This window comes from Pararhodobacter marinus, assembly GCF_003122215.1.
Taxonomy (GTDB): domain Bacteria; phylum Pseudomonadota; class Alphaproteobacteria; order Rhodobacterales; family Rhodobacteraceae; genus Pararhodobacter; species Pararhodobacter marinus.
Genome location: NZ_QEYD01000008.1, coordinates 168,008 through 224,506, shown reverse-complemented (window position 1 = coordinate 224,506; position 56,499 = coordinate 168,008). Strand labels below are relative to the sequence as shown.

52 protein-coding genes (2 of these 52 only partly in view) are annotated in these 56,499 nt (G+C 68.4%); 20 read left to right on the top strand and 32 right to left on the bottom strand.

Translation table 11 applies throughout. From position 1 onward, the window contains the following. Positions 1–542, top strand: the 3' portion of a protein-coding gene (locus C4N9_RS14535; RefSeq protein ID WP_109534052.1) for a Phenylacetic acid catabolic protein. 211 nt of this gene lie to the left of the window's left edge; the window shows 542 of its 753 coding nt (coding positions 212–753); its start codon lies beyond the left edge, outside the window; it ends in the stop codon at positions 540–542. 11 nt (positions 543–553) lie between these two features. Further along, positions 554–2,602: a phenylacetic acid degradation bifunctional protein PaaZ gene (gene paaZ / locus C4N9_RS14530; RefSeq protein WP_109534051.1), complete on the top strand. Its 2,049-nt coding sequence runs from the start codon at positions 554–556 to the stop codon at positions 2,600–2,602. 105 nt (positions 2,603–2,707) lie between these two features. Here paaZ and C4N9_RS14525 read toward each other — a convergent pair whose 3' ends face one another. The 5 genes from C4N9_RS14525 to C4N9_RS14505 all read right to left on the bottom strand — a co-directional run bounded on the left by C4N9_RS14525 (position 2,708) and on the right by C4N9_RS14505 (position 5,716). Next, a complete protein-coding gene (locus tag C4N9_RS14525; RefSeq protein ID WP_109534050.1) occupies positions 2,708–3,634 on the bottom strand; it encodes a DMT family transporter in 927 nt (308 codons plus the stop codon). Between the two features lie 73 nt (positions 3,635–3,707). Beyond that, positions 3,708–4,100 carry a DUF2147 domain-containing protein gene (locus tag C4N9_RS14520; protein ID WP_109534049.1) on the bottom strand — a complete coding sequence of 131 codons (393 nt, stop codon included), beginning with the start codon at positions 4,098–4,100 and terminating at the stop codon, positions 3,708–3,710. Positions 4,101–4,171: 71 nt separating this feature from the next. Further along, positions 4,172–4,588, bottom strand: coding sequence for an EVE domain-containing protein (locus tag C4N9_RS14515; RefSeq protein WP_109534048.1), 417 nt, complete (start codon positions 4,586–4,588; stop codon positions 4,172–4,174). Further along, a complete protein-coding gene (locus C4N9_RS14510) occupies positions 4,585–4,965 on the bottom strand; it encodes a VOC family protein (protein ID WP_168192243.1) in 381 nt (126 codons plus the stop codon). Before C4N9_RS14510 ends, C4N9_RS14515 begins: the two co-directional genes overlap by 4 nt. A 46-nt stretch (positions 4,966–5,011) precedes the next feature. Continuing rightward, entirely contained in the window at positions 5,012–5,716 is a 705-nt protein-coding gene (locus C4N9_RS14505; protein WP_109534046.1) for a helix-turn-helix transcriptional regulator, read from the bottom strand. A gap of 219 nt (positions 5,717–5,935) precedes the next feature. On the opposite strand from C4N9_RS14505, the gene C4N9_RS14500 reads away from it, so the two are divergent. From C4N9_RS14500 to C4N9_RS14470, 7 genes are all read left to right on the top strand, one after another. Continuing rightward, the gene (locus C4N9_RS14500; protein ID WP_109534045.1) at positions 5,936–6,973 is read left to right on the top strand and encodes a rod shape-determining protein; all 1,038 of its coding nucleotides are present in this window, start codon (positions 5,936–5,938) and stop codon (positions 6,971–6,973) included. A 29-nt stretch (positions 6,974–7,002) separates the two neighbouring features. Next, on the top strand, positions 7,003–8,034 hold the full coding sequence (mreC, locus tag C4N9_RS14495) for a rod shape-determining protein MreC (protein WP_109534044.1): 1,032 nt from the start codon (positions 7,003–7,005) through the stop codon (positions 8,032–8,034). Between the two features lie 3 nt (positions 8,035–8,037). Continuing rightward, positions 8,038–8,577 carry a rod shape-determining protein MreD gene (locus C4N9_RS14490; RefSeq protein WP_109534043.1) on the top strand — a complete coding sequence of 180 codons (540 nt, stop codon included), beginning with the start codon at positions 8,038–8,040 and terminating at the stop codon, positions 8,575–8,577. Beyond that, positions 8,574–10,523: a penicillin-binding protein 2 gene (gene mrdA / locus C4N9_RS14485; RefSeq protein ID WP_109534042.1), complete on the top strand. Its 1,950-nt coding sequence runs from the start codon at positions 8,574–8,576 to the stop codon at positions 10,521–10,523. The genes C4N9_RS14490 and mrdA overlap by 4 nt, the downstream gene beginning before the upstream one ends. Beyond that, the gene (gene rodA / locus C4N9_RS14480; protein ID WP_109534041.1) at positions 10,520–11,668 is read left to right on the top strand and encodes a rod shape-determining protein RodA; all 1,149 of its coding nucleotides are present in this window, start codon (positions 10,520–10,522) and stop codon (positions 11,666–11,668) included. The genes mrdA and rodA overlap by 4 nt, the downstream gene beginning before the upstream one ends. Then, a complete protein-coding gene (locus C4N9_RS14475; protein WP_109534089.1) occupies positions 11,662–12,591 on the top strand; it encodes a 2-hydroxyacid dehydrogenase in 930 nt (309 codons plus the stop codon). Before rodA ends, C4N9_RS14475 begins: the two co-directional genes overlap by 7 nt. A 223-nt stretch (positions 12,592–12,814) precedes the next feature. After that, positions 12,815–13,075 (top strand): YjhX family toxin, encoded by a 261-nt coding sequence (locus tag C4N9_RS14470; protein WP_109534040.1) that lies wholly within the window; start codon positions 12,815–12,817, stop codon positions 13,073–13,075. 347 nt (positions 13,076–13,422) lie between these two features. Here C4N9_RS14470 and rnr read toward each other — a convergent pair whose 3' ends face one another. The 3 genes from rnr to C4N9_RS14455 all read right to left on the bottom strand — a co-directional run bounded on the left by rnr (position 13,423) and on the right by C4N9_RS14455 (position 18,149). Further along, positions 13,423–15,663, bottom strand: a complete 2,241-nt coding sequence (rnr, locus tag C4N9_RS14465) for a ribonuclease R (protein WP_109534039.1) — start codon at positions 15,661–15,663, stop codon at positions 13,423–13,425. A gap of 342 nt (positions 15,664–16,005) precedes the next feature. After that, on the bottom strand, positions 16,006–16,788 hold the full coding sequence (locus tag C4N9_RS14460; RefSeq protein ID WP_109534038.1) for an SDR family NAD(P)-dependent oxidoreductase: 783 nt from the start codon (positions 16,786–16,788) through the stop codon (positions 16,006–16,008). Between the two features lie 95 nt (positions 16,789–16,883). Continuing rightward, entirely contained in the window at positions 16,884–18,149 is a 1,266-nt protein-coding gene (locus C4N9_RS14455) for an acyl-CoA dehydrogenase family protein (RefSeq protein ID WP_109534037.1), read from the bottom strand. A 122-nt stretch (positions 18,150–18,271) separates the two neighbouring features. On the opposite strand from C4N9_RS14455, the gene C4N9_RS14450 reads away from it, so the two are divergent. Next, positions 18,272–19,273 (top strand): phosphotransferase family protein, encoded by a 1,002-nt coding sequence (locus tag C4N9_RS14450; protein WP_245902569.1) that lies wholly within the window; start codon positions 18,272–18,274, stop codon positions 19,271–19,273. After that, positions 19,270–19,908, top strand: coding sequence for a GntR family transcriptional regulator (locus C4N9_RS14445; RefSeq protein ID WP_168192242.1), 639 nt, complete (start codon positions 19,270–19,272; stop codon positions 19,906–19,908). The genes C4N9_RS14450 and C4N9_RS14445 overlap by 4 nt, the downstream gene beginning before the upstream one ends. A 389-nt stretch (positions 19,909–20,297) precedes the next feature. Here C4N9_RS14445 and C4N9_RS14440 read toward each other — a convergent pair whose 3' ends face one another. From C4N9_RS14440 to hisA, 6 genes are all read right to left on the bottom strand, one after another. Then, positions 20,298–20,759: an RrF2 family transcriptional regulator gene (locus tag C4N9_RS14440; protein WP_109534034.1), complete on the bottom strand. Its 462-nt coding sequence runs from the start codon at positions 20,757–20,759 to the stop codon at positions 20,298–20,300. A gap of 118 nt (positions 20,760–20,877) precedes the next feature. Further along, positions 20,878–22,251, bottom strand: a complete 1,374-nt coding sequence (locus C4N9_RS14435; RefSeq protein ID WP_109534033.1) for an NAD(P)/FAD-dependent oxidoreductase — start codon at positions 22,249–22,251, stop codon at positions 20,878–20,880. A 14-nt stretch (positions 22,252–22,265) separates the two neighbouring features. Beyond that, on the bottom strand, positions 22,266–23,345 hold the full coding sequence (locus C4N9_RS14430; protein WP_109534032.1) for a CaiB/BaiF CoA transferase family protein: 1,080 nt from the start codon (positions 23,343–23,345) through the stop codon (positions 22,266–22,268). Then, a complete protein-coding gene (locus C4N9_RS14425) occupies positions 23,338–24,102 on the bottom strand; it encodes a glycerophosphodiester phosphodiesterase family protein (RefSeq protein WP_109534031.1) in 765 nt (254 codons plus the stop codon). The genes C4N9_RS14430 and C4N9_RS14425 overlap by 8 nt, the downstream gene beginning before the upstream one ends. Further along, entirely contained in the window at positions 24,099–25,307 is a 1,209-nt protein-coding gene (locus C4N9_RS14420; protein WP_109534030.1) for a glycosyltransferase family 87 protein, read from the bottom strand. Before C4N9_RS14420 ends, C4N9_RS14425 begins: the two co-directional genes overlap by 4 nt. Before the next feature lie 125 nt (positions 25,308–25,432). After that, positions 25,433–26,155 carry a 1-(5-phosphoribosyl)-5-[(5-phosphoribosylamino)methylideneamino]imidazole-4-carboxamide isomerase gene (gene hisA, locus C4N9_RS14415; RefSeq protein ID WP_109534029.1) on the bottom strand — a complete coding sequence of 241 codons (723 nt, stop codon included), beginning with the start codon at positions 26,153–26,155 and terminating at the stop codon, positions 25,433–25,435. Between the two features lie 204 nt (positions 26,156–26,359). Between hisA and C4N9_RS14410 the strand changes: the two genes are divergently transcribed. Both C4N9_RS14410 and C4N9_RS14405 read left to right on the top strand, forming a co-directional pair. Next, positions 26,360–26,548 carry a hypothetical protein gene (locus C4N9_RS14410; RefSeq protein WP_109534028.1) on the top strand — a complete coding sequence of 63 codons (189 nt, stop codon included), beginning with the start codon at positions 26,360–26,362 and terminating at the stop codon, positions 26,546–26,548. After that, positions 26,548–28,026 carry a sodium:solute symporter family protein gene (locus C4N9_RS14405; RefSeq protein WP_109534027.1) on the top strand — a complete coding sequence of 493 codons (1,479 nt, stop codon included), beginning with the start codon at positions 26,548–26,550 and terminating at the stop codon, positions 28,024–28,026. Before C4N9_RS14410 ends, C4N9_RS14405 begins: the two co-directional genes overlap by 1 nt. A gap of 142 nt (positions 28,027–28,168) precedes the next feature. Here C4N9_RS14405 and C4N9_RS14400 read toward each other — a convergent pair whose 3' ends face one another. The 3 genes from C4N9_RS14400 to C4N9_RS14390 all read right to left on the bottom strand — a co-directional run bounded on the left by C4N9_RS14400 (position 28,169) and on the right by C4N9_RS14390 (position 31,344). Beyond that, on the bottom strand, positions 28,169–29,734 hold the full coding sequence (locus C4N9_RS14400; RefSeq protein ID WP_109534026.1) for a 2-isopropylmalate synthase: 1,566 nt from the start codon (positions 29,732–29,734) through the stop codon (positions 28,169–28,171). A 438-nt stretch (positions 29,735–30,172) separates the two neighbouring features. After that, the gene (locus C4N9_RS14395; RefSeq protein ID WP_109534025.1) at positions 30,173–30,739 is read right to left on the bottom strand and encodes a hypothetical protein; all 567 of its coding nucleotides are present in this window, start codon (positions 30,737–30,739) and stop codon (positions 30,173–30,175) included. Positions 30,740–30,810: 71 nt separating this feature from the next. After that, the gene (locus C4N9_RS14390) at positions 30,811–31,344 is read right to left on the bottom strand and encodes an acyl-CoA thioesterase (protein WP_109534024.1); all 534 of its coding nucleotides are present in this window, start codon (positions 31,342–31,344) and stop codon (positions 30,811–30,813) included. Between the two features lie 191 nt (positions 31,345–31,535). On the opposite strand from C4N9_RS14390, the gene trhA reads away from it, so the two are divergent. Then, positions 31,536–32,210: a PAQR family membrane homeostasis protein TrhA gene (gene trhA, locus C4N9_RS14385; RefSeq protein ID WP_109534023.1), complete on the top strand. Its 675-nt coding sequence runs from the start codon at positions 31,536–31,538 to the stop codon at positions 32,208–32,210. A 34-nt stretch (positions 32,211–32,244) separates the two neighbouring features. On the opposite strand, the gene recQ is transcribed toward trhA, so the two are convergent. The 8 genes from recQ to rpsD form a co-directional block, all read right to left on the bottom strand. Next, complete coding sequence (gene recQ, locus C4N9_RS14380; RefSeq protein ID WP_109534088.1) at positions 32,245–34,308, bottom strand: DNA helicase RecQ; 2,064 nt, start codon at positions 34,306–34,308, stop codon at positions 32,245–32,247. A 27-nt stretch (positions 34,309–34,335) separates the two neighbouring features. After that, on the bottom strand, positions 34,336–34,623 hold the full coding sequence (locus C4N9_RS14375; protein WP_109534022.1) for a YggT family protein: 288 nt from the start codon (positions 34,621–34,623) through the stop codon (positions 34,336–34,338). A gap of 102 nt (positions 34,624–34,725) precedes the next feature. Beyond that, a complete protein-coding gene (locus C4N9_RS14370; RefSeq protein WP_109534021.1) occupies positions 34,726–36,990 on the bottom strand; it encodes a response regulator in 2,265 nt (754 codons plus the stop codon). 132 nt (positions 36,991–37,122) lie between these two features. Beyond that, positions 37,123–38,298, bottom strand: coding sequence for an acetyl-CoA C-acyltransferase family protein (locus C4N9_RS14365; protein ID WP_109534020.1), 1,176 nt, complete (start codon positions 38,296–38,298; stop codon positions 37,123–37,125). A gap of 106 nt (positions 38,299–38,404) precedes the next feature. Beyond that, positions 38,405–39,577, bottom strand: coding sequence for an extensin-like domain-containing protein (locus C4N9_RS14360; RefSeq protein WP_109534019.1), 1,173 nt, complete (start codon positions 39,575–39,577; stop codon positions 38,405–38,407). A gap of 4 nt (positions 39,578–39,581) precedes the next feature. Then, positions 39,582–40,499 carry a prephenate/arogenate dehydrogenase family protein gene (locus C4N9_RS14355; RefSeq protein ID WP_109534018.1) on the bottom strand — a complete coding sequence of 306 codons (918 nt, stop codon included), beginning with the start codon at positions 40,497–40,499 and terminating at the stop codon, positions 39,582–39,584. Continuing rightward, complete coding sequence (hisC, locus tag C4N9_RS14350) at positions 40,499–41,596, bottom strand: histidinol-phosphate transaminase (RefSeq protein WP_425440802.1); 1,098 nt, start codon at positions 41,594–41,596, stop codon at positions 40,499–40,501. The genes C4N9_RS14355 and hisC overlap by 1 nt, the downstream gene beginning before the upstream one ends. A 203-nt stretch (positions 41,597–41,799) precedes the next feature. Next, positions 41,800–42,420, bottom strand: coding sequence for a 30S ribosomal protein S4 (rpsD, locus tag C4N9_RS14345; protein WP_109534017.1), 621 nt, complete (start codon positions 42,418–42,420; stop codon positions 41,800–41,802). 479 nt (positions 42,421–42,899) lie between these two features. On the opposite strand from rpsD, the gene C4N9_RS14340 reads away from it, so the two are divergent. Then, complete coding sequence (locus tag C4N9_RS14340; protein WP_210404042.1) at positions 42,900–43,214, top strand: tryptophan synthase subunit beta; 315 nt, start codon at positions 42,900–42,902, stop codon at positions 43,212–43,214. A 1-nt stretch (position 43,215) separates the two neighbouring features. Here C4N9_RS14340 and C4N9_RS14335 read toward each other — a convergent pair whose 3' ends face one another. Continuing rightward, complete coding sequence (locus C4N9_RS14335; protein WP_109534016.1) at positions 43,216–44,337, bottom strand: Hint domain-containing protein; 1,122 nt, start codon at positions 44,335–44,337, stop codon at positions 43,216–43,218. Positions 44,338–44,473: 136 nt separating this feature from the next. Beyond that, positions 44,474–46,579: a ComEC/Rec2 family competence protein gene (locus C4N9_RS14330; protein WP_245902567.1), complete on the bottom strand. Its 2,106-nt coding sequence runs from the start codon at positions 46,577–46,579 to the stop codon at positions 44,474–44,476. Positions 46,580–46,696: 117 nt separating this feature from the next. Here C4N9_RS14330 and gltX point away from each other — a divergent pair, with 117 nt between their 5' ends. Further along, entirely contained in the window at positions 46,697–48,118 is a 1,422-nt protein-coding gene (gene gltX, locus C4N9_RS14325; RefSeq protein WP_109534015.1) for a glutamate--tRNA ligase, read from the top strand. Between the two features lie 58 nt (positions 48,119–48,176). Continuing rightward, positions 48,177–49,472: a citrate synthase gene (gene gltA, locus C4N9_RS14320; protein WP_109534014.1), complete on the top strand. Its 1,296-nt coding sequence runs from the start codon at positions 48,177–48,179 to the stop codon at positions 49,470–49,472. Positions 49,473–49,677: 205 nt separating this feature from the next. On the opposite strand, the gene C4N9_RS14315 is transcribed toward gltA, so the two are convergent. Further along, the gene (locus C4N9_RS14315; protein WP_109534013.1) at positions 49,678–50,343 is read right to left on the bottom strand and encodes an SOS response-associated peptidase; all 666 of its coding nucleotides are present in this window, start codon (positions 50,341–50,343) and stop codon (positions 49,678–49,680) included. A 108-nt stretch (positions 50,344–50,451) separates the two neighbouring features. Then, entirely contained in the window at positions 50,452–51,474 is a 1,023-nt protein-coding gene (locus C4N9_RS14310) for a zinc ABC transporter substrate-binding protein (RefSeq protein ID WP_342748808.1), read from the bottom strand. A gap of 79 nt (positions 51,475–51,553) precedes the next feature. Between C4N9_RS14310 and C4N9_RS14305 the strand changes: the two genes are divergently transcribed. The 3 genes from C4N9_RS14305 to C4N9_RS14295 are packed head-to-tail and all read left to right on the top strand — an operon-like array spanning position 51,554 to position 53,644. Further along, positions 51,554–52,090 carry a Fur family transcriptional regulator gene (locus C4N9_RS14305; protein WP_109534012.1) on the top strand — a complete coding sequence of 179 codons (537 nt, stop codon included), beginning with the start codon at positions 51,554–51,556 and terminating at the stop codon, positions 52,088–52,090. After that, positions 52,087–52,848 (top strand): metal ABC transporter ATP-binding protein, encoded by a 762-nt coding sequence (locus C4N9_RS14300; RefSeq protein WP_109534011.1) that lies wholly within the window; start codon positions 52,087–52,089, stop codon positions 52,846–52,848. Before C4N9_RS14305 ends, C4N9_RS14300 begins: the two co-directional genes overlap by 4 nt. Beyond that, entirely contained in the window at positions 52,841–53,644 is an 804-nt protein-coding gene (locus C4N9_RS14295; protein ID WP_109534084.1) for a metal ABC transporter permease, read from the top strand. Before C4N9_RS14300 ends, C4N9_RS14295 begins: the two co-directional genes overlap by 8 nt. On the opposite strand, the gene glmM is transcribed toward C4N9_RS14295, so the two are convergent. The 3 genes from glmM to C4N9_RS14280 all read right to left on the bottom strand — a co-directional run. Continuing rightward, on the bottom strand, positions 53,641–54,984 hold the full coding sequence (gene glmM / locus C4N9_RS14290; RefSeq protein ID WP_109534010.1) for a phosphoglucosamine mutase: 1,344 nt from the start codon (positions 54,982–54,984) through the stop codon (positions 53,641–53,643). The two genes, C4N9_RS14295 and glmM, sit on opposite strands and share 4 nt — an antisense overlap. Then, positions 54,981–55,952: a dihydropteroate synthase gene (gene folP / locus C4N9_RS14285; RefSeq protein ID WP_109534009.1), complete on the bottom strand. Its 972-nt coding sequence runs from the start codon at positions 55,950–55,952 to the stop codon at positions 54,981–54,983. Before folP ends, glmM begins: the two co-directional genes overlap by 4 nt. Before the next feature lie 264 nt (positions 55,953–56,216). Further along, positions 56,217–56,499, bottom strand: the end of a protein-coding gene (locus C4N9_RS14280) for a dihydroneopterin aldolase (protein ID WP_109534008.1). 626 nt of this gene lie beyond the right edge of the window; 283 of the gene's 909 nt are visible here — the last part of the coding sequence; the start codon falls outside the window, past its right edge; its stop codon occupies positions 56,217–56,219.

The following is a 56,499-nucleotide window of genomic DNA, read 5'->3' as shown; positions in this document are numbered from 1 at the left end:
AAAAAGCCGACCATGCCGAGCGCGTGCTGCGGATCATGGCCGAGTTCGGTGTCGATACCGAGCGCTACGAGGGCGTGCATCCCTGGGCCGCCCGCCTGCCCCGCGAGGCCGATATCGGGGCAACGCGCCGCGACGGGGACATGCGGCTCAGCGTGTTCCACTACCCGCTCGAAGGCTGGATCGACGCGGTGGTGATGAACGTGTTGCAGGGGCTGGCCGCCAAAGTGCAGCTGTCCGAGCTGTCGCAGGTCAGCTACCAGCCGCTGGCCGAGGTGTTCCGCGCCGTGGCGCCCGTCGAGACCCGCCATGCCGAGCTGGGCATCGAGGGGCTTGCCCATATCGCCCAATCCGAGGAAGGCCGCGCCGCCGCCGAGGCCGCGCTGGCCTATTGGCGCCCGCGCGTCGCCACCGGCTTCGGCTCGGAAACCTCGGACCGTTTCGACCGGCTCAAGCGGATGGGGCTGCGCCATCGTCCCAATGCCGATCTCAAGGCCGAGTGGGAGGCGTCCGTGGACGCCACGCTCGCCGATCTCACGCTCTGAAAGGACCCGTCATGACGGATCAGACCCCCATCCGGCTGAAAAGCTACATCTGCGGCACCTGGAATCCAGGCGCGCGCGACGGCCAGCTTCTGCGCGACGCGGGTACCGGCGCACCGGTCGCCACGATCGACGCCTCGGGGATCGACATGGCCGAGGCGCTGGCCTATGGCCGCAAGTCCGGCGCGGCGCTGTGGGCGATGACCTTTCACCAGCGCGCCGAGATGCTCAAGGCGCTGGGCAAGCACCTGTCGGCGCTGAAGGATGAATTCCACGCGCTCTCGCTGGCGACGGGCGCCACGCCGCGCGACGGGATGGTCGATATCGAGGGCGGGTTTCACACGCTCTTCAGCTATTCGGGACAGGGCCGGCGCGAGTTGCCCAATACCCGCACGCTGGTCGAGGGCAATGTCGAGCCCCTGTCCAAGGATGGCAGCTTCTCAGCGCAACATATCCTAACCCCGCTTCAGGGCGTGGCGGTGCATATCAACGCCTTCAACTTCCCCGTCTGGGGGATGCTGGAGAAATTGTCGCCCACCCTGCTGGCGGGGATGCCCGCGATCGTCAAACCCGCCTCGCAAACGGCCTACCTGACCGAGCTGGTCGTGCGCCGCATCGTCGAGAGCGGGATCCTGCCCGAGGGCGCGCTGCAGCTCATCTGCGGCTCGACCGGCGATCTGCTGGACCATGTGACCGAACAGGACGTGGTCACCTTCACCGGCTCGGCCAGGACCGGGCGGATGCTGCGGACCTCGAAAGCCATCGTCGAGAACTCGGTGCGCTTCACGATGGAGGCCGACAGCCTCAACGCCGCGATCCTCGGCCCCGACGCGGTCGCGGGCACGCCGGAATTCGACCTCTTCGTCAAGGAAGTGGTGCGCGAGATGACGGTGAAGGCGGGGCAGAAATGCACCGCGATCCGTCGGGTCATCGTGCCCCGCGCACAGGTTCAGGCGGTGACCGAGGCGCTGGAAACCGCGCTGGCCAGGATGGGCGTGGGCCTGCCGGGGGACGAGGGCACACGCATGGGCGCGCTCGCCTCGCTGTCGCAGCGCGACGAGGTCCGCGCGCGCATCCGCGACCTGCAGGCGGATGCCGAGATCGTCGTGGGCAATCCTGACGCGGTGACGCTGGTGTCGGGCGATCCCGATGAGGGCGCCTTCCTGAACCCTGTGGTTCTTTATTGCGACAAACCGGGCAAAGCGCAGGCGGTCCACGATGTCGAAGCCTTCGGGCCCGTCTCGACGCTCATGCCCTATGACGATCTCGGCGAAGCGGTGGTGCTCAGCCAGCGCGGCAAGGGCTCGCTCGCGGCCTCGGTCTTCACCGACTCGCCCGAAGTGGCGGAAGAGGCGGTGCTGGGCATGGCGCCCTTCCACGGGCGCATCCTCTTGGGCAATCGCGCCTCGGCGAAAAGTTCGACGGGCCATGGCGCGCCGCTGCCGAACCTTGTCCATGGCGGCCCCGGCCGCGCGGGCGGCGGCGAGGAAATGGGCGGCATCCGTGGCGTGAAGCATTTCATGCAGCGCACGGCGGTGCAGGGCACGCCGAAACTCCTGTCCGCCGTGACCGGCCGCTGGATCGCCGGCGCGCCCACGCGCGACGACACGCACCCGTTCCGCAAATCGTTGGCCGAGCTGAAGGTGGGCGACCGGATCGTCACCGAAAAGCGCGAGATCACTCTGGCCGATATTGAGCATTTCGCGAATTTCACCGGCGACACGTTCTACGCCCATATGGACGAGGACGCGGCCAAGGCGAACCCGTTCTTCGACGGCCGCGTCGCGCATGGCTACCTGATCGTCAGCTTCGCGGCGGGGCTCTTCGTGCAGCCCGATCCCGGCCCGGTTCTGGCCAATTACGGCGTTGACAACCTGCGGTTCCTGGCCCCGGTCTATCCCGGCGACGTGCTGGGCGTCGCGCTGACCTGCAAGGAGATCAACCCGCGCGAAACCGCCGATCACGGCGAGGTGCGCTGGGATTGCGTCGTCACCAAGCAGGACGGCAGCCCGGTCGCGCAATACGACGTGCTGACCATGGTGGCCAAGACCTGGCCCGCGTGAGATCCCGCGTGAAGACGCCCGGCCGCGGCCCCGGCGGCACGGCCGGCTGAGTATTTGACGCAGAGTGAGGGGGCTTAACGCTTTCTTAAGCCCCGTCTTTGTTCTCTAAATATCCTCGGGGGTGTCCAGAGGGGGCAGACGGCCCCCTCTGGTCCGCACCCGCCGCCAGAGCCGCGCGTCAAGGATCAGAAGCCCCAGCGCGATCAGCGCCATGCCCGCGACTTGGCGGGGGGCCAGCGCTTCGCCCAGGAAGGCGATGCCCAGCGCCACGGCGCTGACCGGCACGAGGAAGGTCACGAGGAACGCGTTCACCGCGCCTGCGCTGGCGATCAGGCGAAAATAGAGCCCGTAGGCGAACGAGGTCGACAGCACCGCCAGCCCCAGCAGGGCTGCGATCACCGGCAGGGGCGGCAGCGCCAGCGTCCAGGGCCGGTCGACCAGCGCCACCAGCGGCACGAGGATCAGCGTCGCGCACGCCAGCTGTCCCAGCGCCAGCGACAGCGGCGCCAGTCCCAGCGGCTTGAAGCGGCGGGCCCAGACACCGGCCAGCGCGTAGCTGAGCGCCGCGCAGAGGCAGGCCGCCTGCGCCCAGAATGTGCCGCCGTCGCCGGCCTGCCCCATCATCACCGCGACGCCCAGAAAGCCTGTGAGCACGCCCAATGCCTTGGGCCAGCTCAGGCGTTCGTCCTGTGTCGCCAGATGCGCCACCGCGACGCCCCAGAGCGGTGTGGTCGCGTTCAGGATCGAGGCCAGCCCCGACGAGATCTGCCCCTGCGCCACGACATAGAGCGAGAAGGGCACGACATTGTTGAGAAATCCCATCACCATAAGCGCGGCCCAGACGGCCCGCCCGCGCGGCAGAGCGACCCCGAGCGCGGGCAGCGCGAACGCCAGAACCAAGGCGGCGACACCGACGCGGATCAGCACGATGGTGAAGGGCGGCAGCCACGGCACCGCCACGCCCACGAAAAAGAACGATCCGCCCCACAGGACGGAAAGCAGGATCAGGCTCAGCCAGTCTTTGCCGGACATCGGGGGCTCCCTTGCGTGTCGGGACACCCTGCCCGTTCCGGGTCGCGTGGGGCGACCCGGATGTTGCGCAAAGTCAGTTGTCCCGGGTCCAGGTCTGGTCGCGGCAGATGAACAGCACGCAGCCCGCGACGGTCAGCCGGTCGCCTGCCAGATCCATCCGCGAGCGATAGGTCTGGTCGCGGTCGGGCGCATAGATCTGCCCGTCGCGATATTCGCCATTGCCATGCGGCTCCATGTCCCAGACGATCTGGCGGCCGTTATTGGGCGTTTGCAGCGCGTTGCCCGCGCCATCGTAGCTTTCCACCAGCGTGCCGCAGAGCGTGTTGCCGCACATCGACATCTGGATGACGCCGTAATTGCCGTTGTCGTCGGGCTGGGTGCGCCAGCGGCCCTCGGCCGGGTCGGCAAGCGCCGCGGTGGCGCTCAGGGCCAGCCCGGCGGCGAAGGCGAGAATCGCGGATTTCATGGTCAGTCCTCCCGTTTTCGCGCAGCATCCTCCGCCACGGGGCCGCTGGCAAGCGTGGCGTTGCGTCCGCATCAGGCCGGGCGCATGGCATCGGCGATCACCGCCATGTCCTCGGCCGTGATCTCGAACAGCCCGTAGCGAAAAGGCGCACCCCAATGCGGGCCCCCGAAGGACAGATGCGCCAGAAGGGGCCGGATCGGCGCATCCTGCGTGGCCTGCCAGGTCACGTCGCGGCGATGCGCCGTGTCGCCATTGCCCATTTCGCCGCGATAGATCGGGCCGTCGGCCACCACGCCCAAAGCGGTGAAAGCCTGCCTCGGCTCGCCGCCGCGCATCTGTTGGCGGGGCGAGTAATAGGCCACAACATCGCCGGGACGGAGGCGCCGCAGGGGCGCCTCCTTGCCGTGATTGACCTGCATGAAGCCGCCCTGCCGCCCCTTGGCGACGTGATCGGCCGAGGCCACGGCGATCCAGTTCCGCACGCTCATTGCGGATCGGCCGCCGGGACGTAGACGCGCAGGCGGTGCCCGTCGGGATCGGCCAGCATGAAGGCCTGACCGAAAGGCAGCGCCATGACCGGGTGCAGGATCGTCGCCCCCTGCCCCGCCAGCCGGTCGTGCAGCGCGGTGAGCGCGGTCAGGTCGGGGGCCACGGCGTTCAGCTCGCTCGCGCCGGGTTGGGCGTCGCCCGCCGGCGGCTGGACCTCGCTGCGGCGCCACAGGCCAAGGCGCGCGCCGTCGCCCAGCTTGAGCATGGTGAAATCGTCGGCCTCGTAAAGCACCGGCGCGTTCAGCGCATCGGCGTAGAACGCGGTGCTGGCGGCGATGTCCGTGACGTAGTGGATGATCATCGGGGTGGATTTCATGGTAGCCTCCTTGGTTGCGATGGAGGCCTTGTCGCAGGGGGCTGTGTCAGCCTCTGTCAGCAGCATCGCGCGCCTGCCGTTCGGTTGCCGTCCAGTCGCGCATCAAGGCCGCGCGGCGCTTGGGGTAGCGGTCAGGCAGGATGATGCAGGCGGTGATGCGATCCTCGCGGAAATGGCGATAGCCCTGCCGCAATTCGCACCAGGCGACCAGCGTCTGGACGCTTTCGAAGAACCCCATGGCCAGCGGCCAGATCACCCGCTCGCTCTCCGCGCCCTGCAGGCTGCGATAGGCGATGCGCGCCTTGCGCTCGGTGCGCATCGCCTCGCGCAGATCGGCCATGACGGGGCTTGCGGCATTCGGCAGCCGCCCGGGCACCAACAGGGGCGAGCTGTCGACGAAAGCACGCAGATCCTCGGGCAGCACCGCGCCGATCCGGCCCAGCGCGGCGCCCGCCGCCCCGGCCAGCGCCGGATCGGCGCGGGCGGCGACCAGCCTTGCGCCCAGCACCAGCGCTTCAAGCTCGTCGCGGGTGAACATCAAGGGCGGCAGCAGATAGCCGGGGCGCAGGATATAGCCGATCCCTGCCTCGCCCTCGATCACCGCGCCTTGGGCACGCAACGCCTCGACATCGCGGTAGACGGTGCGCAGCGAGGTGCCGGTCTCGTCCGCGATGGCCTGCGCCGCCAGCGGGCGGCGGTGGCGCTGCAGGATCTGCAGCACGGCAAGCAGGCGTTCGGAGCGCGTCGTCATGACGGCCGGTGTCGCGCAAGCCGCCCTTTGGAACAAGGGAAAAGCCGCGCAAAAGCCGCCAGCGCCGCCGATGAAGACATCGTGAGGCCCGTCGCGGCGAATTCGCGCCGAGTGCACCGAGCGGGGGCCTTTACGGCGCAGGGCAAGGGGGCCTATAAGGGCCGCGCTCGCCCCCGCCCTTGTGCGGGGGCCTTCCATGCATTTCGGGACACGCACCACATGTTGGGACTGACTGGCATCTTTTCGTCGGACATGGCGATCGACCTCGGCACGGCGAATACGCTGGTCTACGTGAAGGGTCGGGGCATCATCCTGAACGAGCCGTCGGTGGTGGCCTATCACGTCAAGGACGGACGCAAGCAGGTGCTGGCGGTCGGCGAGGACGCGAAGCTGATGCTGGGCCGCACGCCCGGCTCGATCGAGGCGATCCGCCCGATGCGCGACGGTGTCATCGCCGATTTCGACGTCGCCGAAGAGATGATCAAGCACTTCATCCGCAAGGTGCACAAGCGCTCGACCTTCTCGAAGCCCAAGGTCATCGTCTGCGTGCCCTATGGCGCGACACCGGTCGAAAAGCGCGCGATCCGTCAGTCGGTCCTGTCGGCGGGCGCGCGGCGCGCGGGCCTGATCTCGGAGCCGATCGCGGCCGCCATCGGTGCGGGCATGCCGATCACCGATCCCACGGGCTCGATGGTCGTCGATATCGGCGGCGGCACCACCGAGGTGGCCGTGCTGTCGCTGGGCGACATCGTCTATGCGCGCTCGGTCCGCGTCGGCGGCGACCGGATGGACGAGGCGATCATTTCCTACCTGCGGCGCCATCAGAACCTGCTGATCGGCGAATCGACCGCCGAGCGGATCAAGACCACGATCGGTACCGCGCGGATGCCCGATGACGGGCGCGGCAAGGTGATGCAGATCCGGGGTCGCGACCTTCTGAACGGCGTGCCCAAGGAAATCGAGATCACGCAGGGCCAGGTGGCCGAGGCGCTCAGCGAAACCGTGCAGACGATCTGCGAAGCGGTGATGATCGCGCTGGAAACCACGCCGCCCGATCTGGCCGCCGACATCGTCGACCGGGGCGTCATGCTGACCGGCGGCGGCGCGCTGCTGGGCGATCTGGATCTGGCCCTGCGCGAGCAGACCGGGCTGATCATCACCGTGGCCGACCAGTCGCTGAACTGCGTCGCGCTGGGCACCGGCAAGGCGCTGGAATACGAAAAGCAACTGCGTCACGCCATTGATTACGAAAGCTGATCCGTCCGGATCGGCCATGAGGGGTCACCGTGGCTTCCGATCGTAGCAACGAGGCCGATTATGTCCGCCCCGTGCGACGTCTCGTCATCGGGGTGCTGGCGCTGGTCCTGCTGGCGCTGTTCCTGCTGTGGCGCATCGACAGTCCCCGGATCGAACGCTTCCGCACCGCCGTGGTCGATGCCGTCGTGCCCAATATGGAATGGGCGATGGCCCCGGTGACGCGTGTCGCGCGGATGATCGAGGATTTCCGCTCGTATACCCGCATCTACGAGCAGAATCAGGAACTGCGCCGCGAGCTTCAGCAGATGCGCGCCTGGCGCGAGGCAGCTTTGCAGCTGGAACAGCGCAACGCGCAGCTTCTGGACATGGCGCGGGTGCGGCTGGACCCGCAGCTGACGCATGTGACGGGCGTGGTGATGGCCGATGCGGGCAGCCCCTATCGCCAGTCGGTGCTGCTGAACGTGGGCGCGCGCGACGGCATCGTCGATGGCTGGGCGGTGATGGACGGGCTGGGCCTTGCCGGACGCATCGCGGGGGTGGGCGACCGCTCGTCGCGGGTGATCCTGCTGACCGATTCCAACAGCCGGGTGCCGGTGATCGTGCAGCCCTCGGGCCAGCGTGCGCTGATTTCCGGCGACAACACGCCCCTGCCGGTTCTGGATTTCGTCGAAAATGCGGAAACCCTGCGCCCCGGTGACCGGGTGGTCAGCGCCTCGGATGGCGGGGTCTTTCCGCCCGGCCTTCTGGTCGGCGAGATCGTCATGGCGACCGACGGACGGATGCGCGTGCGGCTGGCAGCCGATTACGGGCGGCTCGATTTCCTGCGCGTGCTGCGCTCGCGTCCGGCCGAGCGGATCGAGCAATCGGGCACGCTGCTGCGCCCGGTGACCGAGGACGGCGAGCTGATCGACCCGATGACCGGCCATACCGCGCCGCCGCCGATCCCCGACATCATCCCCGACCCGGTCGACGGCACCCTGCCGCAGATCCCGGCCCTGCCCGTCCCCGGCGCCGAACCGCCCGGGGCCGAAACCGACCCCGCGGGCGGCAGCGGGGGCTGAACCATGGGCGAATTCTGGCGTCTTGATACGCTGTCCTATCTGGGTCTGTGGCTGTTGATCGCGGCGGTGGCGATCCTGGGTCGGATCCTGCCTTTGTCCAATCCCTATGGCGGCTGGCCCGCGCCCGATTTCCTGCTGGCGCTGACCTTCGCGTGGATCCTGCGGCGGCCCAGCCAGATCCCGGCCGTGGCGGTGGTTCTTGTCTTCCTGATCGAGGATCTGTTCGTCATGCGCCCGCCGGGCCTCTGGGCGCTGGCGGTGCTGGTGGGCAGCGAGTTCCTGCGCCGCCGCAGCCAGGTCGTGCGCGAGATGAACCTGCTTCTGGAATGGGGCATGGTCGCGGGCGTGATGCTGGCAATGACCGTCGCAAACCGGCTGGCACTCGTGATCGTGATGTCGCCGCGCGACCCGATCGACTTGAGCGCGGCCAAGCTTGCGGTCACAATCGCGGTCTATCCGCTGGTGGTCTGGGTGCTGCAGGGCGTGCTGCGCGTGCGCAAGCCCGCAACCGGCGAAGTCGATGAATTGGGGCGCAAGCTATGAAACGATCGCCCAAGGACAACGAAGATTCTGCCCGCCGGATCTCGCGCCGTGCCGCCCTTCTGGGCGGCGCACAGCTGGTTTTTGCCGGGGTGCTGGTGCTGCGGATGCGCTCGCTTCAGCTGGGCCAGTCCGAGGAATTCCGCCTGCTGGCCGAGGAAAACCGCATCAACATCCGCCTGCTGCCGCCTGCGCGCGGGGTGATCTACGACCGCGCGGGCGCGGTGCTGGCCACCAACGTGCAGAATTACCGCATCGTTCTGGTGCGCGAGGATGCGGGCGAGCCGCGCGAGGCGCTGGAGCGTCTGGCGCAGATCATCGCGCTGACGCCCGAGGATATCGAACGCGCCGAGCGCGAGATCATGCGCCACCGGCCTTTCGTGCCGGTCACCATCGCCGACCAGCTCAACTGGGAGGAAGTCGCGCGCGTCGCCGCCAACGCCCCCGCCATGCCCGGCGTCACGCCCGAGGTGGGCTGGACCCGCTTCTACCCGTTCGGCGCGGAATTCGCGCATTCGGTGGGCTATGTCGGCCCGGTTTCCGAACGCGACCTGGAAGAGCGCGAGAATCCCGATCCTCTGCTGATGATCCCGCGCTTCCAGATCGGCAAGATCGGGGTCGAGCGCGAATACGAGGACACGCTGCGCGGCTCGGCCGGGCATCGCCGGATCGAGGTCAACGCCGTCGGCCGCGAAATGCGCGAGCTTGACCGGCAAGAGGGCGATCCCGGATCGAATGTGCGCCTGACGCTGGACCGTCAGCTTCAGGCCTTCGCGCTGGCCCGGCTGGGCGAGGACAGCGCGTCGGCGGTGGTGATGGAGGTGCAGACCGGCAACGTGCTGGCGCTGGCCTCGGCGCCGTCCTTCGACCCCAACCTGTTCGTCCGGGGCATCTCGGTCGCCGATTACGCCGGGTTGCGCGACGACGATCACCGCCCGATGTCGAACAAGACCGTGCAGGGCGCCTATCCGCCCGGCTCGACCTTCAAGATGGTCACCGCGCTGGCCGCCTTCGAGGCGGGGCTCGCCACGCCCGACGAGCGCGTCTTCTGCCCAGGCTACCTGGAAGCCGCCGGGCGGCGCTTCCATTGCTGGAACCGGGGCGGGCACGGGCGCGTGAACCTGACCTCGGCGCTGTCGGAAAGCTGCGACGTCTATTTCTACGACCTGTCGCAGCGCGTCGGCATCGACCGCATCAACGCCATGGCGGAACGGCTGGGTCTGGGTATCCGGTATGACCTGCCCTTGTCGGGGATCTCCTCGGGGCTGAACCCGTCGCGGGAATGGAAACGCGACCGTCGCGGCGCCGACTGGGTGATCGGCGACACGATCAACGCGTCGATCGGCCAGGGCTTCGTCCTGGCGACGCCGTTGCAGCTGGCGGTGATGACCTGCCGCCTGGCGACCAACCGGGCCATCATGCCCCGGCTGATCCATGCCATCGACGATATCGAACAGCCGATCCCCGACCAGCCGCCGCTGGGCCTGACCCCCGCCGTGCTGGCGCAGGTGCAGCGCGGGATGTACGAGGCGTCGAACTCGAACCGGGGCACGGCCTATGGCTCGCGCATCGTCGAGGCCAGCCTGCGCATGGCCGGAAAGACCGGCTCCAGCCAGGTCTTCTCGATCACCGCGGCCGAGCGCGCGGCGGGCGTGCGGCGGCAGGATCAGCTGCCGTGGAACCGCCGCGACCACGCGCTTTTCGTCTGCTACGCCCCCGATGTGGATCCGCGCTACGCGGTTTCGGTGGTGGTGGAACATGGCGGCGGCGGCTCGTCGGTCGCGGCGCCCATCGCCCGCGACATTATTCTCGCCGCGCAGAATGGCGGCCTGCCCCCGCTCGAGGCCTACCCCACCCCGCAGCGCAACCGGATCGAGACGATGATCCGCACCATCAGCGAACAGATCGGCCCGCCCGCCACCCCCGATAACGGGCGAAGCCGCGCATGAGCTATCTCGAATACAACGTCAAACGCTCGCCCAGCGGCCTGCGCAAGGTGCTCTACGTCAACTGGCCGCTGGTGCTGCTGCTGACCGCGGTGGCCTCGGTCGGGTTCCTGCAGCTCTATTCCGTCTCGGGCGGCGATTTCGACCGCTGGGCCGAACCGCAGATGCAGCGCTACGCGCTGTCGCTGGCGGTGATGCTGGCCATCGGCTTCGTGCCGCTGTGGTTCTGGCGCTCGATGTCGGTGCTGGCCTATGCGGTGTCTTTCCTGCTTCTGGTCGGGGTCGAGTTCTTCGGCTCGGTCGGGATGGGCGCCCAGCGCTGGCTGGAACTGGGCCCGATCCGGCTGCAGCCTTCGGAAATGATGAAGATCGCCATCGTGATGATGATGGCGACCTATTACGACTGGCTCGACATCAAGCGCGTGTCGCATCCCTTCTGGGTCTTACTGGCGGTGGTGCTGATCGCCGCGCCCGCCTTCCTCGTGCTGGTGCAACCCGACCTCGGCACCGCGCTGATGATCCTCGGCGCGGGCGGCATGGTGATGTTCTTCGCCGGGGTCAGCCTGTGGTATTTCGGCGCGGTGATCGGCGCGGGCGTGGGGCTGGTCACGCTGGTCTTCGCCTCGCGCGGGACCGAGTGGCAATTGCTGCGCGACTACCAGTTCCGCCGCATCGACGCCTTCCTGGACCCGACGCTGGACCCTCTGGGCTCGTCCTATCACATCAACCAGGCGATGATCGCGCTGGGATCGGGCGGATGGTCGGGTCGCGGCTTCATGCAGGGCACGCAATCGCGGCTGAACTTCCTGCCCGAGAAGCATACCGACTTCATCTTCAACACGCTGGCCGAGGAATTCGGCTTCATCGGCAGCGTGTTCCTGCTCACGCTCTATATCGGCATCATCGTTACCTGCGTCATCGCCGCGATGCAGGCGAAGAACCGCTTCGCCTCGCTGCTGATCTTGGGCATCGCCGGGAACTTCTTCCTGTATTTCGCCATCAACATGGCGATGGTGATGGGGCTGGCGCCGGTGGTGGGCGTGCCGCTGCCGCTGGTCAGCTATGGCGGCTCGGCGATGCTGATGATCCTGATCGGCTTCGGGCTGGTGCAATCGGCCTGTATCCACCGGCCAAGGGAGAAATCATGAAGGTTCTGTTCGCCGCCGGGGAAGACCGCTGGCCGCTGTGGGAAGCGCCGCTGACCAAGGCGCTGGCCGAAGCGGGGGTCAAGGCCGAGATCCTGCGCAAGGCCGATCCCACGGAGATCGAGGCGATGATCTACGCGCCGGGCGGCGAGACGCCCGACGATTTCACCCCCTTCGTGAATTGCCGCGCGGTGCTGAGCCTCTGGGCGGGGGTCGAGAAGATCGTCACCAACCGAACGCTGACACAGCCCCTGTGCCGGATGGTCGACCCGGGGCTCACGCAGGGCATGGTGGAATATGTCGTCGGCCACACAATGCGCGCGCATATCGGCATCGACCGCGTGCTGGCGACGCAGGACCGATGGGAGGTCGTGCTGCCGCCCCTCGCTTCAGAACGCCCGGTGGCAATGCTGGGTCTGGGCGCGCTGGGAGCGGCCTGCGCTCAGGCGCTGGCGGGGCTGGGTTTCCCGGTTCTGGGCTGGAGCCGCAACCCGAAAGAGGTCGCGGGCATCGCCTGCCATCATGGGCCCGAAGGGCTGAGGACGGTGCTGGAACAGGCGCAGATTGTCGTCCTTCTGCTGCCGCTGACGGCTGAGACCCGCGACACGCTGATCGCGGAGCGGCTGTCCTGGCTGCCCGACGGCGCGGTGATCATCAATCCGGGCCGTGGCCCGCTGATCGACGACGAGGCCCTGATCGAGGCGCTCGATGCGGGCCGCGTGGCGCAGGCAACGCTCGACGTGTTCCGCACCGAGCCATTGCCGTCCGATCATCCGTTCTGGGCGCATCCCAAGGTCACGGTGACACCGCATATCGCCGCCGAGACGCGCCCCGCTACCGCCGCACGCGTCATCGCCGAGAATCTCAGACGCCTGCGCGACGGTGAACCGCTTCTGCACCGCGTGGACCGCGAAGCGGGATACTGACCAAAGGGCAACTGGCCACAGAACAGCCAGCGCGCTTGAACCGGCCGCGCAGGGCGCCTATTCTGACGGACGGACCGATCGCAACGTGATCGGCCGCTCCAAGAGGACTGGATGTCAGAGCTTGTGCAATAAGGCTCTCTGATCTGCAGAGAGCCGGGTGAATCCGAAACCGCCGGCGCCACGCGCCCGCGGTGGTTTATCACACCTGTTGCACGAGACATCCATGAACATCTCCCGACCCGAACAACGTGTCCTGCACGTTCTGGCTCTGGGTGGCCATATCCTGCACGAACGCGGCGAAGGCCCCAAGATCACCGACATCACCTGCGTCACCCGTGACGGCATGGTGCTGTCCGATTGCACGCGGCCGGTTTTCGACCGCCTGCGACGCAAACGCCTGATCGAATCGCGGGGCGGCAACCCCTACCGCATCTCGAAACGCGGGCGCCTTTTCGTGCGCGCGCAACTCGACAACCAGGGATGAGGACGCAAGGTCCCTTGCGGCGCACGACGCACCACAAGGGGCTGCGCCCCCGCTTCGCCCGCCCGTTAACGAGGTCTTTGTCCCTCGCTTTGCTTGGACGACGCCGAGGTGTTTCGCCCTCGCTTCGCTTGGGCGACGGGAGCGCGCCTCGCTGCGCTCGGCGCGCATAGGGGGGCTGCTCGCCCCCCTCGTCGCTGCGCGCCTCACCCCCTCGGGATATTTCCGGAACAAAGACGAAGGGCCCCGGCCGCCCCTTCATTCTGCTGAAAATACTCCCTTCGGGAGCCCGTTTTCCGATCCCGCGCAACGCTGGACGTTGGCGGCCGCAACCCGACCGGAAACGCCTCTCAGCGCTTCTGACGTTCGCGCTTGCGGCGCGCCTTGATCTTGCCCGCCTTCTTCGCCGCCCCCTTTCGCGGCGCGTAGCCCCGCGAGCGGCCGCGCGCGGCGCGGGCCATCGGCTTGCCCTCGATCCCGAGAAGTTCCAGCACCAGCCCGCCGGTCATCCCGTCTGCCTCGGCCAGCTTGACCTCGACCCGCTGGCCGAGGCCGATCACCGTGCCGCTCTTCTCGCCCGTCAGACTCTGCGTCTCCGGGTCGTGGCGGAAATATTCATTCCCCAACGAGCGGATCGGGATCAGCCCGTCGGCGCCTGTCTCGTCCATCTTCACGAAGAGCCCGAAGCGCGCAACGCCGCTAATGCGCCCCTTGAACTCTGCGCCGATCCGGTCGGCCATGAAGGCCGCAAGGTAGCGGTCGGTCGTGTCGCGTTCGGCTGCCATCGAGCGGCGCTCGGTGTCCGAGATCTGCTTGGCGGTCTCGCCCAGATTCTCGATATCCCAGTCGCTGAGCCCGTCATCGCCCCATTTATGCGCCCGGATCAGCGCGCGGTGCACGATCAGGTCCGAATAGCGCCGTATGGGCGAGGTGAAATGCGCGTAATTGCGCAGCGCCAGCCCGAAATGGCCGAAATTCTCGGGCGCGTAATAGGCCTGTGTCATCGAGCGCAGCGTGGCCATGTTGATGAGCTCGTCGAACTCGCTGCCCTCGGCGTCACCCAGAAGCTTGTTGAGATGACGCGTCTGCAGCACCTGCCCTTTCGCCAGGACCAGCCCCGCCCCCTGTGCCACTTCGCGCAGCGCCTCGATCTTCTCGGGCGTGGGTTCTTCGTGGACGCGGAACAGGAGCGGCGAGCGGCGGGCGTTCAGCTCTTCGGCGGCGGCGACATTGGCCATCACCATGAATTCCTCGATCACCTTGTGCGCGTCGAGCCGGTCCTTGAACGCAACAGAGGTAACCTGCCCCGCCTCGTCCAGCACGATCCGCCGCTCGGGCAGATCCAGGTCCAGCGGCTGGCGCGCGGCGCGGGCAATCTGGGTGGCTTTCCACGCCGCGTAAAGGTGCCCCAGATCCGCCATCAGCGGCTCGGTCGCGGCCTCGCTCTGCCCCTCGAAGGCGGCCTGCGCCTGCTCGTAGCTCAGCGAGGCGCGCGAGCGCATGAGGCCGCGAACGAAGCGATGGCCGGTTTTCTCGCCCTGCGCCGAGACCTTCATCTCGACGGCCAGCACCGGGCGCTCGACATCCTCGTGCAGCGAACACAGGTCGCCCGACAGCCGGTCGGGCAGCATCGGCACGACACGGTCGGGGAAATAGCTGGAATTGCCACGCTTGCGGGCCTCGCGGTCCAGCTCGGAGCCGGGGCGCACATAGGCCGCGACATCGGCGATGGCGACCCACACGATGAACCCGCCCGCCGCGTCAGGGTCCGGCGCGGCGCAAACCGCGTCGTCATGGTCGCGCGCATCCGACGGGTCGATGGTCAGAAGCGGCAGGGCGCGCAGGTCCTCGCGCCGGCCAGAGGGCATATCGGGCGCCGCCTCGGCCTCGGCCAGCACCGCGTCGGGAAACTGATCGGGGATGCCGTGCTGATGGATGGCGATCAGGCTCACCGCGCGGGGCGCGCCGGGATCGCCCAGCCGCGCGGTGATGCGCGCGCGGGGCAGGCCCAGGCGCGCGGGGCCCGTTTGCTCGGCTTCGACCAGTTCGCCGTCGCGCGCGCCCTGGGCATCGTCGCGCGAGACCCGCCATTCCATGTCGGCGCCCTTGTCGATGGGCAGGATTCGACCGAATTCCGGACCCTGCCGGTAGATTCCCAGAACCAGCTTCGGCCCCGATTGCAGCTTGCGGATCGGATGGGCGTGATAGCCCTCGGCCACCGGCAGAAGCTTGGCAAGGACCCGGTCGCCCGGCCCCATCGCGGGCTGGCCCGGACGCTCGATCACCACGATCCGCGCGGTCTTGTCACCGGCGCGGCCCTCGGCATCCGCAGGCTCGGCTAGAAGCGCGCCCTGCGCATCGGGCCCGGTGACCCGCACGATCCCCACAGGCGGCAGACCCGCGCCGCGCGCCCCGCGCTTGCGCCGCTCGTAAAGTCCCTCGCGCTCAAGCTCCTTGAGCAGCGCTTTCAGATCGACCTTGTCCGCCCCCCCCTTGATGCCGAAGGCCTTGGCGACATCCCGCATCGAGGGCCTGTCCGTCTGATCGGCGAGCCATTGGGCGAGTTCGGTTTTCGAAGGCAGTTTGGTCATGTCTTGGCGCTACCACGCCCCCCGTCCGCCGTCACGCAGAAAGGCGGATCGCGCTCCCGAAGGGAGTATTTCCAGCAGAATGAAGGGGCGGCCGGGGCCCTTCGTCTTTGTTCCGGAAATATCCCGAGGGGGTGAGGCGCGCAGCGACGAGGGGGGCGGGCAGCCCCCCTCCGCGCGCCGAGCGAAGCGAGGCGCGCCCCCGTCGCCCGAGCGAAGCGAGGGCGAAATACCTCGGCGTCGCCCGAGCGAAGCGAGGGAGAAAGACCTAGGACCCGCCCAAGCGTCGCCACGGGGGAAGCCCCTCAGGGCGCGGGAGAGGGTACTTTGCGCATCGCCTTTCCGTCAGAGCGACCATTTCGGCGTGAAGGGCAATTGCGCCGACAGCGCGCCATCGACGGCGAGTACCTGTCCGTTGAGATACGAGGCCGCGTCCGAGGCGAGGAAGGCCACGACCTCGGCCACTTCCTCAGCCCGGCCGCCGCGGCGCAGCGGGTTGAGTTGGCCGATCCGGTCCTCGCGTCCCCGGGCGCGCGCTTCGTCGAAGAGGGGCGCGGTCATCGGCGTGTCGATGAGGCCCGGCGCCACGCCGTTGACGCGGATCCCGCGCCCGGTCAGGGCCATGGCGGTGGTCTGCACGAGGTTCACCACCCCCGCTTTCGAGGCCGAATAGGGGATCGGTCCCGCGCCCGCGCGCAGTCCCGCGACCGAGGCGGTGCAGATGATGGCCGCGCCCGGCTGCAGATGCGGCAGGGTCTCGCGGATGGCGATCCAGGGCCCCAGCAGGTTGATGCGCAGGACCTCCATGAAATCCGCGCTCGGCGTGTCGAGCCGCGGCAGCAACCCGCCGGTGATGCCGGCATTGGCGTGCAGGATATCGACGCGACCGAAGGCCTTCATCGCATGGTCGACGAGGGCCCGGACGCCGTCATCCGTCGCGCAATCGGTGACGAGGGCCTCGGCCCGGCCGCCTTTGGCGCGGATCTGCGCGGCCGTTTCTTCCACGCCCGCGCCGATATCGGCCAGCATCAGCGACGCGCCCCGACGGGCCATCAGCAATGCGGTTGCCCGGCCGATCCCGCCGGCGGCGCCGGTGACGATGGCTGTCTTGCCCTGCAAGTCGCTCATGGGGAGTCTCCGCCGAGGCCGTGGATGGGGGCGCTGCCCCCGTCGCCCGACGGCGACTCCCCCGGAGTATTTGTGACAAAGTGAAAGGGCGCGGTTCAGAGGCCCGGGTTGCGCCCTCGGGCGGTGACATGGGGTTCCCAGCCGGGGTGGTTGAGGCCCTTGCGCTTCTTGATCTCCATCCGCGCGAGTTGATCGCGATGCACCTCGTCGGGGCCATCGGCCAGCCGCAGGGTGCGCAGCCCCGCATAGGCCAGCGCGGTGCCGAAATCGTTGCCGGTGCCGCCGCCGCCGCAGGCCTGGATCGCCCAGTCGGCGATCTGGCAGGCCATATTGGGCGCGGCGATCTTGATCATGGCGATCTCGGCGCGGGCTTCCTTGTTGCCGACGGTGTCCATCTTGTGCGCCGCGTGCAGGGTCAGAAGACGGCACTGGTCGATCATGATCCGCGCCTCGGCGATGCGTTCGCGCGTCACGCCCTGATCGGCCACGGGTTTGCCGAAGGCCACGCGCTGCAGCGAGCGGTCGATCATGGTTTCCAGAAGCCGCTCGGCCATGCCGATCGTGCGCATGCAATGGTGGATGCGGCCCGGCCCGAGCCGCCCCTGCGCGATCTCAAAGCCGCGCCCTTCGCCCAGAAGCAGGTTCTCGGCCGGCACGCGGACGTTGTCGAACAGCACTTCCGAAGCCCGGTCGGGCACGCCGTAATAGCCGAAGACCGGCAGCGAGCGGGTCACGGTGATGCCGGGCGTGTCCATCGGCACGAGGATCATGGATTGCTGTTTATGGCGGTCGGGGTTGCCCGGATCGGTCTTGCCCATGAAGATGCAGATCTTCGTTTTCGGGTTCGAGGCGCCGGTCGTGTACCATTTATGCGCGTTGATGACGTAATGGTCGCCGTCGCGCTTGATCTCGGCCTGGATGTTCGTGGCATCCGACGAGGCCACGGCGGGTTCGGTCATGGCAAAGCACGACCGGATCTCGCCGTTCAGCAGGGGTTTCAGCCAGCGCTCCTTGTCGGCCTCGGTGCCGTAGCGTTCGATCACCTCCATGTTGCCGGTATCGGGCGCGTTGCAGTTGAAAACCTCGGGGGCGAGGAAGCTGCGGCCCATGATCTCGCACAGATAGCCGTATTCGACATTGCTGAGGCCCGCGCCCTTGTCGCTGTCGGGCAGGAACAGGTTCCACAGCCCGGCCTCGCGCGCCTTGGGCTTGAGCCGGTCGAACATCGGGTAGACCGCGAAGGGGCCCAGCTCCTCGGCCTCGCGGAAGAATTCGGCCTCGTTGGGGTAGATATGCGTGTCCATGAAGGCCTTGAGCCGGGCCTCGTAATCGAGCACGCGGGCGCTTTTGTCGGGAACCATGGTATCCTCCTCGTGTTGGGGCGAGCCTAGCGCCCCGAAAGACATCTGACAAGATCGTCTGACGATCTGGCTTGACGATGCGCGGGGCGCCCGCCATCCTTTCGCCAAAGGGGAGGATGGTCATGGCCGAGGCAGAACTGGATGCGTGGATGGCGGCGCATGTCGAGGGCTATCGCGGCCCGCTGACGCTGACGCGGCTTAAGGGCGGGCAATCGAACCCGACCTGGCGGGTCGAGGCGTCATCGGGTCGCTACGTGCTGCGGCAGAAGCCCCTGGGCAAGACCCTGCCCTCGGCTCACCAGGTCGATCGCGAGTACCGGGTGATGAAGGCGCTCGGCGCGACGGATGTGCCGGTGCCGCGCATGCTGGGCCTGTGCGAGGATGACAGCGTCATGGGCTCGATGTTCTTCGTGATGGAGCATCTGGAGGGCCGCACCTTGTGGGACCCGCGCCTGCCCGACATGACGCCCTCGGAGCGGGGCGCGATCTTCGAGGCGATGAATGACGCGATCGCGAAGATCTCGCGGGTCGATCCGGTAGCGGTGGGGCTTGGCGATTACGGGCGTCAGGGCGGTTATGTCGAGCGCCAGATCGCGCGCTGGTCGAAGCAGTACCGCGCCTCCGAAACCCACCGGATCGAGGCCATGGACCGGCTGATCGAGTGGCTGCCCGAGAACCGGCCCACCGCGCCCGAAGAGGTGCGCGTGGCGCATGGCGATTTCCGGCTCGACAACCTGATGTTCCATCCGACCGAGCCGCGGGTGCTGGGCGTGCTGGACTGGGAGCTGTCGACGCTGGGCGATCCCTATGCCGATTTCGCCTATAACGTGATGGTCTGGCGGATCGTCCCGGGGATCTTCCGCGGTCTCGGCGGGGTCGAACTGCAGGGGACCGGCATCCCGACGGAAGATCAATATATCGACATGTGGTGCCGCAAGACCGGCCGGAAACGCCCCGAGAACTTCGACTTTTACGTCATTCTCAGCCTGTTTCGCATCGCCGCCATCGTGCAGGGCATCGCCAAGCGCGCGCAGGACGGGACGGCGAACGATCCGCAGGCGGCCGAGATGGGGCGCGTGGCCGGGCCTCTGGCCGAGATCGCCTGGGGCATGGTGCGCGCGTGAGGGACGGTGTGGCCTCGGGGCCCGAGACGCTGGTGCGCGACGTGCTGCAGGGGCTGGCCGAGGGGCGGTTCGTGCCGGGTCAACGGCTGATCGAGCCCGACCTGATGGCGCGCTACGGGCTGGGTCGCTCGACCGTGCGCGAGGGGCTGGGTCGGCTTGCGGCCTCGGGGATCGTCGTGCAGATGCCCCACCGGGGGGCGCAGATCCGCCTGCTGAGCCGGCGTGCGGCCACCGATGTGCTGCGCGTGACCGAGCCGCTTCTGGGCCTGGCCGCGCGTCAGGCGGCCGAGGCGGTGGCGGCGGGCACCGATCCGGCCCCGCTGGTCGAGGCGCTGCATGCCTATGACGCGGCGCCGCCCGGAGAGCGACCGCGCGCGCGGGGCCGCTATTACCGGGCCTTGACGCAGCTTGCCGGGAATGCCGAACTGGAACGCCTGTTGCCCATGTTGCAGGTGCATCTGATCCGCGCGCAGCTTCGGCTGAACCGCCCTGCGGGTGGCGCGGCGCGCAAGGCGCTGGTCTCGGCCGTCGCGCGCGGCGCGCCCGACGCGGCCGAGGCCGAGGCGCGCGACTATATCCGGGCGCTGATCGCCGCCCTGCCCGGCCTGCCCGACAGCGCCTTCGCGCCGGAGTGACGGGCGGGGCCCGCTGCCAGGTAACCGCGCGCAAAAAGGCGGCGCGATGTGCGATCACGCCGCCTTTGCCGGAGATCTTCCCAACCTCAAACGAGCATGCGGATCCGCGAACAGGGACGTCTGAAGAGCGGTCGCGCGCGAATTGCGCATGCCTGCCCCGTTTTAGCCCCGCAGATCCGTGTCCGGACGCCATACAATCACAGCGAGTGTCGCCGTAACCGTTAAGTATATCTGCTCAAGGGGCTGTCCACCCGTCAAGGCAGGTTTGGCGTGAACGCTAACGAGATCGGCGGAATCGTGCGCAAGTCGGGGGATCCAGCGCAATATCTGACAAGAGAGCCCGTCTTTCGCCCAGCACCGTGGCAAAAAACCGAGACTTTACCAAGGGGTCAGCTTTCGGCCCTCTCGGCCCCTTTTGCCGCCCCGACCGCCGCACGGCCCAGCAGGATATCGACCGTACGAGGATGGGCCCGCACTGCCTCGGCCAGGGTGAAGCGGTTGAGGCTGGCATAGAACGCGTCCTTGGCTTCGTAGAGACCGCGCACCAGACCGCAGGCGCCCTGGATCACGCAGCTTGTGCAATCGACCAGCGGCGTGTCGCCCTCCATGTAACGCGCGATGTCGCCCACCCGCAGATCGGTCGCCGGTTTCGCCAACCGGACGCCCCCGGCGCGGCCCCGTGTACTGGCCAGGAAGCCGCCATCCACCAGCAGGTTCACCACCTTCATCACGCTGCTTTGCGGGACGCGATGCGCCGCGGCGATTTCCGAGATCGACACCAGCCGGTCCTCCTGCGCCGCGAGATACAGCGATGTCCGAAGGGCGTAGTCGGTAAATTTCGAAAGATTCATGGCACATCGCAGTCTTGCATTCTCGTTTCAGAATGCGAGCTTTGTCGGGCAATGCAAGCAAGAAGCGAGCGCATGCGGCTTAAGTCTCGTGCCTTGGCGGATCCTTGCCCTTGGCCGATCACTCGCGCCCGGTCAGCCGGTTTCCGAAACGTGCCAGCGCCGAGGGCGGGCCGCCGGCCCGTTCGCGCCGGTCGGCGATGTCATAGAGCCGGTACATGCCATGCACGCCCAGCCAGCGCAGCGGCTCGGGTTCCCATTCGCGCACGCGCCGGTTGACCCAGGGCAGGCCCGTCAGCTCGGTCCGGCGGCCCAGCGCCAGGTCGGCCAGCGTGCGCCCGGCAAGGTTCGAGGTGCTGACGCCCACGCCGACATAACCGCCCGCCCAACCGATCCCGTCCGCGCCAAGGCCCACGGTGGCGCACCAGTCGCGCGGCACGCCCAGCACGCCGCACCAGGCGTGGTCGATGCGCGCCTTGCGGGCGGCGGGGAAATGGCGGTGCAGGATCGCGGTCAGCCGACGCACCGTCTCGGCATCGGGGGTGCCGTCGCGGTCCAGTTGCGACCCGAAGCGATAGGGCACGCCCCGCGCGCCTACGGTGATCCGGCCCTCGCGCGTGCGTTGGCAATAGCAATAGGTATGGTCGAAGTCGCCGAGGATCTCGTGCCCGTCCCACCCGATCTGTTCCCAGATTTCAGGCGCCAGCGGCTCGGTCGCGATCTGCGCGGAATTGAGGGGCAGCCAGGTCCGCCGGTAGCCCGGCAGCGTCGCGGTGAAGCCCTCGGTGCAGCGCAACACGACGGGCGCGCGCAGAATCCCCGTGGCGGTATGCGCCGCGCCGCTGACAATGCGCGTGACCTCGGTGCCCTCGTGGATCGTGACACCGCGCCGCTCGACCGCCTCGGCCAGCCCGCGCACCAGCTTCGCGGGCTGTATCCGCGCGGTGCCGGTGACGATCATGCCGCCCTTTGCATCGGGGATGCGCACCCGCTCGCGCACCGCGTCCGCGTCGATCGAGAAGACGCGCCCCTGCTCGCCCCAGGTCGCGCGATGCTTCACCTCGTCGCTCAGCCTTTGCCGCTGCGCGTCATTGGTGGCCACCATGAGTTCGTCGCAGCGGCGAATATCGGCGTCGATCCCCTCGGCTTCGGCCACGGCGATGACCTCGTCCACGGTGCCCATCATCGCCTGCACCATGCGCCGCACGGCAGGCGCGCCCGCCATCTCGGCATAGCGTTCGTGGTTCCAGGCAAAGCCCCCCGACAGCCAGCCGCCATTGCGTCCCGAGGCCCCGTAGCCCGCGAAGTGCTTTTCCAGCACCGTCACACGCAGGCCGGGATCCAGCGCTTTCAGGTAATAGGCCGTCCAGAGCCCGGTATAACCCGCGCCCACGATCACCACATCGGCCTCGGCATCACCCGAAAGCGCCGGACGGCGGGTCCGCGGCAGGCCGATATCGCTGTACCAGAAGGAAACGTCGCCCAGAGTCGTCATGTCGGTTCCGAAGGTTAAGGGCCCAAAGAGCGCAGGATCTCGTCGCGATGCTGATCGCGCCGGGGGGCGGGTGCCGGGTCAAGCGCCTTGCCATCGAAACGGGGGGCCGGGCGGGGCTGCAAGGCGCCGGTATCGGACCAGACGCCGCGCGCCGCCAGATGCGGATCGCGCGCGGCTTCTGCAGGCGACAGCACCGGGGCCACGCAGGCATCCGTATCCGAGAACAGCGCCGTCCAGTGGTCGCGCGGCTTCGCGCCAAAAATCGCGGCCAGCCGGCGCGCGGCCTGCGGCCAGCTTTGCGGGTCGTTTTGTCTGGCAAATTCCGGATCGTCAGATAGGGACATTTTCAACAAAAACTCGGCGTAGAACTTGGGTTCAAGGCATTGGACTGTCACAAATCCACCATCGGCGCATTCATAGCTACGCGACCAGTGCGGCCCGTCCAGAAGCGAGACGCCGCGCCGATCGCGGAACATCCCGCCCGAGCGCATCAGCATCAGCAGCGTCATCATATGCGCCGAGCCATCCACGATGGCGGCATCGACCACGGTGCCCTGCCCCGTACGCCCCGCCCGGATCAGCCCGGCCAGCATCCCCGCCACGAGGTACAGCGCCCCGCCGCCGATATCGCCCAACAAGGTCGGCGGCGTCACCGGCGGCTGACCGGGGGGCGAGGCGTACCAGAGCGCGCCCGACAGCGCGATATAGTTCAGGTCGTGCCCCGCCTGTTTCGCGCGCGGCCCGTCCTGGCCCCAGCCGGTCATGCGGCCATAGACCAGACGCGGGTTCCAGCCCTGGCAGGTCTCGGGACCCAGACCCAGGCGCTCCATCACGCCGGGGCGAAAGCCCTCGATCAGCCCGTCGGCCGAGCGGATCAGCGCGGTCAGCACCGGGCGGTCGGCGTCCGATTTCAGATCCAGCGCGATGGTCTTCTTGCCCCGGTCGAGCAGGTTCTCGGCCGGAAGGCCCGGAAGGGGCGGGCCGTCGGGACGCTGCACGCAGATCACCTCGGCGCCCAGATCGGCCAGCATCATCGCCGCGAAAGGACCTGGGCCAAGACCCTCGATCTCGATGATCCGGATGCCGTCAAGCATCGCTGCCCCTCCAGTCTCCGCGCGCGATCAGCACGTCCTTCAGCACGCTGGGCCGGTCGGTCATGATCGCATCCACCCCCATATCCAGAAACGCGTGCATCTGGGCCGGGTCGTCCACCGTCCAGACCTGCACCCGGATACCCCGCCGGTGGGCCGCGCGCACGAAGCGCGGCGTGACCACCCGGATCCCGCGATAGACGGGCGGAACCTGTACCATCGGGAAGGCCGGGCGCGGGATCGGCACGCCCCATCCCGCCGCCCAGAGGCTCGCCACGCCGCCATAGCCCGGCGACCAGCACAGCGCCTCGCCGAAATGCGTGCGAAGCCGCCGGGTCCGCGCGGTGGCGAAACTGCCGCATCCCACGCAATGCGCAACGCCCATCTTGCGCAGCAGCGCCGCCAGCGGATCGACCACCGCGTCGGATTTCGTTTCGATGTTGAACAGAATGCCGGGAAATTCCTCGAGCATATCGGCCAGCCGGGGGATACCGGCCCCCGAGCGGGTTCTGAGCCGCGACACCTGCGCCCAGGTCAGATCCGCGATCGCGCGGGGATCGCCGGTCATCCGCCTGAGTGTCGGATCGTGATGGATCACCACCTCGCCATCCGCCGTTAGATGCACATCGGTCTCGATATGGCGAAAGCCCAGGGCGGCGGCATGGGCAAAGGCCGCCTGCGTGTTCTCGTCCTGCTCATGCGCGCCGCCGCGATGGGCGATCGGCACCGGGCCGTCCTGTGCCAGCCAGGTCTCGCTCATGCCGGGACCCCGCCGCGCAGGGGCCGCGACAGGATGCGCGCGCCCAGTCCCAGCAACAGAAGGTAGGCGACGGCGCCGTAGGACAGCGTCTCGCGCGCATGGGCCGCGCGCGCCTCCCAGGACATGCCAGCCGTCGAGATCGCGTGGATCATCCCCCAGCCGCCCGCGACCCACACCAACGCGTAAAGCAGCACCAGCTCGACCCCCGAAGCCCGCGCCCGCAAATCCCCCATGATCAGCGCCAGCCCCACGCCCAGAACCGTCATGTCATAATCATAGAGATACGGGCTGACGAGCGCCGAGGCGAAACAGGCCATGGCCAGCGTATGGCGCAGCGGCAGGCCCCGCCGCACCGACAGAGCAACCAGCGCGCAGGCACCCAGCGCCACCGCGCCCTGCAGCCAGATTGCCAGACCGGGCGGCACACCCAGCGTGTGCAGCAGCGCATAGACCGAGGTCATGCGGAACATCGGATAGAACTCGACCGCCAGCGCTGCCTGCGCATTCGCCATGCCCTGCCGGAAGGCGGGCCAGATCTGAACACCCAGAACGGCCGTGGCGATCCCCGCGCTGACGACAGCGATGGCCAAGGCAAGCCCGATCACCCGCCAGCGGCCCGAGGCCAGCGCATGCACGCCCAGCCCGATCCCCAGATGCGGCTTGATGACCAGAAGCCCAAGCGGCCAGCCCGCCCGTCCGCTGCCCTTCAGCGTCAGCAGCGCGAAAAGGCCCATCAGCGCGCCGGTGACGAACGCGTTCTGCCCGATGGTCAGCGTGACGTAGATCGGCGGCACCAGCGCCAGCAACACGGGCACCAGCTGCCGTCCCGCCAGCTGCGCCAGCACCCAAAGATACAGCGTCAGGCCCAGCCCGGTGACCAGCGCATAGGCGATCCCGCGCGGCAAGAGCGGCAGAGCGGCGACCAGCAGGTCGAATTGCGGCGGATAGGTCCAGGGCATGAAGCCCTCCTGCCCAGTCAGCCCGCGCTGGATCCCCGCCATGACCGACAGGTCATATGCCTCGACCGCGCGGCCCTCGGCCACCAATCCGCCGACGATGTAGAACGCGTCGAAATCGACCAGCACGCCCTCGGAACCAAGGTCGGGCAGCATCAGCGCCGACTGCCAGATCGCGAAGTAGAAGAATGCCATCAGCAGCCCGGCAATCAGCCGGCTGCGCAGCGCGCCGGTTCCGGCTTCCGTCATGGCTGATGGCCCCTGCGCCGCATCGCGTTCCGTCTCCCGTCTGGATTGGCGCAAGACTAGCGGTCAGCCCCGCGGCTGACAACGCGCGACGTGGAGAAGGTGGTGGCGAAGGCGGGCGGCGGCTCTCAGTCTTTCAGCGCCGCCAGTGCCTCGGCCAGGTCGAGCTTGCCATCATACAGCGCGCGCCCGGAAATCGCGCCGTTCAGCGGCGCGCCGGTCTCTTTCAGCGCGACCAGATCGGCCAGCGAGGACACCCCGCCTGAGGCAATGACCGGGATCGAGGTGGCCCAGGCCAGGTCTGCCGTCGCCTTGACATTGGGTCCGCCCATCGCGCCGTCGCGGTCGATATCGGTATAGATGATCGCCGCCACGCCCGCATCCTCGAAAGCCAGCGCCAGCTCGGTCACCTGCACGTCGGTCTCTTCGGCCCAGCCCTTGGTCGCCACGCGCCCGTTGCGCGCATCGATCCCGACCGCGACCTGACCGGGGAAGGCCCGCGCCGCCTCGCGCACCAGATCGGGGTTCTCGACCGCCACCGTGCCCAGGATCACCCGCGCCAGCCCCTTGTCGAGCCACGCCTCGATCGTCGCCATGTCGCGGATGCCGCCGCCCAGCTGGCAGGGCACGCTCACGGCTTGCAGGATCGCCTCGACCGCACCGGCATTGACCGGCTTGCCCGCGAAGGCGCCGTTCAGATCGACCAGGTGGATCCATTCCGCGCCCTGATCGGCAAAGGCGCGCGCCTGCGCCGCCGGGTCGTCGTTGAACACCGTCGCCTTCTCCATCGCGCCCTTGTACAGGCGGACGCACTGGCCGTCCTTCAGGTCGATGGCGGGGTACAGGATCATGGGGGCCTCCGGTCTGTGCTGGCCTGCGGTGTAGCGCCGCCGCAATCGGGATGCAATTGCCCAACCGCCGGGCGCAGGCCTGCCAATTGCTTGACCGTATAGTAAAAAATCAAATATTTTCAGGCACTAAGCCCGCATTTGCTTGCACATACCCCAAGCAAACCGTACACCGCAGCCCCGATTATCGGCGATGGAGGTGACGGAATGAGCACGCGACGCGGACTTGGACCCTGGCTGGCGGCGCTTGTCGTTCTGGTCGTTCTCGGCGGCGGGGTGCCCCATGGCCTGCTGGCCGACCAGCGCGGCTGGTTCACGGCACTCTTCTGGACCGGCTTCGGTCTGGCGGTGGTGGTGCTGATCGCGCTGGGCCTGCGCGGCTGGAGGGATCGTTGATGGAACCGCAGCTTCTCAGCCCCGCCACGATCTGGGCCGCGATCGGCGCCTTCGCGCTGTTCGGCCTGTTCATCGCCTTTCGCGCCACCCGCCAGAATGCCGGCACGGCCGAGGATTACTATCTCGGCAGCCGCAATTTCGGCGGCGTGGTCGCCGGCCTCAGCTATGCCGCGACCACCTATTCCGCCTTCATGCTGGTGGTGCTGACAGGCCTCACCTATCGCGGCGGGATCGGCGCGCTGGGATTCGAGCTGATCTATTTCGCGGGTCTGGGCCTGCTGGTCATCTTCGCGCCCCGCTTCTGGCTGGCGGCGAAACGCTGGGGCTTCATCTCGCCGGCCGAGATGCTGGGCGCGCGCTATGGCAGCGCCTGGGTCGCGCGCGCGGCGGCCTTGGTCGGGCTTGTCTTCCTCATGCCCTATTGCACGACGCAGATGGCCGGGATCGGGCTGCTTCTGTCGGGCGTGACGGGGGGCGAGATCACGCTGGTGCAGGCGGTGGCGACGGGCGGGCTTCTGGCCGCGCTCTGGACGCTGTTCGCGGGCCTGCGCTCGGTCGCGTGGACCGATGCGGTGCAGGCGGTGGTGATGCTCGTCTCCGCGCTGCTGGCCATCGGCTTCGCGGTCGCGGCGATCGGCGGCTGGGGCACGTTTGCCCGCGTCACGCTGGAAACGCAGGCCGAGCGCCTCTCGGTCCCCGGCCCCGGCCTGTGGAGCCTCGGCACCTTCACCGCGCTGTCGCTGCCGTGGTTCTTCTTCGCCATTTCCAACCCGCAGGTCAGCCAGCGGCTGTTCATCCTGCGCGACATGGCGGCGATGAAGCGGATGATCTTCTGGGTGCTGGGCTTCGGCCTGGTCTTCACGCTGATCGCGGTGATCTGGGGCTTTGCCGCGCTGCAACTGGCGCCCGATCTGGAGAACAGCGCCACCGCGACGCCCGCTCTGCTGATCTCGGGCGCGATCCCGGCGCCGGTGGCGGTGCTGCTGATCCTCGGCATCCTCGCCGCGGCGGTCTCGACGCTCGATTCCATCGCCCTGACGCTGGGCGCGATGGTCGCGCGCGACGTGCTCAAGGGCGCCGAGCCCGCGCGGCAAGTGCTGGCCGGGCGGGCGGTGGTGATCCTCGTGATCCTGTTCGCCAGCCTCTTTGCCATCGACAAGGCGCAGATCGTCGACCAGCTTGCCGCCCTCGCCGCCGCCGGGCTGATGGTCACCGTGCCCGCCACGATCGGCGCCTTTTTCTGGCGCCGGGCCACGGCGGCGGGCGCGCTGGCCTCGATCCTCGGCGGCGCGGTGCTGGCGGTGTGGATGGCGATGATCCAAGGGATGAGCGTGTTCAACCCGGTGCTCGCCCTCACCGTGGGCGGGGTCTGCCTTGCGCTCTTCGTGCTGGTCTCGCTGCTGACGAAACCGCGCGAGAAAGCGCTCGATTTCGGCGCTGCCCTGCGCGCGGAGCTCGACGCCCACGGGGTCTGGTAACCCACGCCGATACCCCGAAAGACCGAAAAACGCCGGGCGGGATTGCCATCCTGCCCGGCGTCATCTTTGTTCCACAAATATCCTCAGGGGGGTGAGGCCGTCAGGCCGAGGGGGGCAGAATGCCCCCCTGTCCCTGCATGTTTCAGCCCGCCGCCGAGGTCTGCAGCGCCGAGTTGTTCGCCCGCCCCTGCCCGGCATGCATCCGGTTCAGCGCATTGACATAAGCCTTGACCGAGGCCAGCACCGTGTCGGTATCGGCCGATTGCCCGGTATAGACCGTGCCGTCGCGGCTGATGCGCACCGACACCGTCGCCTGCGCATCCGTCCCCTCGGTCACCGCCGAAACCTGGTACAGGTCCAGCTTGGCACTGTGCGGATAGAGCATCTTCACCGCGTTGAAACAGGCATCGACCGGACCGTCGCCGGTGGCGTCGATGGATTTCTCCTCGCCGCCGACGGCCATCGTCAGCTCGGCTTCCTGCGGGCCTTCGGTACCACAGACGACGCGCAATTTCTGCACCTTCAGATGCTCGTCGCCCGCGCTGCTATCGGCCATCAGCGCAACCAGGTCGTCGTCGTAGACTTCCTTCTTGCGATCGGCCAGCGCCTTGAACCGCACGAACACGTCCTTGAGCTGGTTGTCGCCCAGATCATAGCCCAGCTCGGCCATCTTCGCGCGCAAAGCGGCGCGACCCGAATGCTTGCCCATGGCGATGTTCTTCGCCGTCAGGCCGATATCCTCGGGGCGCATGATCTCGAAGGTCTGGACGTTCTTCAGCACGCCGTCCTGGTGGATGCCGGATTCGTGCAGGAAGGCGTTCTTGCCCACCACGGCCTTGTTGTACTGAACGGCAAAGCCCGAGACCTGGCTCACGCGGCGCGACAGGTGCATGATCTTCGTCGTGTCGATGCCGGTGCGGTAGGGCATGATGTCGTTGCGCACGCGCATCGCCATCACCACCTCTTCCAGCGCCGTGTTGCCGGCGCGCTCGCCCAGGCCGTTGATCGTGCATTCGATCTGCCGTGCCCCCGCCTCGACCGCGGCCAGCGCATTGGCGGTCGCCATGCCCAGATCGTTGTGGCAATGCGTGGCGAAGGTGATCTTCTCGGCCCCCGGCACCCGCTCGAGCAACATGCGGATCAGATCGGCGCTTTCGCGCGGCGCGGTATAGCCGACCGTGTCGGGGATGTTGATCGTCGTGGCGCCGCATTTGATCGCCGTTTCCACCACCCGGCACAGGTAATCATGCTCGGTCCGCGTCGCGTCCATCGGCGACCATTGCACGTCGTCGCACAGATTGCGCGCATGGCTCACGGTGGCCGCGATCTTCTCGACCATGCCGTCCTGATCCAGCGCGGTGATGTCGCGATGCAGCGGCGAGGTGCCGATGAACGTGTGGATCCGTCCGCGCGGCGCGTGTTTCACCGCCTCCCAAGCGCGGTCGATATCGGCGAAATTCGCCCGGGCGAGACCGCAGATGACCGAGTTCTTCGCGTTCTTGGCGATGTCGCTGACGGCGGCGAAATCGCCCTCCGAGGCAATCGGGAACCCCGCCTCGATGATGTCCACGCCCATCTCGTCGAGGAGACCGGCAATCTCCATCTTCTCGTCGTGGCTCATCGTCGCGCCGGGCGATTGCTCGCCGTCGCGCAGGGTGGTGTCGAAGATCTGAACGCGATCCTGCTGTGCGGTGGTGATATCGGTCATGGTTCTGTCCGTGAAGTCCTGCGGTGTCTCTTTAGCGGGCGGGGCGGGCGCTGGCTACCTCTGAGCGGCGCGCCCGGACAGGCACGCTCAGAGGTCGCTAAGAAGGAGGAGACCGGACATCGGACGGGCCGCGCAACCGCAGGCCCCGGGCAGACCCGGCAGGCTGACAGCGATGATGGCGGCGTTGCGTTCCATGGCGCGGATCATAAGCGGGGGATCGGAAAAGGAAAGGGGGAAAAACGCCATCGCCCTCACCGCGCCGCCGCGCCCGTGGCCGGTCCCGGGGGCCAGCCCCCGGACCCCCGGGATATTTGGGGAACAAAGATGGGTGTTAAGGTGTCGTTAACCCGCCATCTTTGTTCCACAAATATCCTGCGGGAGGGTCCGGGAGGGTGCAAAACCCTCCCGGGTCTATCCATCCACGCGATGGCGGCGGGGTCAGGCGGCGAAGTAGCGTTCGGCAGGCAGGTAGAAGGCCAGTTTCCCGGCCGCGGCCCATTGGCGTTCCTCGGCCGTGTCGCCGATCAGCACCACGCCGTCCGAGGGCCATTTCCCCTGCGCCAGCGCGGCGCGCAGGGCGGTGCGGGTCTCGCCCCAACCGGCGAAAGGGCGCGGTCCCGGGCTGGCCCGGTCGATCAGCCCCGGGGCGAGGGCGAGCACCGCCTCGGGCGTCAGCGGCGCGCGGGTCAGCGCGGCACGCCCGGCATCAAGACGGGCGAGATGCCGCGCACGGTCTTCGGGCAGCGCGGGCGCCCCGTGCCCCGGCAGCAGCCGAAGCGCGTTGGTCGAGAACAGGAACGCCACCACGTCATGCCCCGAAGCCGCGCGGATCGATGCATAGGTCTTGTAATCGAGCCCGATCTCGGCGGCGCGGCGCACCCGCAGGCGCAGCACCTCGATGGGCAGCGTGGGCAGCAGGGTCGAGCGGGCGCGGCGCCAGGCATGGCGGCGCCAGCTTGCGCCGGATTCCATCGTGGGGCCGTTGTTGTGTCCGATCAGGCTCATGTACCGCATCCCGTCTGGCAGGTCCTTGGCGCCAGTCTAGCCGGGAATCCGCGCAAGGAAAGACCCGCCGGTCAGTCGCGCGCCGGCGGCCAGGGGCGTCCGGCATCAGCGGCGATCCAGGCCTGCACCCAGTCGGGCAGCGCCGGGCTTTCCAGCCCTGCCTGCCCCATTGCCGCGACCATTTTCGCGGGCGGCACGATGCCCTCCGCGCTGGTCACGGCGGTGCGCAGCAGGACGTGGTTCAGCGCCTCGTCCCCGCGCCACATGCTCTGCTCGATATAGATGAAGCGATGGTCCCAGCCCAGAACGCGGCTTTGCATCTCGATGCGCTGGAACATCCGGATGCGGCGGCGATAGCGCACGCTCGAGCCCGCCACCGTCATGCCCCAACGCTGCGACCGCAGGATCGCGGTGATGCCGATCCGGGTGGCAAAGGGCACGCGGCCCAGATCGTAGAGCGTCAGCGTGCGCCCGTTATTGAGCTCGTTCCACGGATCCAGATCCCAGGGCCAGCAGCGATGCTGCGAGTGATGCGTCTCGAACAATCCCAGCGGCTTGCCGCGGAATTTGAGCGTCTCTTTCACCAGCCGGATCACGGGATACATGGCATGTCCTCTTTTGCCCCGCGCCATGGACCCTGCATCCGGCGGGGTCAAGACGGGGCGCGGCGTCACGCGCAGCGCCCGGTCCGGCGGTGTTGACGAAACGGTTACACGCAGGCGCTAAGGTTGACCGAGGGTCGCAATTGCCCGCGCCGCCCGCGCGCGGTACACTGCCCCGATCCAAGGAGAGCCCGATGACCACCGCCCTGCGCACCATCTACACGCGAGCCGAGCAGGTCTCGGACGCGGTCGTGCATGTCGCGGGGCTGACGCTGGTGCTGATGGCGGTGCCGGTGCTGATCGTGCTGACCGCGCTCTACCGGGGCGATGCGGCGTCGATCACCGGGGTGTCGGTCTATGGCGGCGCGCTGATCGCGATGATCCTGTTCTCGGCGCTCTACAATATCGGCGAAACCTCGGGCTTCGGCGCGGCCAAGGAATGGCTGCTGCGGCGGCTCGACCATTCGGCGATCTACCTGAAAATCGCGGGCACCTACACGCCCTTCACGCTGCTGTCGGGCCATGGCGTGGCGATGACCGTGGGGGTGTGGTTCGCGGCATTGGCGGGCATCGCGCTGAAGATCGTCTCGCCCGAGAAATTCAAATGGGCCGCGCTGGCGCTTTATCTGGGCATGGGCTGGGTTGGCGTGGTGCTGGGCGGGCCGATGTTCGCCGCCCTGCCGACGCCGGTTCTGGTGCTGATGGCGGTGGGCGGCGGGCTTTATACGCTGGGCGTGGTGTTCTACCTCTGGCGCCGCCTGCCTTTCCATTACACGATCTGGCATGTCTTCGTGCTGGCGGCGAGCTTCGTGTTCTACTCGGCGGTGCTGGTCTTCGTGCTGCTGGGACCGCAGAGCGTGCTGGCCTGACCCGGCAGGCGCCCCACGATCGGGCGCCCCGCGGTCAGTCGTCCAGCAGGATATCCAGAAAGGCCTCACCGAAACGCTCGGTCCGCGCGGCGCCCATGCCGGGCAGGCGCTCGATCTCGGGCAGGCTGCGCGGGCGGCGCTCGGCCAGCGTCTTGAGCGTATTGTTCGAGCACGACATCGGCTTTTCCGTCCCGTCCGCCCCGCGCGCCAGATCGGCCTGCGCCTGCAGCAGCCGGTCGAAAACCGCGCCCGCGTCGCGCCCGGCCAGCTTGCGGCGCATCGGGTGCTGGTCGGCCACCGTGGCGCCGGTGATGATTTCCAGAAAGGCCGCGCCGTAACGTTCGAGCTTGGTGGCCCCGACCCCCGAGATCCGCGCGAAATCATCAAGGGTCTGCGGCCGTGTCTCGGCCATCTCGATCAGCGACCGGTCGTTGAAGATCACGTAGGGCGGCATCCCCGCCGCATCGGCCAGCGCGCGACGCTTGGCTTTCAGCGCCGACAGAAGCGGGGCATCCTCGTCCGAGACCAGCGCGCGCGGTTCGGCGCGGGTTGCCACGCGCTGCACACTGTCGGCGCGGAAGGTAAGGCTGGCCTCCCCCCTGAGGACCGGGCGCGCATCCTCGGTCATGCGCAGCGCGCCGTGACGCTCGGCATCGGGGCGCACCAGGTCGCGGCCCATCATCTGCCGGAATACCCCCTGCCAGGCCGATTTCGACAGATCCCGCCCGACGCCGAACGTGGGCAGGCCGTCATGGCCACGCTGGGTGATCTTCGGCGTGACATGGCCGGTCAGGATGTCGATCAGATGGCCGGTGCCGAAGCTCTCGCCGGTGCGCAGCATGGCCGACAGCGCCTTGCGCACGGCTTCGGTCGCGTCGAAGGTCTTGACCGGGCTGGCGCAGAGATCGCAATTGCCGCAGGGCTCGCTCACCTCGCCGAAATAGGCCAGCAGCATCCGGCGCCGGCAGGACGTGGCCTCGGCCAGTCCCAAGAGCGTGTTCAGCCTTGCGTGATCGGCCTCACGCCGTTCGGGCGGGGCGTTGGATTCGTCGATCTGCGCGCGGCGCAGGCGGATATCGTCCTGCCCGTAAAGCGTCAGCGTGTCGGCGGCCAGCCCGTCGCGCCCGGCGCGGCCGATCTCCTGGTAATAGGCCTCGATGGATTTGGGCAAATCGGCATGGGCGACCCAGCGCACATCGGGCTTGTCGACCCCCATGCCGAAGGCGACGGTGGCGCAGACAATCAGCCCCTCTTCGACCTGAAACTGGGTTTCGACCTTGCGCCGTTCCCAGTCTTCCATCCCGCCGTGATAGGCGCAGGCATTGTGCCCGGCCTCTTGCAGCGCGCGCGCCAGCGTTTCGGTCCGCGCGCGGGTGGCGCAATAAACGATGCCCGACTGACCTTTGCGCGCGGCGGCGAAGGCCATGATCTGCTTGCGCGGATTGTCCTTGGCGGCAAAGGCCAGCCGGATATTGGGCCGGTCGAAGCCGCGCAGAAAGGTCTCGGGCGCGCCGTAGTCGAACAGCCGGTGCACGATCTCGTCGCGGGTGGCGGCGTCGGCCGTGGCGGTGAAGGCGGCGAGCGGCACGCCCAGCATGCGCCGCAGCTCGCCGATGCGCAGGTAATCGGGGCGGAAATCGTGGCCCCACTGGCTGACGCAATGCGCCTCGTCCACCGCGATCAGCCGGCAATTCGAGCGCCGCAACAGGTTGGTCGCAGCGGATGAGGCCAGCCGTTCGGGCGCGATATAGAGCAGCTTGAGCCGCTGCTCTTCCAGCGCGTCGAAGATCGCGTCGTTTTCGTCCTGGCTGTTGCCCGAGGTCAGCGCAGCGGCCGCGACGCCCGCCTCCTGCAGCCCGCGCACCTGATCGCGCATCAGCGCGATCAGCGGCGAGATGACCACGGTCAGCCCCTCGCGCACCAGGGCGGGCAGCTGATAACACAGCGATTTGCCGCCGCCGGTGGGCATGATGGCCAGCACGTCGCTGCCCGCGATGACCGCGTCGACGATTTCCTCCTGACCCGGGCGGAAGGCGGAAAAGCCGAAGACCCGCGCCAGGATCTGCGCGGGATCGGCCGGCGGCGCGCCCCGGTCCAGTTCAGAGGAGGACGGCGCGCTCACGGATCAGAAGGGCGCTACGAAATTGTTGTAGAGCACGATGCGCAGCGCATAGATCGCCAGAAGCAGGATCAGCGGCGCCAGGTCCAGCCCGCCCATATCCGGCAGGAAGGCGCGGATGCGACGATAAATCGGGTCGAGGATACGGTTCAGCCCGTCCCAGATCTGCGCGACCAGCGGCTGGCGCAGGTTGAGAACCTGAAAATTGATCAGCCAGCTCATGATGACGTGGACGATGACGATCCACCAGATCACGTTGAGGATCATGAACAGGATCTGGATCAGGGAAACCATGGGGTCCTCATTTGTAAGCTGTCTTCTCAGGTAAGGCCTGCCCGCGCGCTGCGCAACCCTTCGGGGGCCGGGATGCGTCACCGTGAATCATCGGTGCCGGTATCACCCCTGCGTCACGGGATCGGCCCCGCCCTGCGGCGCGCGCGTGCCCTCTGGGCGGTAGCGGTCGATGACATCCAGAAGAAGCGGCTTTTTCAGCGGCTTCGTCAGCACATGGTCCAGCCCGGCGGCGAGAATCTCGTCCTCGTCGCCGGCCATGGCGTGGGCGGTCAGCGCGACGATCGGCACCTGCGCGCCGCCCGGCATCTGGCGGATCGCCCGGGTCGCGCTGCGCCCGTCCATGCCGGGCATCGAGATATCCATGAAGATCAGGTCGGGTTTGGTGTCGCGAAACGCGGCGACCGCCTGTTCGCCGTCCTCGGCAAAGGTCAGCTCGATCGCCAGCCCGTCGACCATCCGCGAAAAGACCAGCCGGTTGGTTTTGTTATCTTCCGCCGCGAGGATGCGCATGCAGCGCGCGCCGGTTTGGCACTTGGGCGCCGGGCGTCCGGTTTCTGGCGCTGTCGGCATATCGGGGGCAGCGATTATATCGGGGTCGGGCGCATCGGTGGCGTCGGGGTCGGACAGGCGCGCAAGCTGGTGCCGCAGGTCGTGGCGCAGGACGGGCTTTTGCAACACCGCGCGCACCTGGCTGAGCGCGGGCTCCCCGCGCAGGGCCGCCGGGTTGGCGCTGAGCAGGATCAACGGCACGTCATGCCCCGCCTCGTGTAGCGCGCGCGCCAGATCCAGCCCCGATTGCCCGGCCAGTTCGGCATCCGCAAGGACCAGGTCGACGCCGCGCCCGCGCACCGCCTGCAGGAGAGCCAGCGCCTGCTGCGCGGTATCGCAAGGCGTCACTTCAAGCCCCTGCCCCTGCAATTGCCGCTCAAGGATCGCACGGCCCAAGGGATGCGGATCGACCAGCACGACATGCCGCAGCGACGGCGCCAGAGGCCCGGACGCGTCCGCATCCCCGATGCAGGGCAGCGTGAGCGAGAAGGCAAAGGACGAGCCCTTGCCCGGCTCGCTTTCAAGCCAGATCTCGCCCCCCATCAGGGCGATCAGCCGCCGCGTGATCGCCAGCCCCAGCCCGGTGCCTTCGAACTTGCGGCTCGACTGGTCGTCGACCTGCGCGAATTCCGAAAAGATCCGCGTGGTATGTTCAGGGGCAATGCCGATGCCCGTATCCTCGACCGTGACGGTCAGGGTGCGCCGGCCCGCGGACGGTTCCACGCCGGTGACGCGGATCAGCACATGCCCGGCCTCGGTGAATTTCACCGCATTTCCGATCAGGTTGGTCAGCACCTGCCGCATCCGCCCGGGATCGGCCCGGTAGCGGCGGGGCAAGGACAGGTCGTAATCCAGCAAAAGCGCGATGTCGCGGTTGCGCGCGCCGGCCTGCAGAAGGATCAGCACTTCGTGGATGCAGCGCTCCAGGTCGAAAGGTTCGGGGTGCAGGACCAGCTTGTCCGCCTCGATCTTCGAGTAATCGAGCACGTCGTTGATGATGTTGAGCAGCGCCTCACCCGAAGAGCGGATCGTGTCGGCGTAAAGCTTCTGTTCGGACGACAGCGGCGTGTCGCAAAGCAATTCCGCCATGCCGACCACGCCGTTCATGGGCGTGCGGATTTCATGGCTCATATTGGCCAGAAAGGCCGATTTCGCGCGGTTGGCCGCTTCCGCGCGTTCGCGTGCCTCTTCCAGCTCGGCGGCGTGGCGCTGCTGATCGGTGATGTCGCGCACGAGGCTGACGATATCCCCACCCCGTGCCCGCCGGTCGTGAATACGGGCGATGTCGCCGCGCGCGAAGAACAGCGTCACCGGCTCGATCCGGTCAACATCCCAGCGCGCGACCATGGCGTCGATCCAGGCCTCGCGCGGCTCGTCGCCCGGCAGCACGCGCTCTTCATGCGCGAGGATCTCGACCAGCCGGCGATAGGTGATGCCGATCTGCACCTCGGGGATGCCCGAGAACACGCCCAGATAGGCTTGGTTGGCGATCACCAGCTCCTGACGGGCGTTGAACACGGCGAAACCGTCGCGGATCGTGTTGATGGAATCCCACAGCCGCCGCTCGGCCTGCGTGGCGCTGCGCTGCGCGGTTTCGGTCTCTGCGCGTGCGCGCAACTGGATGCTTTCCAGCGCGGCGGCGTGCAGCGCTTCGTCCAGCGCGCTGGTCCGGCCCTGCCGGCGCAGCTGCGCCATCTCGCTGCGCAGGGCGTCGATCTGCGCCAGCGCCGCGTCGCGTTCGCGCTGGCAGAAATCGAGCCGTCGCTCTGCCGTCAGCCGCAAGCGGCGTTCCTGCGTGAGCTTGTCGAACAACGTCATCGGCGGCGGCTACCCTGGAACTGACCGGGCCGCCCGACGCCCGAAGACGCCCGGCGGCCCGCCCAGAATTGCCGCTATCGGTGAAGACGCCCTTAACCGGGGCGCGAAAACCGCGCCCCGCGGCGTTGAGTCTCAGAGCCGTTCGATGGCCAGCGCGATGCCCTGGCCGCCGCCGATGCACATGGTGATCAGGCCATAGCGGCCGCCCGTCCGCTCGAGTTCATACATCGCCTTCACGGTGACGATGGCGCCGGTCGCGCCGACCGGGTGGCCCAGCGCGATGGCGCCGCCATTGGGGTTCACCTTGGCCGGGTCCAGGCCCAGCCCCTTGTTCACCGCCAGCGCCTGCGCCGCGAAGGCCTCGTTCGATTCGATCACGTCGAAATCCGACACGCTCAGCCCGGTACGCTCGCACAGCTGCTCGACCGCCGGGATCGGGCCGATGCCCATCACCTCGGGACGCACGCCCGCGACGGCATAGCCCACGATCCGCGCGCGGGGCTTCAGGCCCGCCGCCTCGGCCGCGTCGCGCCGCGCCAGAACCAGCGCCGCCGCACCGTCATTGATGCCCGAGGCATTGCCCGCCGTGACCGAGCCGTCCTTCTTGAAGGCGGGTTTCAGCGCGGCCAGCTTTTCAAGGCTGGTCTCCTTGGGGTGCTCGTCGGTGTCGAAGACGATCTCGCCCTTGCGGCCCTTCATCACGATCGGCACGATCTGATCCTTGAACCGGCCCTCGGCAATGGCGCGCGCTGCGCGCTGCTGGCTTTCCAGCGCGAAGGCATCCTGCGCCTCGCGGCTGATGTCATGCTCGTCCGAGACATTCTCGGCGGTGACGCCCATATGGCCGGTGCCGAAGGGACAGGTCAGCGCGCCCAGCATCATGTCCAGGAAGGTGGCATCGCCCATCTTGTGGCCGAACCGCGCGGCGGGCACCGAATAGGGCGCGTTGCTCATCGATTCCGCGCCGCCCGCCAGGCCGAACTCTGCGTCGCCCAGAGCCAGCGCCTGCAGGGTCGAGACGATGGCCTGCGCACCCGATCCGCACAGCCGGTTCACGTTCATCGCGGGGGTCGTATCGGGGATGCCCGCCCCCATCGCCGCGACGCGCGACAGATAGGCGTCGCGCGGCACGGTGTTGATGACATGGCCGAAGACCACGGTGCCGATCTTCGCGGGCTCGATCCCGGCGCGCTCGATCGCCGCCTTGGCCACGGTCGTGGCCAGATCCGCCACCGGAAGCCCCGACAGGCTGCCGCCGAACGTGCCGATCGGGCTGCGCGCGCCGCTGAGAATGACGATATCGTCCATATCCGTCCCTTTCACTGAAGTCCTCGCCCTCTCTATACCCCCCCGCCCCGAGGGGGGAAAAGCGCCCTTCGGGGAAGTCACGCAGCGTTAGAGTGGCCGCAGGCCGTCAGCGGCAATAGGTGCCGCCGCCCCGGTGCTGGGCCAGGTCGAAATGGAAATGGTCCTGATGGAACCGGTCCGAATCGGGGCTGAGCGTGGTGCGGAAGATGCCGCAGGCCGCCTCGTACATCCGCCGGAGCGAGCGCGAATGCCGCCCGCGCCGGTAATCGTCGAGCACGCTGACCGTCTCGCCGTCGCGCAGCTGATAACCGGCCACGTCGATGGCACGGCCCCGCCCGTGTTCGGAAATCCGCGCGCCCCGCTGGCTGTTGCGGGTGCGGCAGGAATAATGCCCGATCACCCGGATCTGCGCGATGCCGCCGCCCGTGCGCCCGACGGTCGGGATCATTTCCGTGCGCACCCAGCGCTCGAAAGCGCGCGCGGTGTCGCAATCCATCGTCGCGGCCAGCGACAAAGGGATGCCCTGCACATTGGTCACGCTGACGGGCTCGGTCACGCCGCACCCCTGCGTGCGGCTGCGGATCCGGTCCAGAACCCGGCCTTCGAGCCCCGGCGTGCCGCACAGATTGCCCCGCACTCCCCCGCCCGAGGCCCGCGCCAGCGTGGGCGTCGTCGAGGGGGCCTCGCTCCGTGCCGGGCTGGGCGCGCGCCGCAAGGCCAGCGCGGCGAACCGCTCGCGCACGAGGGGCGAGGCAGGCCGGGGCACCAGGCTGCGCGCCACGGCAAGCGGGCTGACCGGCCTGTCCGAGGCCGCCAGCGCAGCCGCCGAGGCCCGCGCCTCGGCCCGTTCAGCGGCGATGCGGCGCGCTTCCTCGCGCGCGGCGGCGATGCGGGCGGCCTCGGCCTCCTGCCGCGCGCGAAACGCGGCCATCTCGGCCTCGGCGGCTTCGCTGATCACCACGCCGCCCGCGCCCCCGGCAACGGCTGCCATCGCCTCGGCGGCGGCGCGGTCGCTTGCCGCGCTCAGCGCCTCTGCCTGCCGGGCGGCCTGCGCCGCGCTGTCCGAAGCCGCCCGCGCCCGGGCCGCCGCCGCGGCGCGCGCCGCTTCCTGCGCGGCGGCTTCGGCGATGGTCAGCCGCACAGCGCCCCCCAATGTGCCGGGTCGGGCGCGCGGAAAAAGCGAGCTGTCGGGCGCTTCGGCGCGCAAGGGTTGCGTCCCGCCCGCCAGCGGCAGCGCCCCCAGCGCGGCCACCAGCAGACACAGACGCAGCCGCCGCATCCGCTCAGTCCTTCCGCGCGCGACCGAAATCGGGCGCGTCGGTATCCTGCCCGGCTTCGATGATCCCGCGCCGGATTGCCCGCGTGCGCGTGAAATACTCGTACAGGTGGTCGCCGTCCCCCATCCGGATGGCGCGCTGCAGGACGAAAAGCTCTTCGGTGAAGCGGCCCAGAATATCCAGCGTCGCCTCCTTGTTGGTCAGGAACACGTCGCGCCACATCGTCGGGTCCGACGCGGCGATCCGCGTGAAATCGCGAAACCCCGAGGCCGAATACTTGATGACCTCGGATTGCGAAACGCGCCGCAGGTGATCCGCCACCCCCACCATCGTATAGGCGATCAGGTGCGGCGTGTGCGACACGACCGCCAGAACCAGATCATGATGGCCGGGCTCCATCTCGTCAACCTGTGCGCCGACGCCCTCGAACAGCCGACGCAGACGCGCCGTCGCGGCCTCATCGGCCCCGTCGAGCGGCGTGATCAGCCACCAGCGGTTTTCAAAGAGCGTGGCGAAACCCGAATAGGGGCCGGAATGCTCGGTCCCCGCGAGCGGGTGCGAGGGGATGAAATGCACGCCATCGGGCAGATGCGGGCCGACCGCGTCGATCACCGCCTGCTTGACCGAGCCCACATCCGTGACGGTGGCCCCCGGTGCCAGATGCGGCGCGATTTCCTCGGCCACCGCGCCCATCGCCCCCACCGGCACGGCCAGCACGACCAGATCGGCGCCCTTCACGGCCTCGGCGGCGCTGTCATGCACGCTGTCGACAAAGCCGATCTCGGCCGCCGCCCGGCGCGTCTCGGCCGAGCGCGCGAAGCCCGCGACATGACCCGCCAGCTTGTGACGCTTCATCGCATGCGCCATCGAGCCCGCGATCAGGCCCAGCCCGATCAGCGCGACGCGCTCAAAGACCTGTGCCATCAGCGCACCCCCTTGAACGCGGCCAGCACGCCGAGGATCCGGCGGCAGGCGGCTTCGTCGCCCACGGTGATGCGCAGGCACTCGGGCAGCTTGTAGCCCGCCACCTTGCGCACGAGGATCCCGTCCTCTTTCAGCGCCGCATCCGCCGCATCCGCCTCGTCCGGCGTGTCGAAGCGGGCCAGCACGAAATTGGCGAAGCTCTCGTCGCAGGCGATGCCCATCTGCACCAACCCGTTGCGCAGGAAATCGCGCCAGCGCGCGTTCTCGGCCGCGCACCAGCGGGTGTATTCGACATCCCGCACCGCCGCTTCCGCCGCCGCCATCTGCCCGAGGCTGAGGTTGAAAGGCTGGCGCACGCGATTGAGCACGTCGATGATCTCGCGCCGCGCATAGCCCCAGCCGATCCGCAGACCGCCCAGCCCGTGGATCTTCGAGAAGGTGCGCGTCATCACAACGTTGGGAAAGTCCTCGACCAGCGATACGCCGCCGTCGTAATCCCCGGCGAATTCCGCATAGGCGCCGTCCAGCACCAGGATCACGCCCATGGGCAACGCCCCGGCGAGGCGCCGCAATTCGGCCCCGGGCACCATCGTGCCGGTCGGGTTGGCCGGATTGGCGATGAACACGATCTTCGTGCGCGCCGTGACCGCCGCCAGGATCTTGTCCACATCGACCCGGCGGTCGGTCTCGGCCACCTCGACCGGCACCGCACCCGCCGCATGGGCCAGGATCGGGTACATCGAGAACCCGTGCTCGGTGGTGATGCATTCATCGCCCGGCCCGGCGAAGCTCTGGGTGATGAATTGCAACACCTCGTCCGAGCCGACGCCGCAGATGATGCGGTCGGGATCGAGCCCGTGCACCGCGCCGATCGCCGCGCGCAACTCGGCATGATCGGTCGAGGGATAGCGATGCAGCGTCGCGGCGGCTTCGGCATAGGCCGCCTGCGCCTTGGGCGAGGGGCCGTACGGGTTCTCGTTCGAGGACAGTTTCAGCACCTCGGCCTTGCCGGCAAGGCTGCTCTGCCCGCTGACATACAGCGCGATCTCCATGATGCCGGGCTGCGGCCTGATCTGTGGCAGGATCTCGTCGTTCATCGTCTGGTGTCCCTCAACACGCGTGTATCCCGGGGCGGCCCCGGCGGCGCTTCGCCGGTCGATAGGCCGCGCCCCCTGGCTTCATTCTGCCGAAAATACTCTCTTCGGGGGCAACGGCAGCGAAGAGAGCGTGAATGCGAAAAGGGCCACGCCGGTTCCCCGGCGCGGCCCTTCCAAGTGGCAAGACCTCAGCCGTGGCCGGATCAGTTCTTCGCGTAATATTCGACGACGAGGTTCGGTTCCATCTGAACCGCGTAGGGCACATCGCCCAGACCCGGCGTGCGCACGAAGGTCGCGGTCAGCTTGGAATGGTCGACTTCGAGATAATCGGGCACGTCACGCTCGGCCGAGGCGACGGCTTCCAACACCAGCGCCATCTGCTTCGAACGGTCGCGGACGGCGACGACATCGCCTTCCTTGACGCGGTACGACGCGATGTTCACGCGCTTGCCGTTCACGGTCACGTGGCCGTGGTTCACGAACTGGCGGGCGGCAAAGATGGTGGGGACGAACTTGGCGCGGTAGACGACGGCATCCAGGCGGCGCTCGAGCAGGCCGATCAGGTTCTCGCCGGTGTCACCCTTCACCCGGGCGGCTTCGCCGTAGATGCGCTTGAACTGCTTCTCGGTCAGGTCGCCGTAATAGCCCTTCAGCTTCTGCTTGGCGCGCAGCTGGGTGCCGAAATCCGACATCTTGCCCTTGCGGCGCTGACCATGCTGGCCGGGGCCGTATTCACGGCGGTTGACCGGCGACTTGGCGCGGCCCCAGATGTTCTCGCCCATGCGGCGGTCGATCTTGTACTTGGCAGTCGTGCGTTTGGTCACGGCTGATCTCCTTCCTTGTTTTGCGTCCCCGACTTTGTCCGAAAACCGGGTCCCACGTTTCGGGTCTCAGATCGTCCGGTGACGCTCCGTTTCCCCGTGGTCTCCGGCCCCGGCCAGAGCGGGACAGAAGGGCGTTGTCCTTCCCGGGTCTCCCCGGTGACAGGTTTCCCCTTGCGAGGTCCACCAACACCAATGAAAAGCCGGGTCGTGCCAAGAGCAGCAACCCGGACGGCGCGCTTATACAGCCTGCCCCCGCGCTGTCAATGCGCCAATCCGCCCGGATGCAGCGGGCCAGCGGCGCCCCTTCGCCGATAGCGCGCAATTGAGCGGCATTCTCGGTTTCGCGCCCTTGCACGACGGAACAGGATCGCCCACATCGCGTTTTCAGCAGGACACCGCCACAACGCGCGGGTCTGAGGGCGCCGCCCGGCGCGGACCGCAACACAAGGACCGGACCCATTCCCGCCGCAAACCGCGAAATGAACCGCGAGCATCAACGTTTCGAGCGTCAGCTCAACCGCCTCGGGCGCAGCCTGCCGGGCATGGACGGCCCGATGCGAGGCCTCACCGCGCCCGGTCGCGGCTGGCTGCGCGCGCCGATGGCGCTGCTGTTCATCTTCGGCGGGTTTCTGGGGTTTCTGCCGGTGCTGGGATTCTGGATGATCCCGGTGGGCATCGCGCTTCTGGCCATCGACATTCCCGGCATCCGGCCCATCGTCGCGCGGTTCCTGATCCGGCTGCAGGTCAGCTGGCGCTACTGGCGCGCGCGGCTGCCGCGTCCGTTCCGACGCTGAGCTACACCAGCGCGTCGCGCAGGATCCCGGCTTCGCCCCGGCTGAGGCATTGCCGCGCCGGATCGCCGAACCGCGCCAGATCCCCCAGAAGCCCCGGCGCCGCCTGCTCCAGAGAGCGCGCGTGCCATTTCAGCACGCGCGGCTCGGCCAGACCGGGATGGAAACTCTCGCAGGCCACGCCATTGGCGGTGAGGATCTCGTGGCGCGCCAGCATCAGATGGACATAGCGCACGGCGCTGGCGGTAAAATCGCGCCGGATGCCGCGACCATCCTCCAGATCGCCCGCCGCGACCAGCACCTCGTCCGATTGCAGGCAGCCGGGCGCCCGCAGCAGCAGCCGATGCGCGGGCGAGACCAGCAGATCGCCCTTGGGCCGCCCGCCGGGCAGTGCGCCCGAGGCGATGCGCACCGGGCGAAGATGCGGATGCAGGTACAGTTCGGCCCCCGACAGCCGCGTCTCGCCACGCCAGATCACCGGCTGCGCGCCGTTGTCGCGCGTGAGCACCCGCTCGCCGGGCGCCAGGGTCTCGACCGCGCGCGGCCCGTCGGGCGTGGCGATGGCGGTGCCGGGCAGGAAGCAGATCACACCGCTATGCCCCGCCCCGGGCTGCGCCGCCTCTCGGCCCCCGATCCGCGGATCGAGGCTCAGCGCCGCGATCCACAGCGCGGTGTCAGGCGCGGGCAGCATCGGGTGGAAGACGACCAGAAGCCGCCCCGAAACCCGGACCAGCCGCGCCGGATACAGCCGTTCTCCATCGGTGAGCAGCATTGCCTCGGGACGCGGGGCGCCGGGCAGCGTGCCGGCAGGCGTCTCGCCGTCGAACCCTGCCTGCAGCGTGCCGTCCACTGACGGATCGGCCCTGTCGCGGACCGGGTGAAGGGGCATCCCGGCCAGCGCGAGCCGCCGCAACCGGCGCCGCGCGCGGCTGCGGGGATTGGTGCGGTCCTGTGGCCTGGCAAGCCATAAAGCGGCGACCCCGGCATCCAGCCGTTGTGCATCGCCGCGCCAGCGCCACGACATGCCGACCGCAAGCATGTCTGGCGACAGGCCCCATTCCTCGCCGGGCGCGGTCTGCGCCCATTCAACGACATAGACGCCGCTGAAGCCGGATACACTGCTCATTATCTTGCCTGTTTGTTTCCGTAACGCTAACAAACGGCGTTCAGCGTTTCCAGTTTTTCATGCCCGTTGCGCCAGTCACGGCACGGTTGCAGCGGCAAGTGTTGCACGGGGGACTCAGACCGGGCCCCCTGCCCGCTCAGCGTCGCCCGCTCCACGGCCTGCGGCCCGTCAGTGCCTCGGCCGTCACGACGCGGCCATCGGGCCAGAGCGCCATCGCCCCGGTGCGCCCCAGCGCGCGGCGGTCGATCACCCGGCAATCGCCCGGCGGCGGGGCCTCGAGCCGCTGATCCGTCACCACGGTGACGCCGCTGGCGCAATGCGCATCCAGTTGCGCGATGCCGCGTTGCCCGGTCAGATGCACCCATTCCGACCCGCCAAAGGTGAACCGCGCGCCGCCCGGCACCGGCTGCATCCCTGCCCGCGCAGCCGCCACGTCCTGCGACGCGCCGTCGCCATCGGCCTCCAGCCAGTTGCGCGCGACGAAGCCCGCGCCCCGCGCGCGGCTCAGTGCGCGGCCTTCGGGCGTCATCAGGCCGACCAGAGCGCCCTCGCCCTCGATCAGCAGCGGCGGTCTTTCCGACCCGGTCCAGAAGGCCAGCGCCGCCACCGCCACGACGGCGCCCGCATGGCGCGCGCGTCCGGGCCACAGGATCAGCCACAAGGCGCCCAGCGACAAGGCCGGGATCACCCAGAGCGGCGGCGCAGGCACCATCGTCACGGCCCCATCGCGCCCGCCCACGGCATCGGCGACGAACAGGATCCAGCGCGTTCCGAGCTGCATCAGCCAGAGCCCGATCCCGTCCAGCCCCACGGGCCACAGCACCGCCGCCAGCACCGCCGCCGGCATCACCAGCGCGCCCATCAGCGGCACGCTGACGATATTGGCCAGCAGCCCGTAATCGACCACGCGGTGAAATTGCGCGGCGGCATAGGGCGCGGTGGCAAGCCCCGCGACCAGCGAACAGAGGGCAGCGCCCGAAAGCCCCGCCAGGACCCGCCGCCAGCCGCGCGGGCGCGCGGCGCCCGGCCTGCGGTCGCGCAGCCAGCGGAACACCGCAACCAGCGCCACGGTCGCGGCAAAGGACATGTGAAAGCCGACCGATAGCAACGCCTCGGGCCGCAACGCGAGCACGATGACGGCGGCCACCGCGACCGACCGGATCGAAATCGCGCGCCGGTCCACCATCACCGCGATCAGCATCACCGCCGCCATGATGAAGGCGCGCTGTGTCGCCACATTGCCCCCCGACAGCGCCAGATAGGCCAGCCCCGCCGCCAGCGCGCCCAGCGCCGCCAGCTTGCGGATCGGCCAGCGCAGCGCCAGCACCGGGATCAGCGCCATGCCGCCGCGCAGGGCGGCAAAGACCACGCCGGTCAGAAGCCCCATATGCAGCCCGGAAATCGCCAGCAGATGCGCCAGGTTCGAACGGCGCAGATCGTCGAGCGTATCCTGACCGACGCCCGAGCGGTCGCCCGTCAGGATCGCCGCGACAAAGCCCCCCGCCTCGCCCGGAAGCCGCGCGCGGATAGCCTCGGCCAGCCGGTAGCGCAGCCGCGTCAACGCAAGCGCGCGCGCCGGATCCTCGACCGCAAGGACCGGGTTCCGGGTATAGCCCACCGCGCCCAGCCCCTCGAACCAGGCCAGCCTTCGAAACGAGAAACCGCCCGGCTCGACCGGACCGCCGGGCGGGGCCAGAAAGCCGGTCAGCACCACCACGGTGCCGGCAACGGGGTCGAGATCGGGCTCGTCATCGGGTTCCCCGTGGATCGACACCCGCACCCGTTCGGGCACGCGTGCGGGCGGCAGGCCGGGCAACACCACGCGGTCCAGCGTCAGCCGCAGCGCGTCCGAGCCCGAGCGGTCCACCGCAACGATGCGCCCTTCGATCGGTCCATAGCGCGCCCAGCCCAGCACCGGCGCCGCCACAGCCTGCGTGCGAAGCGCCGCCAGCAGCGCGCCCAGCGCCACCAGCGCAAGCGCCCAGATCAGGGGCCGCAGCGCGCCCTCTGCCCGGCAGCCCAGGACCAGCCCCGCCAGCGCCAGCCCCGACAGCAGCGTCAGCCCCCCGCGCGTCGGTTCGGCAGGGGCTGCGAAATACAGCCCGATCCCCAGTCCCAGCGCCACCGGCACGAAGGGAAACAACGTCCCGCGCGCCTGCACGATCGCGTCGGCCGGCAGCGACCAGAGGGCCCTTCGCCGCGAGGGCCCGGCCCCTGCCCGCTTGCGAACCGGGTCGGGCACAAGAGGCCCCTCCTCGTCCTCCAGCGCCGCATGGCTCGACACTTGTTCTCGCCCCTGTCATTGCCTAGAGCTTCGGCAAGTTTAAATCCCTCGTGGTTTCCGAAAGGTTAACACCTGATGACTACCCCCCCGGCAGGCTCTGCCATCGTCACCCGCTTCGCCCCCTCGCCCACCGGTTTTCTGCATATCGGCGGGGCGCGGACCGCGCTCTTCAACTGGCTCTACGCGCGCGGGCGTGGGGGCCGGTTCCTGCTGCGCATCGAGGATACCGACCGCGCCCGCTCGACGCCCGAGGCCACGGCGGCGATCCTGTCGGGCCTGACATGGCTGGGGCTCGACTGGGACGGCGAGGCGGTCAGCCAGCACGAACAGGCCCCCCGCCATGCCGAGGTGGCGCTGGAAATGCTGGCGCGCGGACATGCCTACAAATGCTTCTCGACCCAAGACGAGATCGAGGCCTTTCGCGAGGCCGCGCGCGCCGAGAACCGCTCGACCCTGTTCCAGTCGCCCTGGCGCGACGCCGATCCCGCGACCCATCCCGACGCGCCCTATGTCGTCCGGCTGAAAGCGCCGCGCGACGGCGAGACGGTGATCGAGGACGCCGTGCAGGGCCGTGTCGTGTTCCGGAACGACCAGCTCGATGACATGGTTTGTTTACGCTCGGATGGTACGCCCACCTACATGCTCGCCGTGGTGGTCGACGACCACGACATGGGCGTGACGCATGTGATCCGGGGGGACGACCATCTGAACAACGCGGCGCGACAGATGCAGGTCTATCAGGCGATGGGCTGGGACGTGCCGGTCTTCGCCCATATCCCGCTGATCCATGGCGAGGACGGCAAGAAGCTGTCCAAGCGCCACGGCGCGCTGGGGGTCGAGGATTACCAGAAGATGGGCTATCCCGCCGCCGCGATCCGCAACTATCTGGCGCGGCTGGGCTGGAGCCATGGGGACGCCGAATTCTTCACTGACGAACAGGCGCTAGACTGGTTCGATCTGGGCGGAATCGGCAAGGCGCCGGCGCGGCTGGACCTGAAGAAACTCGACCATCTGACGGCGCAGCATTTCACCGCCATGGACGATGCCGCAGCGCTGCAAGAACTCGACGATTTCCTTGCCGCAACCGGGGCAGAACCGCTGACCCAACGGCAGCGCCCGCTGGTCGCGGCAGCGATGCCCCAATTGAAGGACAAGGCGCGCAACTTCGGCCAAATCCTTGAAAGGGCTCATTTTGTCCTGACGGAACGGCCAATCGAGCCGGATCAGAAATCGGCGAAAGCGCTGGATCCGGTATCCCGTAGTATACTGAAAGAATTGACGCCGCATCTGCAAAATGCTAGCTGGGAGCGCGAGAGACTCGAAGCTATTGTCACCGAACTCGCGGCACAACACGGCCTCGGCCTCGGCAAGATCGCGCAGCCCCTTCGCGCCGCTCTTGCCGGGCGGACCGTGTCACCCAGCGTGTTCGACATGATGGTTGTGCTGGGTCGAGACGAATCCCTTGCACGGATCCAGGATGCGGCAATGGAACACTAAGCCGCCGCGCTGCCAGGGGCAGCCCGGCTCAACCGGACAATAACAAAAGGGGACCTCGATGGCCGACACCAAGGGAAGCGCGAAACTCACGTTTGGCGACAAGTCGATCGATCTGCCGATGCATTCACCGACCGTCGGACCGGACGTGGTGGACATCCGCAAGCTCTACGCGCAGGGCGATGTCTTCACCTACGACCCGGGCTTCACCTCGACGGCGGCGTGCTCCTCGACCATCACCTATATCGACGGCGACAAGGGCGAATTGCTGTATCGCGGCTACCCGATCGAACAGCTCGCCGACAAGTCGCACCATCTGGAAGTGTGCTACCTGCTTCTCTACGGAGAGCTGCCCTCGGCCCAGCAGATGGTCGATTTCGAGACCCGCGTGACCCGTCACACGATGGTCCACGAACAGATGCATAACTTCTTCCGCGGCTTCCGCCGCGACGCGCATCCGATGGCGACGATGGTGGGCGTGGTCGGCGCGATGTCGGCCTTCTACCACGATTCGACCGACATCTCGGACCCCTGGCAGCGGGAAGTCGCGGCGATCCGCATGATCGCCAAGATCCCGACGATCGCCGCCATGGCCTACAAGTACTCGATCGGCCAGCCCTTCGTCTATCCGAAGAACTCGCTCGATTACGCTGGCAACTTCCTGAACATGTGCTTCTCGGTCCCCGCCGAGGATTACGTGGTCGACCCGATCCTCGCCAAGGCGATGGACCGGATCATGATGCTGCATGCCGACCATGAGCAGAACGCCTCGACCTCGACCGTGCGTCTGGCGGGCTCGTCGGGCGCCAACCCCTTCGCCTGCGTCGCCGCCGGGATCGCCTGCCTCTGGGGCCCCGCCCATGGCGGCGCCAACCAGGCCTGCCTGGAAATGCTGCGCGAGATCGGCACCGTCGACCGGATCCCCGAATTCATCGCCCGCGCCAAGGACAAGGACGATCCCTTCCGCCTGATGGGCTTCGGCCACCGGGTCTACAAGAACTTCGACCCGCGCGCGAAAGTGATGAAGGAATCCGCCGACGAGGTGCTGGGCCTTCTGGGGATCGAGGACAACGAAACCCTGGCCGTGGCCAAGGAACTCGAACGGATCGCGCTGGAAGACGAGTATTTCGTCTCGAAAAAGCTCTATCCCAACGTCGATTTCTACTCGGGCATCATCCTCGAGGCGATGGGTTTCCCCACCTCGATGTTCACCCCGATCTTCGCGCTGTCGCGCGCGGTCGGCTGGATCGCGCAGTGGAAAGAGATGATCGGCGATCCCGAACAGAAGATCGGCCGCCCGCGCCAGCTCTATACCGGTGCGCCGCGCCGCGACTATGTCGAGGTCGAAGGCCGCTGAGGGCCCGGCGCTCCGTCAACATCGAAACTCCGCCCCCCGGGGCGGCGTTTTCCGTTTCCGCGACCGTCCTTTGCGCCGCGCTATCGCTTTCATTCTGCCCGAAATACTCACGCGACGCAGCCCGCCCCGCTTTGCCGCCGGGACAGGGCGGCGCGCGCGCAAGCGGGGTGGGTGGGCGGGAGCGCCGCGCGCGCGCCCTGCCCTCTCAGCTCTCCAGCGGTTCGATCAGGTCGGGCCCCTCGGCGCGGTTCGAATTGACCGCCGTGCCGACGCGGCGAAAGGCCAGCACGCCGTCCTCGGGTGCCACCATGGCCCGTGCCGCACCATGGCCTTTCTCGCCCAGCCACAAGGCCCAGTTCTCGGGCGCCACCAGGACCGGGACGCGGTCATGCAGCGCCGCCATCTCGCCCTTCGCCGCGGCGGTGACGATGGCGCAACTGGCCACGCGCACGCCTTCGGGTCCTTCCCAGCTCTGCCAGATGCCGGCGAAGACCATCGGCGCGCCATCCGCACGGGTGATGAACCACGGCAGCCGCGTCTCGCCCTCGCGCGTCCATTCGTAGAACCCCGAAGCCGGGATCAGGCAGCGCCGCCGACGCGCCGCCTCGCGGAACGCGCTTTTCTCGGCAAGGGTTTCCGACCGGGCGTTGAACAGAAGCGGCCCGTCGGTGGGCGTCTTGTACCAGGTCGGAATGAAGCCCCAGCGCATCGGACCGTAGCGCCGTCGTCCCTCGGCGGCGATCACCACCGAAACGGGTTGCGTGGGGCAGATATTGTAACGCGGCACCGGCGGCAGATCATTGGCCGGCACCGCGTCGAACAACTGCGTCATCGCATCATCGGGCAGGGTAATGGCAAAGCGTCCGCACATCCTGCGACAGGGACACTTGCGCAGAGGCCGGGTCAACCCCCGTTTGGGTGAAAGAGTGTTTCCACAACCGCCTGAAGCCGAGCCGGATTCACCCCCTCAACCCCCGGTTTAACCCTCGACGCAATCTGCAACGGCCTGCGCCAGGTTGCGAAGCAAATCGCGATACAGCATCGGGCCGGGTTCCAGCGTCACCCCGGCCGGGTCCAGCGGCGCCCCCAGCCGGATCTCGGTGCCTTCGATCACCACGCGGGCGAAATCGTCGGAATGGTTGGCTTCGGGGAACAGGCAGACCGCGCCCTCTTCCTGCAGCTCGGACCTGAGCGCCGACAGCCGCGCCGCGCCCGGGGCGGTCGCATCGCCGCCCGTGATCGTCGCGACGATGCTCAGATCGAAGGTTTCCGCGAAATAGCCATAAGCGTCGTGAAACATCACCAGACCACGCCCCGAAGCCGGCGCAAGCTGCAGCGCCAGTTCGGCCTGCAACGACAGCGTCGTGTCGATCGCGGCCTGCGCATTGGCCTCGTAGACCATCGCGTTGTCGGGATCGAGCCCGCCCAGCGTCTCGGCAATCGTCTCGAGCCAGATCACCGTGTTCCCGGGATCGAGCCACAGATGCGGATCGAGGCCCGAATGCACGTGGTCATGGCCGTCATGCTCGTGGTCGTGGCTTTCGTGGTCCTCATGCCCATGGTCGTCATGATCATGCGCGTCATGGTCATGATCGTGGCCGTCGTAATCGTGACCCTCGTGGTCGTGATCGTGATCATGATCGTGATCGTGACCGTGATCCGCAGCCTCCTCGCCGAACGCCCGCAGATGCAGACCCTCAACCTCGGACAATGTCAGAACCGCGCCCGATGCCAGCGTTTCCACCGGCTCGCCCAGCCAGGGCGTCAGCCCCTCGCCGACCCACACGACCAGATCGGCGCCGGACAGCGCGCGTGCCTGCGACGGGCGGAACTGCATGTGATGGGGATCGCCGCCTTGGTCGAGCAGCATCGCGGGCGTCCCCAGATCGCCCATCACCTGCGCGACCAGGGATTGGGTGACGGGCGTATCCGTCAGCACGCGCGGCGCTTCGGCGAAAGCCGGTGTCGCGATCAGCGAAAGGGCGAGTAAGGGGCGCATCATGGGTCTTGGCTCTGTCGTCAGGAATGTTATACTGTCACTTGTTATGATATAACACTTCCATGCGCAAGGCCCCTCCCCCATGCCCGAGCCCAAAGCCCCGCCGAAATCCCCGCCGAAAGCCGATCCGCAGCACGGCGCCCATGCGGCCTTCGAACCGCACGACCACCACGAATGCGTGGATGCCACGCTGCAGCGGGCGGACGACATGGTGCGCGCGCGCGGGTTGCGGCTGACGCCGGTGCGCCGCCGCACGCTGGAAATCCTGCTGGAACGCCACGGCGCGATGGGGGCCTATGACGTGCTGCAGCGGTTGTCGGACGAGGGCTTCGGCCACCAGCCGCCGGTCGCCTATCGCGCCCTCGATTTCCTTGTGGAAAACGGGCTTGCTCACCGCATTCGCCGCCTCAACGCCTTCACCGCCTGCAACCATCCGGGCGAGTCGCATCACGCGGCGTTCCTGATCTGCCGGGGCTGCGACAGCGTGGCGGAAATCCCCGCCGATCCGCTGCGCGGCACGCTCGACCAGGGCGCCGCCGGCATGGGCTTCCATATCGAGCGCGCCACGATCGAGGCGGTGGGCCTGTGCACCGCCTGCAGCGCGGAGGCCGCGCAATGAGCACCCTGATCGAGGCGCGCGGGCTCTCCGTCGCCTATGGCCCGGCCGCGCCGGTGCTGACGCATGTCGATTTCACGCTGAACCCGGGCGAGATCGTCACCATCGTCGGCCCCAACGGCTCGGGCAAGTCCACGCTGCTGCGCGCGCTCCTGGGCATGGTTCCGGCGTCCGAGGGCCACGTCCGGCGCGCGCCGGGGCTGCGCGTGGGCTATGTGCCCCAGAAGCTGCATCTCGACGCGAACCTGCCGCTGTCGGTCGAACGCTTCCTGCGCCTGACGCGCAAGCTCGACCGCGACGCGGTGGCGCATCTCTTGTCGCGGGTGGGCGCGCCGGGGCTCGAAGCCCGCGCCATGGCGACCCTGTCGGGCGGCCAGATGCAGCGCGTGATGCTGGCGCGGGCGCTGGCCGGCGATCCGCAGCTTCTGGTGCTGGACGAACCCACGCAGGGACTCGACCAGCCCGGCACCGCCGCCTTCTACCGCCTGATCGAGACGGTGCGCCAGGAACTGGGCTGCGCCGTTCTCAGCGTCAGCCACGATCTGCACGTCGTGATGAGCGCCTCGGACCGCGTCGTGTGCCTCAACGGCCATGTCTGCTGCGAGGGCACGCCCTCGGTCGTATCGAACGCGCCCGAATACCGCGCGCTGTTCGGACTGGGCACGCAGGGTGCCTTCGCGCTCTATCAGCACCACCACGACCACGGCGCCGATCACCCCGACCACCCCCACGACCACGAGACCTGCGACCATGATCATTGACGCCTTCCTGCTGCGTGCGCTGGCGGCCGGGCTGATGGCCGCGCTGGCGGCGGCCCCGCTGGGCTGCTTCGTCGTCTGGCGGCGCATGGCCTATTTCGGCGACGCGACCGCCCATGCCGCGATCCTGGGCGTCGCGCTGGCTCTGGGGTTCGATCTGTCGATCTTCGTGGGCACGCTGGTCACGGCCTTTGCCATGGCGCTGTTCGTCAGCGCGCTGGCCGGGCGCGGCTGGGCAATGGACACCACGCTGGGCGTGCTGGCGCATTCCGCGCTGGCGCTGGGGCTGGTCGCCGCGTCCTTCCTGACCGGCACGCGCGTCGATCTGACCGCCTTCCTGTTCGGCGACATCCTGACCGTGCGCCCGTCCGAGCTGTGGGGCATGGCGGCGGGCACGCTTGGCGTGCTGGCGCTGATGGCCTGGCGGTGGGAGGCGCTGCTCACCGCCACGATCAGCGAGGATCTGGCCCTGTCGCTGGGCGTCAAGCCCGAGCGCGAGCGCCTGATCCTGACGCTGGCGCTGGCACTGGCCGTCGCGGTGTCGCTGAAAGTGGTGGGGGCACTTCTGATCGGTGCGCTTCTGGTCGTGCCGCCCGCGACGGCCCGCGTCTTCGCCCGCTCGCCCGAGCGGATGGCCGTTGGCGCCGTCTTCGTCGCAGCACTGGCCGTGGTGGCGGGTTTGGGCGCCTCGCTCACCTGGGACACGCCGGCGGGGCCGTCTATCGTGGTGGCGGCGGCGACGCTGTTCGTCGCCGCCCTGAGTGTCGGCAGCCTGTCGTCAGACCGGCGGGCGCGCTAAAGCGCCGCCTCGATCTCGGCCACCAGCCCCGCGACGATCTCATCCAGAAGCGCGGGATCCTCGCATTCCGCCATCACCCGCACCAGGGGCTCGGTGCCCGATTTGCGGATCAGCAGCCGCCCCTGGCCGTTCAGCCGCGCCTCGGCGGCGCGAATGGCGTCCTTGACGCTGCCTGCCTCCATCGGTGCCTGCCCGGCGGCATAGCGCACGTTCTGCAGCTTCTGCGGCACCGGCTCGAATTGCCGGGTCAGAGTGCTGGCGGGGGTGCCGGTCTCGGCCATCGCCAGCAGGAATTGCAGCCCCGCAATCAGCCCGTCGCCGGTGGTGGCGTAATCGGTCATCACGATATGGCCCGATTGCTCGCCGCCAAGGTTCAGCCCCCGGTCGCGCATCCGCTCGACGACATAGCGGTCGCCCACCGCCGTACGCTCCAGCCGCAGCCCCTGCCCCTGCAGGAACCGCTCGAGCCCCAGATTGGACATCACCGTGGCCACCAGCGTGCCGTCGTTCAGACGCTCTTCCATCGCCCAGCGGGCCGCCATCAGCGCCATGATCTGATCGCCATCGGCGACGCGCCCGTGTTCGTCGATGATCTGCACCCGGTCGGCATCGCCATCCAGGCAGATCCCCAGATCCGCGCCATGCGCCACCACTGTCTCGGCGGCGAGCTTGGGATGGGTCGAGCCGACGCCGTCATTGATGTTGAACCCGTTGGGGTTGACGCCCACCGGGATCACATCGGCGCCCAGTTCCCACAGCACCTCGGGGGCCGCGCGGTAGGCGGCGCCATGGGCGCAATCGATCACCACCTTGAGCCCGCGCAGGCTGGCGCCGCGCGGCAGCGTGGTCTTGGCGTATTCGACATAGCGCCCCAAACCGTCATCAATCCGCTTCGCGCGCCCGATCTCCAAAGGCGGCGCCAGCGCCATCGGCCCCTCCAGGATCGCCTCGATCTCGGCCTCGGCCTCGTCCGACAGCTTGAACCCGTCAGGGCCGAAGAACTTGATGCCGTTATCCGTGGCCGGGTTGTGGCTGGCCGAGATCATGATCCCCAGATCCGCCCGCATCGACCGCGTGAGAAACCCCACGGCAGGCGTCGGCACCGGGCCCAGCAGCAGCACGTTCATCCCCGTCGAGGTCAGCCCGGCGGTCAGCGCATTCTCCAGCATGTAGCACGACAGCCGCGTGTCCTTGCCGATCACCACACGGTGTACATTGCCCCCGTCGCGGCGGAAATACCGCCCCGCCGCCGCGCCCAGCTTCAGCGCGATCTCGGCGGTCATCGGCGCGGAATTGGCCTGTCCGCGCACCCCGTCGGTGCCAAAGAATTTCCGGCTCATGCCTCGTCTCCCGTCTGATCCGTCAGCGCCCGCCACAAGGCCAGGGCCTGCACGGTTTCCGCCACGTCGTGAACCCGCAGGATCTGCGCACCCTGCCCGGCGGCCCAGAGCGCCACGGCGACCGATCCGGGCATCCGCGCGGCGGCCTCCTCGACCCCCGACAACGTGCCCACGAAGCGCTTGCGCGAGGCGCCCAGAAGGATCGGCGCCCCCAGCGAATGAAACCGCGACAGGCCCCGCAGCAGCGTCAGGTTATGACCCAGCGTCTTGCCGAAACCGATGCCCGGATCGGTGATGATCCGCGCGGGATCGATTCCCTGCGACACGGCATGATCCATGCGCCGCGCCAGCCAGTCGTAGACGTCCCGCAACACGTCGTCATAGCGCGGATCGGCCTGCATCGTCTGCGGCGTCCCCTGCGCATGCATCAGACAGATGGGCACGCCCGCCTCGGCGGTGACCCGCGCCAGATCGGCATCCCAGGTCAGCGCCGAGACGTCGTTGACGATATCCGCCCCCGCCTCGATCGCCGCCCGCGCGACGCCCGCCTTGCGCGTGTCGATGGAGATCGGCGTGTCGATCCCGGCCGCGCGGATCGCGGCGATCACCGGCGCGGTGCGGGCAGTCTCTTCCAGCACCGGCACTTCGGCCGCGCCGGGCCGCGTGCTCTCGCCCCCGATATCGAGGATATCCGCCCCCGCCATCACCTGCGCGCGCGCCCGCTCGACCGCCGCCGCGACGCTGCCCAGCGTGCCGCCATCGCTGAAACTGTCAGGCGTCACGTTGACGATGCCCATGACCAGCGGACGGTCGGCGGGCAGCCCCGGCAGAACGGGTTTCGGCGCGGACAGGCGCGCGGCATCGGGCGCATCGCCCTGCCACCAGACATGGGCACTGCCGGCGAGCGGCAGGGCGCCCTCGGGCCGGGGAAGATCGGAACGGGGAACGGGATGGAACGGGACTGTCATGCCCTCCTGAGAATCAGATCGCGGCCCGCTTGGCAAGCAAGCCCGCAAGCCCGGCGCCAATGTTTCAGCCCCTTCGCGGTTTGCCGCCGATCGGCCCCCGCTCGAGAGGGTCGCCCGGCCCCTTCATTCTGCTCCAAATACTCAAGCTGCCTGCGCAACCTGCGCAACGGCTGTACTCGACCACAGCACAGCCACGCGGCGGCCCGGCCAAGCGGGGTGGGCGGGCGGGAGCGTCGGCCGGGCCGCCGCCCCCTCTGCATCGCGTCAGGGGAAGGTCTCGACCGGGACCCGGCTGCCCGCCGGCAGGGACACGCCCCAGGGCACCAGGAACGCCTCGGCCGCCAGCGTCTCGGCCAGCCATTGCGCCAGCGCCGGCCCGTTCGAGGCATGGCCCAGCGGGCCGTCCGGCGCATCGAGCACCAGCTTCGAGGGCGCCCAGACGATGATCCGCCCCTGCCGGATCGCCCAGTCGATCTCGGTCCGGCTTTCGACCACCAGGCAGCGCTGATCGCGCGAGGCCAGCGCCCAGGCGTTCTGCTCGACGGCC

Coding starts and splice junctions, on each gene's coding strand:
- C4N9_RS14420 (WP_109534030.1), bottom strand. CDS start 25,307: ATGACGGAAGCCGGAACCGGCGCGCTGCGCAGCCGGCTGATTGCCGGG.
- C4N9_RS14335 (WP_109534016.1), bottom strand. CDS start 44,337: ATGAGCAGTGTATCCGGCTTCAGCGGCGTCTATGTCGTTGAATGGGCG.
- C4N9_RS14435 (WP_109534033.1), bottom strand. CDS start 22,251: ATGACGACTCTGGGCGACGTTTCCTTCTGGTACAGCGATATCGGCCTG.
- C4N9_RS14340 (WP_210404042.1), top strand. CDS start 42,900: ATGAACCGCGAGCATCAACGTTTCGAGCGTCAGCTCAACCGCCTCGGG.
- C4N9_RS14400 (WP_109534026.1), bottom strand. CDS start 29,734: ATGACCGATATCACCACCGCACAGCAGGATCGCGTTCAGATCTTCGAC.
- C4N9_RS14310 (WP_342748808.1), bottom strand. CDS start 51,474: ATGATGCGCCCCTTACTCGCCCTTTCGCTGATCGCGACACCGGCTTTC.
- C4N9_RS14405 (WP_109534027.1), top strand. CDS start 26,548: ATGGAACCGCAGCTTCTCAGCCCCGCCACGATCTGGGCCGCGATCGGC.
- C4N9_RS14515 (WP_109534048.1), bottom strand. CDS start 4,588: ATGAGCGTGCGGAACTGGATCGCCGTGGCCTCGGCCGATCACGTCGCC.
- C4N9_RS14390 (WP_109534024.1), bottom strand. CDS start 31,344: ATGTATCCCGTGATCCGGCTGGTGAAAGAGACGCTCAAATTCCGCGGC.
- C4N9_RS14365 (WP_109534020.1), bottom strand. CDS start 38,298: ATGGACGATATCGTCATTCTCAGCGGCGCGCGCAGCCCGATCGGCACG.
- hisA (WP_109534029.1), bottom strand. CDS start 26,155: ATGATCCTGTACCCCGCCATCGACCTGAAGGACGGCCAGTGCGTCCGC.
- C4N9_RS14455 (WP_109534037.1), bottom strand. CDS start 18,149: ATGGTTCCCGACAAAAGCGCCCGCGTGCTCGATTACGAGGCCCGGCTC.
- rodA (WP_109534041.1), top strand. CDS start 10,520: ATGAGCTATCTCGAATACAACGTCAAACGCTCGCCCAGCGGCCTGCGC.
- C4N9_RS14305 (WP_109534012.1), top strand. CDS start 51,554: ATGCCCGAGCCCAAAGCCCCGCCGAAATCCCCGCCGAAAGCCGATCCG.
- mrdA (WP_109534042.1), top strand. CDS start 8,574: ATGAAACGATCGCCCAAGGACAACGAAGATTCTGCCCGCCGGATCTCG.
- C4N9_RS14410 (WP_109534028.1), top strand. CDS start 26,360: ATGAGCACGCGACGCGGACTTGGACCCTGGCTGGCGGCGCTTGTCGTT.
- trhA (WP_109534023.1), top strand. CDS start 31,536: ATGACCACCGCCCTGCGCACCATCTACACGCGAGCCGAGCAGGTCTCG.
- C4N9_RS14430 (WP_109534032.1), bottom strand. CDS start 23,345: ATGCTTGACGGCATCCGGATCATCGAGATCGAGGGTCTTGGCCCAGGT.
- C4N9_RS14425 (WP_109534031.1), bottom strand. CDS start 24,102: ATGAGCGAGACCTGGCTGGCACAGGACGGCCCGGTGCCGATCGCCCAT.
- C4N9_RS14360 (WP_109534019.1), bottom strand. CDS start 39,577: ATGCGGCGGCTGCGTCTGTGTCTGCTGGTGGCCGCGCTGGGGGCGCTG.
- gltA (WP_109534014.1), top strand. CDS start 48,177: ATGGCCGACACCAAGGGAAGCGCGAAACTCACGTTTGGCGACAAGTCG.
- C4N9_RS14375 (WP_109534022.1), bottom strand. CDS start 34,623: ATGGTTTCCCTGATCCAGATCCTGTTCATGATCCTCAACGTGATCTGG.
- C4N9_RS14370 (WP_109534021.1), bottom strand. CDS start 36,990: ATGACGTTGTTCGACAAGCTCACGCAGGAACGCCGCTTGCGGCTGACG.
- C4N9_RS14520 (WP_109534049.1), bottom strand. CDS start 4,100: ATGAAATCCGCGATTCTCGCCTTCGCCGCCGGGCTGGCCCTGAGCGCC.
- C4N9_RS14315 (WP_109534013.1), bottom strand. CDS start 50,343: ATGTGCGGACGCTTTGCCATTACCCTGCCCGATGATGCGATGACGCAG.
- hisC (WP_425440802.1), bottom strand. CDS start 41,596: ATGAACGACGAGATCCTGCCACAGATCAGGCCGCAGCCCGGCATCATG.
- rnr (WP_109534039.1), bottom strand. CDS start 15,663: ATGACCAAACTGCCTTCGAAAACCGAACTCGCCCAATGGCTCGCCGAT.
- C4N9_RS14450 (WP_245902569.1), top strand. CDS start 18,272: ATGGCCGAGGCAGAACTGGATGCGTGGATGGCGGCGCATGTCGAGGGC.
- C4N9_RS14300 (WP_109534011.1), top strand. CDS start 52,087: ATGAGCACCCTGATCGAGGCGCGCGGGCTCTCCGTCGCCTATGGCCCG.
- paaZ (WP_109534051.1), top strand. CDS start 554: ATGACGGATCAGACCCCCATCCGGCTGAAAAGCTACATCTGCGGCACC.
- C4N9_RS14510 (WP_168192243.1), bottom strand. CDS start 4,965: ATGAAATCCACCCCGATGATCATCCACTACGTCACGGACATCGCCGCC.
- gltX (WP_109534015.1), top strand. CDS start 46,697: ATGACTACCCCCCCGGCAGGCTCTGCCATCGTCACCCGCTTCGCCCCC.
- C4N9_RS14500 (WP_109534045.1), top strand. CDS start 5,936: ATGTTGGGACTGACTGGCATCTTTTCGTCGGACATGGCGATCGACCTC.
- folP (WP_109534009.1), bottom strand. CDS start 55,952: ATGACAGTCCCGTTCCATCCCGTTCCCCGTTCCGATCTTCCCCGGCCC.
- C4N9_RS14505 (WP_109534046.1), bottom strand. CDS start 5,716: ATGACGACGCGCTCCGAACGCCTGCTTGCCGTGCTGCAGATCCTGCAG.
- C4N9_RS14440 (WP_109534034.1), bottom strand. CDS start 20,759: ATGAATCTTTCGAAATTTACCGACTACGCCCTTCGGACATCGCTGTAT.
- glmM (WP_109534010.1), bottom strand. CDS start 54,984: ATGAGCCGGAAATTCTTTGGCACCGACGGGGTGCGCGGACAGGCCAAT.
- C4N9_RS14470 (WP_109534040.1), top strand. CDS start 12,815: ATGAACATCTCCCGACCCGAACAACGTGTCCTGCACGTTCTGGCTCTG.
- C4N9_RS14460 (WP_109534038.1), bottom strand. CDS start 16,788: ATGAGCGACTTGCAGGGCAAGACAGCCATCGTCACCGGCGCCGCCGGC.
- C4N9_RS14525 (WP_109534050.1), bottom strand. CDS start 3,634: ATGTCCGGCAAAGACTGGCTGAGCCTGATCCTGCTTTCCGTCCTGTGG.
- C4N9_RS14395 (WP_109534025.1), bottom strand. CDS start 30,739: ATGAGCCTGATCGGACACAACAACGGCCCCACGATGGAATCCGGCGCA.
- C4N9_RS14490 (WP_109534043.1), top strand. CDS start 8,038: ATGGGCGAATTCTGGCGTCTTGATACGCTGTCCTATCTGGGTCTGTGG.
- C4N9_RS14355 (WP_109534018.1), bottom strand. CDS start 40,499: ATGGCACAGGTCTTTGAGCGCGTCGCGCTGATCGGGCTGGGCCTGATC.